Source organism: Kitasatospora sp. NPDC004745 (genome assembly GCF_042873275.1).
Taxonomy (GTDB): domain Bacteria; phylum Actinomycetota; class Actinomycetes; order Streptomycetales; family Streptomycetaceae; genus Kitasatospora.
The window spans coordinates 1-54,586 of record NZ_JBIALK010000018.1 but is presented as its reverse complement, the minus strand read 5'-3'; the positions used below and the strand labels follow the sequence as shown (position 1 = coordinate 54,586).

Below are 54,586 nucleotides of genomic sequence, written 5' to 3'. Positions count from 1 at the left end.
GGGACTTCTGGTCGAAGCGGACGAGCGTGGCGACCAGGATCGACACGATCAGCCCGGCCTCGAGGCCTTCGCGCAGTCCGATCAGGAAGCTGGGAAACGCCTCGTCCCACATGCGGCGGGCTCCTCCCCCGGGCGGCCCGGGTGGTAGCTGTCCTGAGCGGCCCGCCGCGGGTGGCGGCGGCGCGGCACAGCCGAACGCCCCGGACACGGGGCCCAGGGCGTTTCCGCTTAGCTTAGGCAAACCTTAGATCCGCCACGGTCAACCGCGCCTCCCGATCGGGTAAGGGTTCGGTATGAGGGGGCCGAACGGCCCAACGCCGCCCCGCCCGTCCGCGTTCACCCCCACCACTGCTCGGGAACCCCCTCCGCCTCCGCCGGCACCGTCACCGGCACGGCGGCCGGGGTGACCAGCAGCTCGCCGTCGCCGGTCTCGGCCACCAGGTAGCCGCACTCGCGCAGCACGACCGCGGCCGCGCCGCCGACCGCCTCGCGCGCCTCCCGGGAGGGCGGCCCGTCCGCCCCCTCCCCCGGTGACCAGCCGACCACCACGCCCTGGGGGCAGTGGCCGATCCGCAGCCCGGACGGGCCTGACGCGGTGTCGAACCCGGCGCGGGCGAGGGCCGCGGCGACGTCCTCGAAGAGTTCACGGTGATCCACCATTGGCGCAGCGTAGGCCCGCCCCCGCGGGAGGCCCGGACGCGGCGCGCGCCGAAACGGTTCAGCGGCACCCGACCGCAGCATCGCCCCCGTCCGAGCGGCCGATCGGACGTCAGAACCCCCCGTCCGGCCCGACACGAGCCGCCGGACGGGCCGATGGACGTGCACAGTCGGCCCCCTGCCGACAGCATGACAGAGTAAGCGCTTCATCACCCTGAGCAACGGGCCCAGCGGGTCGACCCGCTTCGCGCGCCGGTGCGACCGGCGGGCCCGTATCGAGAGGTCCCATGATCACAACACTTCGCCGGCCGGCGTTCCCGCCGGCGGGCCTCCAGCACGGTACGCCGAGGACGCCGGGGAGCCCGTCGTGAGAACCGACCAGCAGTCGCAGCCGGGACCGGTGACCAGCACACGCGCCAAGCCGGCGAACAAGGCCGAGGCGCTCGCCGACTGGGCCGACGGCCGACTCGGCGTCTACTCCCTGGCCAAGGCCAACCTCCGCAAGATCTTCCCGGACCACTGGTCCTTCATGCTGGGCGAGATCTGCCTGTACACCTTCGTCATCATCATCCTGACCGGCGTCTGGCTGACGCTGTTCTTCAAGCCGAGCATGGCCGAGGTGATCTACGAGGGCTCGTACGTCCCGCTCAGGGGCATCGAGATGTCGGAGGCCTACGCCTCGACCCTCGACATCAGCTTCGACCTGCGCGGCGGCCTGCTGATCCGCCAGATCCACCACTGGTCGGCCATCGTGTTCGTGGCCGCCATGCTCACGCACATGATGCGCGTCTTCTTCACCGGCGCGTTCCGCAAGCCGCGCGAGCTCAACTGGATCTTCGGCGCCGTCCTGCTGTTCCTCGGCATGTTCGACGGCTTCATGGGCTACTCCCTGCCGGACGACCTGCTGTCCGGGACGGGCATCCGGTTCATGGAGGGCGCGATCCTCGCGGTCCCCATCATCGGCACGTACATCCAGTTCTTCGTCTTCGCCGGGCAGTTCCCGGGCATCCTGATCGTGCCCCGGCTGTTCACCGTGCACATCCTGCTGATCCCCGGCATCATGCTGGGCCTCCTGGTGGCCCACCTGATCCTGGTCTTCTACCACAAGCACACCCAGTTCGCGGGCCCCGGACGGACCAACGACAACGTCGTCGGCATGCCCCTGATGCCGGTCTACATGGCGAAGGCCGGCGGGTTCTTCTTCCTGGTCTTCGGCGTCGTCTCGGTGATGGCGGCGATCGCGACGGTCAACCCGATCTGGGCGTACGGGCCGTACCGGCCCGACCAGGTCTCCACCGACGCCCAGCCGGACTGGTACATGGGCTTCTCCGAGGGCCTGATCCGGGTGATGCCAGGCTGGGAGATCAGCGTCTGGGGCGGTCACACGCTGAACCTCGGGGTGTTCGTCCCGCTGATCGTCTTCCCGCTGGTGCTGGTGGCCGTCTGGGGCTACCCGTTCATCGAGGCCTGGGTCACCGGGGACCGCGGCGAGCACCACATGGCCGACCGGCCGCGCAACGCACCGGTGCGCACCGCCTACGGCGCGGCCTGGATCAGCCTGTACCTGGTCCTGCTCGCCGGCGGCGGCAACGACCTGCTCGCCACCCACTTCCACCTGTCGATCAACGCGATCACCTACGCGGTGCGGGTCTGCTTCTTCGCCCTCCCGATCGTCGTCTTCGTGATCACCAAGCGCTGGTGCCTGGGCCTGCAGCGGCGCGACAAGGAGAAGGTGCTGCACGGCCGCGAGACCGGCGTCATCAACCGGCTCCAGCACGGCGAGTTCGTCGAGGTGCACGCCCCGCTCCCGCAGGGCCGGCTGTACACCCTCACCTCGCACGACCAGCCGCAGCCCTCGACCCTGCCGCCCGCGGTGGACGAGAACGGCGTGGCCCGCAAGGCCGGGCTGTTCACCCGCGCCCGGGTGAAGCTGTCCCGCGGCTTCTTCGGCGAGGGCAGCCAGATCGCCAAGCCCACGGCCGAGGAGCACGAGGAGATCACCAGCGGCCACGGCCACCACTGAGCACCGCGGACACCGCAGGGGCCCGCTGCGCCGTCACCGGCGCGGCGGGCCCCCGTCGTTCCACGGGCCGGGCTCAGCCCCGCAACGCCGCGGGGACGACCGCGAACAGCGCCGCCGCCATGGTGACGGAGAGGCAGAGCGCGGCCCAGCGGGTGCAGATCCGGCGGCACTCGGCGCGGTAGCGGGCGGCCAGCCGGCGGCAGCGGTCCACCGCGCGGTCGACGACCTCCTCCGCGTAGCGCAGCCGGTCGGCGGTGTAGGCCTGTTCCAGCCCCTCGCGCTCCGCGGCGGGCAGCCACGGGAACTGTCCGGCGAAGGCCCGGGCGTCCCGTTCGGCCGCCGCCACCTCCGCCTCCCAGGCCAGGTAGCCCTCCAGCCGGGCGATCTCCACCCGGGCGTTCACCCGGCCGCCGCCCGGGGCCCCGCTCCGCCGAGGGGTCCGCGCTCCCGGCGGACGCCGTCTGCCACCCATGACCGCTCCTCATGTCCTGTCGGGCCGTCCGGTGCGGACGGCCGGCCGGGCCGCCACAGCGCACCCCGGCCGGCCGTCGGCCGGATCGTCACGCGGAGATCGCTCCGCGACCAGGCCACTACTACCAGTGACGAAACGGGGGTGCGGGGCGACTCGCCGAACCTCCGGCCGACCCACGGCGGCCACGGCGCCGGCCCCGCACCGCACCGCCCCGCACCGCACCGGGTCCGGGTCCGGGGCGCAACACCCCCGGCGGGCGCCCGACGACCGCGGCGTGGTCCACGTACCGCACGGTGATCGCCGACTGAGGCCGGGTCAACTAGGGTCGTCGCCGGGCCGCCCCGCCGTGGGGCGGCCGCTGAGGTCGCACGAGACGGGTGGAGAAGCAAGTGCGCATCGGAATCATCGGCACGGGTGTGGTCGGCCGGACGCTGGGGAGCAAGCTGGTCTCGCTCGGCCACCAGGTGACGCTGGGCTCGCGGAGCAAGGACAACGAGAACGCGGTGGCCTGGGCCGAGCAGGCGGGCGCCGACGGCCACGCCGGCACCTTCGCCGAGGCGGCGGCCTTCGGCGAGGTCGTCCTGAACGCCACCGGCGGGACGGTCGCGGTCGAGGCGCTGCGCGCCGCCGGGGCCGAACACCTGGCCGGGAAGCTGCTGGTCGACGTCTCCAACCCGCTGGTCTTCGGCCCCGACGGCGGGTTGACCCTCGACCCGGTCAACACCGACAGCGTCGGCGAGCGGATCCAGCGCGAGTTCCCCGAGGCCCGGGTGGTCAAGACGCTCAACACCGTGAACTGCGCCGTGATGGTCGACCCGGGGCGCCTCGCCGGCGAGCACAACGTCTTCGTCGCCGGCGACGACGCCGACGCCAAGGCCGAGACGGTCGCGCTGCTGGGCGAGTTCGGCTGGCCGGCCGGGTGGGTCATCGACCTCGGCGACATCACCGGCGCCCGCGCGACCGAGATGATGATGCCGCTCTGGATCCGGATGTACGGGATCCTCGGCACCGGCGACTTCAACTACGCGTTCCAGCGCGCGAAGTGACCTCCCCGGGCTCGCCCCCGCGGCCCTGCGCGGGGGCGAGCCCGGCGTTCGCCGAGCGGCCCGGACGCCGAACGCGCGCCTCGGCTAGCTCCGCGCGGACGGGCTCGCGGACGCCCGGCCCCGGCCGCTGCCCGGCGTCCGGGTCGACCCGCCCGGCGCCGCCGGGTCCGGCGGCAGGAACTCCCCGGCGTTGTGCCGCCCCGCCGGGACGAACACCGGCCCGTCCAGCCCCGGCAGCCGGAAGGTGCCGATCCGGGCCTGCGTCCGCGGCTGCAGCAGGTAGTCCTGGAAGGCCTTCGCCCCGGCCTCGTTGACCCCCGCGACCTTCGCCGGGTCCACCACCGCCGTCACCATCACCCGCTGCAGCAGCGGGTCGTCCAGCACCAGCGGCACCAGGTCGACCGGGTGCTCGCGCAGGTACTCCCGGAACGGGGTGAGCCCCCAGAGCGTGTACCCGCCGGAGGCGGCGGCCTCGTCCACGGCCGCGCCGGTCGCCAGCCCGCGGTCGCTGAAGACCGACTCGCCCAGGCCGGCCTCGGCCGCCACCGTCCGCATCAGGTAGCGCACGCCGTCGATGTCGTTGACCACCAAGGGCCGGCCGGCCGCGGCGATCCGGCGGAACGCCTCGGCGAGGTCGGCCAGCCCGCGCACCCCGGCCGGGTCCGCCGCCGGCCCGGCCAGGCACATCAGGTTGGCGAGGACCGTCCGCGGCCACTGCACCAGCCCGTCGGTGACCAGCCCGGTGACGTCGCGGTGCCCGAAGTGCGAGAGCACCACGTCGGCCTGCCCGGCCCGGGCCGCGGCGCCGACCTCCTCGGTGACGGTGAGCCGGACCTTCAGGCCGCTCTGCGCCTCGAACTCGGGCAGCAGCACGTCGTACAGCCCGCCGTCGCGCACGGTGGTGACGCTCGTCAGCCGGACGGTGCCGCGATCGGCCGGGGGCGCAGCGGACCGCGTCGAGGCGGTCGGCACGGCCGTGGCCGACCGGTCCGCGCCCTGCTCGGGACGCCGGTCGCGGGAACAGCCCGCCAGCGCCGCCATCGGGAGGGCGAGGACCGCCCCCAGCCGCAGGAAACCCCGTCTGCCGTCCGTGCCCGTGCCGCCGGTGCCCATGCGCCGCCCCGCTCCCGCGGCGCACCGGTGGGACCGCCCGGCGTGCGCCGCCGACCGGCCGGGAACACGCCGAATCCTCGCGGACGGGCCGGACGCCGCGGAAGTGGTCGATCACCCGACGCGGCCGGCCCCGGCCTGGTCGGTCCACCGGTTGCGGCCCGCGGACGGCCCCCATGCCGGACGCCCGCCGGGAGGGGAGAGAATGGACCGCATGTCCCGACGTCGCCCCGCGCCCCGCGCCGCCTCCGCCGCGCCCCGGCTGCTGCCCTCCTCCCCCTGCCCGTGCGGCCTGACCGCCGCCTACGGCGACTGCTGCGGCCGGCTGCACCGCGGCCTGGCGGCGGCCGGCACCGCCGAGGCGCTGATGCGCTCGAGGTTCAGCGCCTTCGTCGCCCAGGACGAGGCGTACCTGCTGCGCACCTGGCACCCGGACACCCGCCCCGCCGAGGTGGAGTTCGATCCGGGGCTGCGCTGGACCGGGCTGGAGGTGGTCTCCACCACCGACGGCGGCGCCTTCCATGCCGAGGGCACCGTCGCGTTCCGCGCGCACTGGACGGAGGGGCGCGAGCAGGGCGTGCTCACCGAGCACAGCCGGTTCGTCCGGCACGAGGGCGCCTGGGTGTACCTGGACGCCCTCTCGCTCGGCTAGGTCCGGACCGGGCCCGGACCTCCGCTACAGGTAGTCGTCGAGGCGGCCGAGGGAGAAGCCCTCGGCGGTGACGTCGTTGACGACCTTGCGCAGCAGGTCCGTCATGGAGGCCTTCCAGATGTCGGGGCCCCGGAAGTGCGTGAGGATGATGTCGCCCGGGTGGAGCCTGCGGTCCGAGTAGCGCCATTCCATGTGGTCGGGGAAGGCCTCCTCGTTCCACATCGGCACCGCCTCGACCCCGCAGGACGCCGCCGCGCGCAGGGTGTCGTCGTTGTACTCGCCGTACGGGGGGCGGAACAGCCGGGGCCGGACGCCGATCTGCTGCTCCAGCTGGTCCTGCTGGCGGCAGATCTCACCGCGCTGGGTCTCGTAGTCGAGGACCTTCAGGTTGCGGTGGTTGATGGTGTGGTTGTTGATCTCCACTCCCTGGGCGTGCAGGTCGCGGAAGTAGCCGTAGTTCTCGCGCGCGAGGTAGTCGGAGACGTAGGTGCTGAGCGGGATGCCGAGCTCCGCGGCCATCCGGGAGAACTCCGGGTCCTTCTCGGCACCGTCGTCGACGGTCAGGAAGACCACCTTGTCGTCGGTCGGCACCCGGTACACCACCGGCGGCCGCCCGTCCTTGAGCTTCACGCCCTGCACGGGGGTGAGGACCGCCCTGGTCGCCGGGCGCGGGGGCGTCTTCAGCGGCGGGCGCTCCAGGCCCCAGCGGTGCGCGGTCTCCAGGGCCGCCTGCTGGGCCGCCGCCTGGCGGGCCACCGCCTCGCCGTGGGCCTCCTCCTCGGCGCGGGCCAGGCCCGGCAGCACCGCGGGTGCGACCGCGCGGGCGGCCTTCGCGCCGTTGGCGCCGGCGGGCGCGGCGTCCGGTCGGGCGGGGCTCGTGGGCCCGGCGCAGCCGGCGGCGACGGCGGAGAGGCAGACGGTGGCCAGCAGGCCGGTCCGTACGACCCTGGTGCCGCTCCCCCGCTGATTCCCCCTCAAACCCCCATTAATGTGACGATCTGATGGTCTGTTCATAGACGCACTGCTCCCCAGCAGTGCACCCCCGCCAATCCCCCCGTCACCCGTGCGGGGCAACGACCCGCCGCACTCCTTGCCCGCCCTTTGCCGAACCGCGGGTCCCCAGGGGGCCGCACCGGGCGAAACCCCGTTGCCGCGGACGCGCGCGACCACCGATCATGCGCCCATGACGACGACCACGCCCCCCGCCACCGACCTCTGGACCGTCACCACGGCCGACGTGTCCGCACCCGAGGCCCTGGACCTGCTGCGCGACTACTACCACGACGTCGCCAACCGCTACTACCGCCTCCACTTCGACCGCGAGGGCACCCCCGAGGAACTGGCCTCCGGCCTCGCCGGCTCCCCCAGCGACGACCTCGCCGCGCCGGACGGCGCCTTCCTGATCGGCCGTCACGAGGGCACCGCCCACGCCTGCGCCGGACTGCGCCGGCTCGACGCCGACACCGTCGAACTGACCCGCGTCTACGTCCGGCCCGCGCTGCGCGGCACCGGCGGTGGCGCCCGGCTGCTCGCCGCCGTCGAGGACGCCGCCCGCGCCCTCGGCGCCCGCCGCATCGTCCTCGACACCCGCACCGACCTGATCGAGGCCCGCTCGCTCTACCTCCGGCACGGGTACCACGAGATCCCGGCCTACAGCAGCGGCCCGTACGCCCAGGTCTGGTACGGCAAGGAGCTCGCCGGGTAGGCCCCGCCGGGCCCGGGTGCGGCGGGCGGGTCCTGTGGATCTCGTCGGACGGGCTGCCTAGGACGCGGCGGCGAGGGCGGCGGCGAGTTCGGCGGCCGTGGGCGGGTTGGCGCCGGGGCGGGCGACGGTGAGGGCCGCGGCGGTGACGGCCCGGGTGAGGCAGCCCGCGAGGTCCGCGCCGGCCGCGCGGGCGTGCAGCAGCGCCGCCATGAACGCGTCCCCGGCGCCGACGGTGTCGGCGACCACCACCGGTACGGCCCCCGCCCGGACCAGTCCGCCACCGGGGGCCAGCGCGAAGGCCCCGTCGGCTCCGAGGGTCACCGCGACCACCGACGGGCCGAGCGCGAGCCAGCGCTCCGCCACCGCCTCCGCGGCCTCGCCCGGATAGAGCCAGGCCAGGTCCTCGTCACTCGCCTTGACCACGTCGCTCAGCGCCACCCAGCGCTCCACCCGCCGCACGGCCCGCTCCCGCCCGCCCATCAGCGCGGGGCGCACGTTCGGGTCGTAGCTGATCTGCGCCCGGCCGTGCCACCGCTCGACCAGGTCGAGCACGGCGGCGGCGCCCGGGTCGGTGACCGCGGCGATCGACCCGAGGTGGATCGCCGCCGGGGGGTCGGCCGGCTCGGTGGGCGGCAGCGTCCAGCCGATGTCGAAGGTGTACCGGGCCCGCCCCCGACCGTCGAGCCGCACCACGGCCGACGGCGTCCGGGCCACCTCGGCGGCCCGCACCCGCACCCCGGCCGACTCCAGGTGAGCCCGGATCAGCCGACCGTTGGCGTCCGCCCCGAGTTCGGTGAGCAGGGTGGCCGGGTGCCCCAGCCTGGCCAGCCCGTAGGCGACGTTCGCCGGGCTACCACCGGGGTGGACCACGTCCGGGGCGCCGTCCGAACGGACGACGTCGGCGACGCACTCGCCGATCACCAGGACGTGCGGATCGGGGGTGGTCACGGCGGCTCCTGGCATCCGGTACGCGGGCGGCGTCTCGCTCGCCAGCCTACGGGCTGCACGCGGGCACGAGGAACGGCCGCCGGACCTGGCCAGGTTCTCCGACGGCCGTGGCCCCGTCCGTCAGGGGACGAAGCACTTCGAACGCTATCCGGCCCGCGACGGGGCCGCCAGCACGGTGGGCCGTCCGGGGGACGACCGCGTGTCGTCGGCCCTCCGGGAAAGCCGCCCGGACGGCGCCCCCGGTCCACTAGGGTCTGTGCCCGGTGCGTCGCACACGCACCGCGGCCCGGGGGCGGGGGGCCGCACGACCACCCCACCGCACGACGCCTCGACCGCGCCGGCGGATCCCCGCGCCCGGCCCCGCTGCCAGGTCTCCCGGCACCAGCACCCGGAAGTACGGTGATCACCCTGCCCAGGCCCCGCGCCGGTCTCCTCGTGGCGCTCGCGTTCAGTGCGTCGCTGCTCTCCGCCAGCGTCCCGACGGCCACCGCGGCGGACGGCCTGGGCGATCCGGTCTTCCCCTCCCTGGGCAACACCGGCTACGACGCGCTCGCCTACGACCTCTCGTTCGACTACCGGGCCGACACCCGCACCGTGGACGCCACCGCGGTGATCACCGCCCGACCGTCCCGCACCCTGCGGAGCCTGCGGCTGGACGCGCTCGGCCTGACGGTGCGCGCCGTCCGGGTCGACGGGCGCCCGGCCGGGTTCACCGTCCGCGACGCCAAGCTGACGGTCGCTCCGCCGCGGCCGCTGCACCCCGGCACGGCCGTGCAGGTGGCGGTGGACTACTCCGCCGACCCGCACGCCCGGCGCCCGCACAGCGGCTGGGTCCCCACCGCGAACGGCTTCGCGGTGGCCGGCCAGCCGGACGGCGCGCACACCGTCTTCCCGTGCAACGACCACCCGAGCGACAAGGCCCGCTTCACCGTCGCCGTCACCGCACCCGACCCCCTGCTGGGCGTCGCCAACGGGGAGTTGACGGAGACCGAACGGCTCGGCGACGGCCGGACCACCCGCCGGTACGTCTCCCGCGAGCCGATGGCCACCGAACTCCTCCAGGTCTCGGTCGGCGACTACACGGTGCGCGAACGCCCCGGCCCGGGCGGCCTGCCGCTGCGCGACGTCGTCCCGACCGCCCGCGCCGCCGAGCTCGAACCGGCCCTCGCGCTCACCGCCGACCAGCTCGCCTGGGCCGAGCGGCACCTCGGGGCGTTCCCGTTCGAGAGCTACGGACTGCTGCCCGCCGACACCGACGACCCGGCCGCCTTCGGCTTCACCGGTCTGGAGACCCAGACGCTCACCCTCTACAAGCCGGACTTCCTGCGCCGGCCGGAGTCCGCGATCGGCTCGCACATGATGCACGAGCTGGTGCACTCCTGGTACGGCGACAGCGTCTCCCCGGCCACCTGGGCGGACCTCTGGCTCAACGAGGGGCACGCCGACTTCTACGCGCTGACGTACCGCTACGAGCGCGGCTGGCCCGACGCCTCGGGCCACACCACCCTGGTCGACCGGATGCGCGAGGTCTACGGCCTCGGCGACCAGTGGCGCCACGACTCCGGCCCGGTCGCCGCACCCGGCGCCGACGACCTCTTCGACAGCCAGCGCTACACCGGCGGCGCCCTGGTCCTGTTCGCGCTGCGCGAGCGGGTCGGCGCCGAGACCTTCGACCGGATCGAGCGCACCTTCCTGCGCGAGCACCGCCACGCCACCGCCTCCACCCGCGACTACCTGCGGACCGCCTCCGAGGTCTCCGGGCAGGACCTCACCGGCTTCCTCACCGACTGGCTGTACGGGCGGCGCACCCCGCCGATGCCCGGTCACCCCGACTGGACCGTCGCCCCGGTGGGCCAGGCGCCGTCCGCCGCCCACGGGCTCCCCGGCGGGGTGCCGCAGGGCTCGGGGACGCTCTGACGCCCTCCCCCGCACGCCCTCGCTCCCGGTCGCGCCGCGACGTGCCCCCGGGCGCCCGGTGCGCGCCCTTGGTCCCCCGGGCGGGGCGGGCCATCGTGGTGGCACGGCCCGCCCGCCGCCCGGCCGAGTCCCGGCCGGCTCGCGGGCCGTCCAGCTCCCCGGGCCAGGACCGGTCGTCGTCCCCCGTCATCGGACCCGGGCGCCGCGCACGCACGGACCCGGGCGCGCCGCGCCACCGTTCCGGGCCGTGTACCGCGGGCCGGACCGGACCGCCGGAAAATTCTCCGCGCCGACGGGCAACCGAAAGCGCCGCCCATCGCGTTCAGCAGCCGTGAGAAGCACACCACGACCGCGGCCCGCCGGGCCGCCACGACCGACGGGAACGGCGCGGACACCATGGCGGGGACGGCACGATGAGCGATGCGAATCCGGACTTCGAGGAGTTCGTCGCCGCCTGCGGCCCGAAGCTGCTCCGGGTGGCCTGGCTGCTGACCGGCGACCCGCACCAGGCCGAGGACCTGCTGCAGACCGCGTTCGCCCGGGTCTGGCCCAAGTGGGACCGGGTCGCCATCGACCGGCCCGAGGCCTACACCCGCAAGGTGCTGGTCAACTGCCACGTCTCGTGGTGGCGCCGGCGCTGGACCGGCGAGCTGCCGCACGGCGAGCTGCCGGAGCCCGTCCCGACGGGCGGGGACCCGTACGAGGAGGTCGTGGTCGAGCAGGTGGTCGCCCAGGCCGTCCGGGCGCTGCCGCCGCGTCAGCGGGCGGTCGTGGTGCTGCGCTACTTCGAGGACCTCAGCGTGGAGGAGACCGCCGAGGTGCTCCGCTGCAGCACCGGCACGGTCAAGAGTCAGACGCACCGGGCGCTGTCCGTGCTGCGCGGCCGGCTGCCCAGCCGGGAACTGCTGCTCACCGGGGGACCTCGTGACCGGTACTGACCCGCTCGACGCGTACGGCCGCGCGGGCGGCGAGGACGACTGGGGCGACCGCGACGGGGCCGCGGAGGAGGAACTGCGGATCCTGCTCCAGCGGGCCGTACCGGCGCTGGACGACCCGGCGGACCGGATGGAGCGGATCCGGGCCCGGGCCGCCCGGGTCCGGCGCAGGCGGCGGGCCGCCGCGCTCGCGGCCGGGCTGACCGGCGGGCTGCTCGTCGCGGCGCTGGTGGCCGCGCCGGCGATCGCTCCCGCACCGGACCGGGGGGCGGCGCTGCGGCCTGCCGGGCCGGTGTCGGCACCCGCCTCGGCCACGCCCTCCGACGGCCCGACCGTCCCGGACGAGCTCGTCGGGATCACCATCGGCCTGCGGGAGTGGAACGTCGTCGCCCGCGTCCCGCAGGGCTGGTTCTCCCAGGCCTCCGACGCCGACGACCCGGAGGGCGGCGTCCTGCTGACCGATCCGCCGGGCCAGTCGCCGCAGGCCACCGCGCAGTCCGGCCCCCCGACACCCTGCCCGACGACGGAGTCCGACGCGTGCCGGCTGCCGAAGCTGCTCCCGGTCGACGGGGCCGTGCTGTCCTTCCTGAAGGTGGACGACCCGGGCCTGGTCGGGAAGGTCGCCGCCGAGCCGGCCACCGCCCGCGAGCGGGCGCCGGAGAAGCCGTGCCTGGTGCGGGGCGGCAACCGGGAGTTCGTCGGCCACAAGCTCATCACCCGGCCGGGCGCGCGGGCAGCCCTCATCGAGCTGACGGTGTGCCTGCGGCAGCCGTCCGACGCCACCGTGGGGTTGGTCCAGCCGGTGCTGGACTCGATCCAGGCCGTCGGGGGGGCGACCCCGTCGCGGGGAACCCCCACCCCCCTCGGCTGACCCGGCCGTCCGCCGGGGCTTCACGGTCCCTGCCGGGACCGGCCGGCGCCCGCCGGGGACGGATTGTCAGTGGGCCCTGCTAGCGTCCTGAACACAATCGGAGAACGAACGGGGGTCTTCTCATGGGTGCGGAGCTGCGGGGGGTCGGAGCCGGTGTCTACGACCGGTGGACGGCGCTGTGGAACGGCGAGCTGCGGCTCGCCGCGGAGATCATGGCACCCGAGTTCACGCTGCGGTACGCGCAGGCGGGGACGGAGGTGTTCGACGAGGTGCGGACGCCGGAGCGGCTGGCCGAGGTGATCGCTCAGTGGCGTGCCATGCGCGGTCCGGGGCTGCGCTTCGAGGCCGAGGGCGTCGCGGTGGCCGACCTCGAACCGGCCGGCGGCACGGTCTCCGGCCTGGTGGCCCGGCCTTACCGGGCGAGTTTCGTCGACGCGGACGGCGCGGTGGTGGCCAGGAGCGGTACGGACACCCTGCGGATCACCGACGGGCTGATAACCGAGGTGTGGTCCGTCTCCTCCGGTGCCGCCGGGCGGACGTTCTACCCGGGCTGACCGGGCTGGCCGGGCCGCCGGTGTGACACGGCCGTGCGGGCCCCGACGTGTCGGGGCCCGCACCACGGGGCCGCGTCGGCGCCAGCCGACGGTGGTGGCCGGAGGCCGGGCGGGTCGGTGCCGGGAGGGTCAGTACCGCAGGACGGCGGCGATGCGGCCGCGGGACGCGAGGTCGCCGGTGGGGACGAACTGCACCTTGGCCCCGGTGTCGAGAGCACGCTCGACGATCTCGTCGACCATGTCCTCGCGGACGTCGGGCTCACCGGCGGGCGCCGGGACGAGGTGGTTGTCCGTCACCCGGACGGGCTCCCAGTAGTCCTCCTCGACCGCGACCACGGCGGCCCGGCCCTCGCTGACGGACTGCCAGACCTCGTCCATGCCGGCGGCCAGGCCCTTCACGCCCTGGGCCTGGTCCAGGCGCTCCTGCAGCTCGGTCACCGCCCTGCGGCCCTGCTCGGCGACGGCGGCCCGGACGGCCTCCGCCACCGCGGCGGCGGAGGCGTGGCCGAGGCCGCCGCGGGAGACCTGGGCGGCGGCCCGCTTGGCGGCGCCGCCGACCTCGTCGAGCAGCGAGAGCGCCGCCGCCTCGCCGAGCACGAAGAGCGGCCGGTTGTCCGCCTCCAGCACGGCGGCCAGCGCGGTGTCGGCCGAGCGCAGGAAGCGGCGGGTCTCCTCGTCGCGGAAGGTGCTCGGCACGTCCCCGATCCGTTCCTGGCGCTCGACGTCCCAGTCGGGCCGGACGTGGTCGACGGGGAAGCCTCCCCCGGTGTGCTCGACCAGGGTCGTCCCGCTCCCCCCGAACAGGGCGGCGCGGTCGGCGGCCACGGTCAGCACCCAGAAGGGCGCACCCCCGGCGTGGGCGGCGACCAGGTTGCGGGTCAGGAAGGTGTCCGACACCACGACCCGGGCCGGCACCGGGCGCGGCAGGGACCACACCTGGTACTCGCCGGGCGCCGCGAAGATCACCAGGCCGTCCTCGGCGTGCACGAGGTCGACCTCGGTGAGCGCGCGGTCCAGCTGGTCGACGACGTCCAGCCGGTCGGCCCGGCTGACGGCCTCGTCGGCGTGCAACCGGTTCTTCGCCTCGGCGACGAGGTTGCGCAGACGGACCGGGTCCTGGCTGTTTTCGGGCTCGCTGCGGTGGGTGGGCAGCAGGACGGAGACGGCCGGGTAGCGCCGGGGGCGGCGCAGCTCGGCGAGGACGGCCGGGGAGAGCTCGGCTGCGTGCATCGGTTGCCCTTCGTGTCGCGGTGGAGGTCCTGACAGGTCCTGGCGGCGACTCCGACACACGGCGAATCGACCGATTTGCCGGAATCATTCCCGACCCCTCCCCATCCCACCGCCCTCCCATACCTCCCGCCACCGGAAAGGTCGCCCGGCGTCGGCCCCGACCCGTAACCCGGGCGGCCCAGTCTCGTTGGGCCTGCCATGAAGAAGCGCAGCATGCTTGCCGTTGCCTCGCTCGCCGTGGGCTTCGTCGCCTCGCTGACCGCGCCGAGCGCGCACGCCAGCGCCGTCGGGGGGCAGGACGGTACGCCCGGGCCGTCGACGAGCGCGCCCGACGCGCTGCCCGGGCAGGTCGGGGACGCCGGGGGCGTCGTCGGCGAGGCCACCGGGTTCGTGACCGGCTCCGCGGACGGCCTGGTCGGGGTCACCCCCGCCTAGCGAGGCCGCCCGCCGCCCCGGCCCCCTCCGGCCCCGGCCCCCTCCGGCCCCGGCCCCCTCCGGCCGCGACCCCTCCGACCACAGCGACTCCGGCCAGGGGCTTTCCGACCACGGCGGGCCCGACCGGGCCCGCCCCGGCCCGGCCGGTCGGGGCGTCAGCTCAGCGGCGCGCCCAGGTCCTGGGTCCAGTAGCCGCCGGCCGGGCCGGTGGCCACGCCGACGCCGACGTCCTTGAAGCCGCAGTCCAGCATGTTGGACTGGTGGATGCCGCCGTCCATCCAGCGCGTGAACACCACGGCGGGCGCGGTCGGCCCCCGGTCGAGGTTCTCGCCCCACTGGGACCAGCGGTAGCCGGCCGCGGTGATCCTGGCGTCGGTGCGGACCCCGTCGGGGTTGACGTGGTCGAAGAACCCGCGCGCGACCATGTCCTCGGCGTGCTTCTGGGCGGCGGCGTGCAGCCGGGTGTCGATCCGCAGCGGGGCGCAGCCGACCTTGGCGCGCTCGGCGTTGACCAGGTCGACGAGCTGCCGCTCCGGGCTGGGCGGCGGGGCCGCGACCGACCGGGTGGCGGTGGGCGTCGCGCTGGGCGTGGGCGTGCCGGCGGGAGTGTCGGTGGGCGTCGGCGCGGGCGCCGGGGTGGCGGCGAGGGTGACCGGGGCGGCGACCGGGGTGGCGGTGGCCGTCGGGGTGTCCACCACCGGGGTGTCGAGGGCGGCGGCCGGGGTGGTGGGCTCGGGAGCCGCCTCGACCGGGGTCTCGGCGGGGCGCGACCAAACCAGGGCGAGGGTGGTGACGGCCACCACCGCGACCGCCCCGCTCGCCAGGACGGCCTTGCGGGCGGCCGTCCCGGCCCAGCCGCCGTGGGCGCCCGCGGCGCCGTGGCCGGCGGCGGAGCCCTGGGCGCCGGCGACGGTGGCGGCGGTGTGCTGGAAGTGCAGCAGTGCGGGCGAGTCGAACGGGATCGGGACGAGGGCGAGGCCGGCCAGCAGTCCTTCGGCGGGGAAGAGGTCGCGGCCGAGCCGGTCGCAGGTGACGCAGCTGCGGATGTGGCGGGCGATGCGCTTGCGCCACACGGAGTTCGGGGTGCCGTCGAACCCGACGGTGACCTCGGCGAGTTCGGGGCATCGGGGGTAGGCGCCGAGGGCGCGGACGACGACCCGGCCGGCTTCGAGCTGCTTCTTCATCCGCTGGACCCGGACGGCGGTGTGCTGCGGGCTCAGGTCGAGGGATTCGGCGAGCTCGGCGCGGGTGAGCTCGCCGCTGGCCTCCAGCCACCAGAGGGAGAGCAGTTCGCGGTCGTCGGGGTCGAGCCAGCGGGTGGCCTCGGCGACCTCCCGGCGCTGGCCGGAGAGGCCGAGGCGCAGGATGGTGAGGTCGGTGAAGTCGGCCCGCGGGTCCGGGACCTCCCAGGTCTCGTCGAGGCCGCCGACGGTGGGCTGCTGCTGCCCGGCGGCGTGGCGCCGGCGGACCTGGTTCATGGTGATGGCGACCAACCAGGACCGGAAGCAGTCCGGGTCGCGCAGCCCGTCGAGGCCGTCCAGGGCGCGGATCATCGTCTCCTGGGCGACGTCGTCGACGTCGGCGTGGCCGCCGAGGGCGCGGCCGGCCACGTTGTAGACGAGCGGCAGCCAGGCGGCGACCAGCGCCTCCTGCGCCTGCCGGTCGCCCGCCTGGGCCGCGCGTACCAGGGTGGTCCCGGTCCTGTTCTGCACGTCAGCGTTCATGGTCCGCACTCCGTCTTGCCGTGTTCCGTCCGCCGATGCCTCCTCGGAGACCCGTGGGGAGTGATCAGATAACAACAATGTTCGCGGAATCGGAAAATCGGCCTGGACCAATGGGCTGGACCGGAGGCTGGACCAAGGGGGCCGATCAGGCCGGGGCGGCGAAGACCTGGGTCCACCACGGACCGCCGGACCCGGTCCGCACGCCCACCCCGAGCTGCTTGAACGCGCAGTTCAGGATGTTCGCGCGGTGGCCCGGGCTGTTCATCCAGGCGTCCATCACCGCGGCCGGGTCCTGCTGGCCGCGGGCGATGTTCTCGCCCCAGGTGCTCCAGCGGTAGCCGACCGCCTCGATCCGGTGGTCGGCGTGGTACCCCTCGGGGCTGGCGTGGTCGAAGTAGTTGCGGTTCGCCATGTCGTCGCTGTGCGACTGGGCGGCGCTGGCCAGCCGGGACTCGGCGGTGACCGGGCCGCAACCGGCCTTGGCGCGTTCGGCGTTGACCAGGTCGACGACCTGCTGGGCGTACGAGGGGGAGGCGCCGCCGCCCACCGGAGCGGGCGCGGCGGTGCTCGCGGCGGCGGACCCGCCGCTGCGCGGCGTGCCGGTCGGGGTGCCGGTGGACTTGGCGGTGGCGGTCGGGCTCGGCTTCGTGGTGGCGGTCGGGCTCGTGGTGGCGGTCGCGGTGGCGGTGGGCGAGGGCGTGGCGGTCGCGGTCGGGGAGGCCGGGGCGGTGGAGCCGGTCGGGGTCGGCGCCGGCTCGGTGGCGGACATGTTGACCGGGGCCCCGGACGCGCCGAAGTCGGCTCCCCCGGCGCCCGGCACCTGGATGCCGTCGTGCGTGCCGGCCTCCGCGGCGATCAGCGCGGCCGCCACCGCCTCCTGGCCCGCCTGGTCGCGGTCGGTCTGCTTGCCGCCGTACGCCGCGTAGCCGGCCCCGGCGATGGCGGCGAGCAGCCCGGTGCCCGCCACCGCGGCGACGACCGCGGTGACCGGTCCGAGCGGGCCGCGCCTCCGGCCCCTTCGGCTCCGGCCTCCGTGGTGTTCCGCGTGCCGCTGGGCGGCCCGGCGGGCGGAGCGTCCGGGCGCTCCGCCCCGCACGCCCCCCTCGGCGCCGTTCGCCGGGAGGATGGTCGTCCTGTCGTCGCTGTTCACGTGGCCACGCTTTCTGTCCGGGTCGGCCGTCGGGTGCCGACACCTGGGAGACCCTCCGGCGGCGCGCGGATAACAGAAAGTCCGAACGAATGTCCGGCGGAGTCGTCACGGGCCCGGTCCCGCCGCGGTCCGCGGCGGCGCGGGCGCCCGGTGACACGCCGCCGCGGTGACACGCCGCCGCGGTGGACCGGCGGCCGGTGGGGCCGGCGGATCAGGGCTGGTCGGGGGCCATGTCGTAGGTCACGAACATCGTCCGGGTGGCCACCTGGTCGTACTTGCTGCGGGCCCGGTGGTTGTCGTCCGCGGTGATCCAGCGGACGGTGGTCCAGCCGCGCTCGGCGGCGATCTCCCGCAGGCGCGCCAGCAGCTCGTCCACCGCACCGCCGCCGCGCACCCCGGGGGCGACGAACAGGTCGTCCAGGAAACCGCCGACGGCGCCGTGCAGGGGGCGCGAGAACGGGCGGTAGTGGGCCAGGCCGACCGGCGTCCCCCCGGCGTCGCGGACCAGCAGGCCCGACAGCTCGTGCTCCGGGTCGGTGAGCCAGGACCAGACCAGTTCGGCCTTCTGCTCCGGCATCGGCACCCGGTAGAACGCGCAGTAGCCGCGGAAGAGTTCGCGCCAGGCGGGGTAGTCGGCGGCTTCCGGCGCGCCGACGGTCCAGCGGGTGGTGGTGGTCAACTCGGGCTCCTCGGTCGGGCGGGCCCGGGATCGCCGGGCCGCGTGTGGCGCCAGCATGACGGCCCGTCGGCCCCGCGCCGATCTCCGCCGCGGACAGGACCGACCGTCCGCGTACTCCACTCCGGCGGTGTACCGGATGCGCGCCGCCGTGCGGGGCCCGCCGCGGTCGCCGATCCTGGACCAGGCCGCCCGGATCCGTCGGCGGCCGCACCGGGACGACCCGAGGAGCGCCTCATGCGGCTGCGGCACCTGGCCCTCACCTCCCGCGCCGTGGCGGCCGAACCCGGACGGCGGGCCAAGACCACGCTGCTCGCGGACTGCCTGCGCGAGCTGGGCCCGGCCGAGGCCCCGTCGGCGGTGGCTCTGCTCTCGGGCGAGTCGCAGCGGCTGCGCACCGGGATCGGCCCGGCCGGCCTGCGCGACCTGCCATCGCCCGCCGCCGGGGCCTCCCTCGGCGTGCGGGAGACCGAACGGGAGCTGGAGCGGATCGCCGCGGTGCACGGGACGGGCGCGCAGGCCGAGCGGCGGCGGCTGCTCACCGGGCTCTTCGCGCGGGCGACGGAGGTCGAGCAGGCGTTCCTGCGCGCGGTGCTGGTCGGCGACCTGCGCCAGGGCGCGCTGGACGCGGTGGTCGGCGACGCCGTCGCACTGGCCGCCGGGGTGCCGGCGGCGGAGGTGCGGCGGGCGCTGATGTTCCGCGGCTCGGCCCGCGCGGTGGCCGAGGCCGCGCTGAGCGGCGGGGTGCCCGCGCTGGCGGCGTTCCGGCTGGAGGTCGGCCGGGCCGTGCGGCCGATGCTCGCCGCCTCCGCGCCGGACGTGGTCTCGGCCCTGGAGCGCACCGGGCCGGCCGCCCTGGAGTGGAAGCTGGACGGCGTCCGGATCCAGGTGCACCGGGACGGCGGGGAGGTCGCGGTGTTCACCCGCGGCCTGGACGACATCACCGCGCGCGTCCCCGAGGTGGTCGAGGCCGCGCTCGCCCTGCCGCTGCGCTCCGCGGTGCTGGACGGCGAGGCGATCGCGCTCGGGCCCGACGGACGGCCGCGCCCGTTCCAGGAGACCGCCGCGCGCACCGCGTCCCGCCGGGATCCGGACCGGCTGCGGGCCGAGGTCCCGCTCCACGCCTACTTCTTCGACCTGCTGCACCGGGACGGCGAGGACCTGGTGGACCGACCGGGCCGGGAGCGCTGGGCGGCGCTCGCCGAGGCGGTCCCGGACGGCCTGCGGGTGGCCAGGACGGAGACCGGCGACACCGAGCGGGCCCTGGCGTTCTTCCGCGACACCCTGGCGCTCGGCCACGAGGGCGTGCTGGTCAAGGACCAGGCGGCCGGCTACGCCGCCGGGCGCCGCGGGGCAGGATGGATCAAGGTGAAGCCCCGGCACACCCTGGACCTGGTGGTGCTGGCCGCCGAGTGGGGCAGCGGGCGGCGGCGCGGGTTCCTCAGCAACCTGCACCTGGGCGCCCGGGCGGCGGACGAACCCGGGGCCGCCCCCTGGGTGATGCTCGGCAAGACCTTCAAGGGGCTCACCGACGAGGTGCTCGCCTGGCAGACCGCCGAACTCCTGGCCCGCGAGACGGACCGGGACGACTGGACGGTTCGGGTCCGACCGGAACTGGTCGTGGAGATCGCCTTCGACGGCGTCCAGCGCAGCCCCCGCTACCCGGCCGGGCTGGCCCTGCGGTTCGCCCGGGTGGTGCGCTACCGGCCGGACAAGACCGCGGCCGAGGCCGACACCCTCGCCGCCGTCCGGGAAATCGCGGCCGCCGAGGGGCTGTGAACCGTACGTTGACGGAGTAACGTCAATTCAAACCTCCGGTACCGCGGTCGAGTTCCGAACCCGTACCGAATCGGCCAATCTGGACGATCCCGGCACCGCACCCTCCGTGGACGCAGGACTGGCAGTTAGGTTGGCAATGACAACGAGAGGCGGCCGCCGGACGCCCGGCGCCGCCCTGGCGAGAGGTGCCCACCCATGCAGGTGAGCGTCGACCGGGACCGCTGCTGCAGCTCCGGCATGTGCGTCATGAACGCCCCCGAGATCTTCGACCAGGACGACCGGGACGGCCTGGTGAGGCTCCGTCAGACCGAGTTCCGGCCCGAGCAGTTCGCGGTGCTGAGACTCGCAGCCCAGCTCTGCCCCGGCGGCGCGATCAGCGTCGTCGAGCCCGCGCCGGGGACCGGGTCCGACCACGCGGCGGAGGCCGAGCCGCAGCCGGCCGCGGACGCGGGCTGACCGCGGGCGCCGGCCCGCCGGCGCCCAGGACCGCCGCCGGACCACGACATCACTCCCGACACCGATTCCCCCACCGAGGACACGCGACGCAAGGAGACCCCACCTTGACGAGCACACCCACCACCCGGGCCGTGCCGATGCCGGCCCCGCGCGACACCGGCTGCCCGTTCAGCCCGCCGCCCGCCTACACCGAGGCCGCCGCGACCGCGGCCGTCACCCGCGCCGACCTGCCGGGCGGCGAGTCCTGCTGGCTCGCCACCGGCTACGCCGAGGTCCGCACCGTGCTGTCCGACCGCCGGTTCAGCGCGGACATCCGCCACCCGGCCTTCCCGATGCTGGTGGCCGGCCGCCGGGAGCTGATCCTCGCCAGTCCCCCCAGCTTCCTGCGGCTCGACGACCCCGAGCACGCCCGGCAGCGCCGGATGGTCACCGGCGACTTCCTGGTCAAGCGGGTCGAGGCGATGCGCCCCGACATCCAGCGGATCGTCGACGAGGCGCTCGACCGGATGACCGGGGGCAGGGACGGGGCCGACCTCGTCGCCGACTTCGCCCTGCCCGTCCCCTCGCTGGTGATCTGCCTGCTGCTGGGCGTCCCGTACCAGGACCGGGACCGCTTCCAGGGCCTCAGCCGGACGCTGCTCAGCAAGCACAGCACGGTCGAGGAGGTCTCCGCCGCCCAGGACGAGCTGCTGGACTACCTCGGCGACCTCACCTCCCGCAAGCGGGAGGAGCCGGGCGAGGACATCCTCAGCCGGCTCGCCGTCCGGGACGACCTCACCCCGCGCGAGGTCGCCGCCACCGGCCTGCTGCTGCTGATCGCGGGGCACGAGACGACCGCGAACATGATCGCGCTGTCCACCGCCCTGCTGCTCGAACAGCCCGACCAGATCCCCCGGCTCGCCGATCCCGCCGCACTGCCCGGCGCGGTGGAGGAGCTGCTGCGCCACCTCACCATCGTGGACAGCGGACTGCCCCGGGTGGCGCTGGAGGACGTCGAGCTCGGCGGCACCCTGATCCGGGCCGGGGAGGGCGTGATCGCGCTGCTCTCCACCGCCAACCAGGACGAGGAGCTCTTCGGCGGCGCCGACCGACGACCGGTCCACGAGCTCGACCTGGACCGGGACGCCAGGCGGCACATGGCCTTCGGCTTCGGCGTGCACCAGTGCCTCGGACAGCCGCTGGCCCGCGCGGAGCTCCAGATCGCCCTGGCCACGCTCTTCCGCCGGCTGCCCGGCCTGCGGCTGTCGGCCCCGCGGGAGGAGCTGGAGTTCCGCTCCGAGGCGCTCATCTACGGGATGCGGTCCCTGCCCGTCACCTGGTGACGCTCGCGGCGGACGGCGGGGCACCGCACGGCCGGGCACCGCACCGACGGTCGGCGCTCCGCCGGGCCGCCGAGTCCGACCGGACGGCGCCCCCGCCGGGCCGCGGACCGGTCACCCGGCTGGCCCCGGCGGCGGGGTGGAGGCACGCTGGAGGGGAGGGACAGACCCGGCCGGGTCACGCCTGCGGTCAGGCGCGCCCGGGCCGGCCGATCGGACGGAGCCCGCGATGACCGACATGAGCGAACGGTTCGAGGTGAGCACCGACCGCGACGAGGACGTCCGCGCCGCGGATCCCGAGGAGGGCGTCACCTCGATGCAGAACCTGCACGCGCAGGAGACCTCCCAGGCGGAGGGCGAGCCCACTCCGGACGAGTGGGGCGTGGACGGCTGAACATCCGTGAGCAGCGGCCGCCCGGCGGGACCGGGCGGCCTTCGTGACCGCAGGTGTCGCTGCCCCGGCGGCGACCCACCGGCGGGGGAGGATAAGCGCATGACCGAACACGATCAAACCAGCGGGCAGACCCGACCGCCCGTCGACCCGCACACCACGTGGGCGACCTGGACCACCCAGTCGATCATCAGCGGGCCCGGCGGGGTCACCACCGCCGAGGTCGGCCCGATCTCCGGCGACCTCACCGTGCACACCACCTGGGTGGACGGCGAGGCCCGGCTGACCGTGCAGTACACCGGCGCACTGGACTGGTACACGGTGGCGGGAAGCCCGGTGGCGGCCGCCGACGAGATCACCGCCCGGGCGATCCACCAGGCCATGGTCAACGCCGTCAAGGCCGGCCGCGGCGCGGGCGCCCCGGGACCACCGGGGACCTGAGCCCGGCCCCTCTCCGGCCCACGCCCCCTCTCCGGCCCGGGCGTGGGCCGGCCTCCGCCCCGGGGCCCGCCGCTCCCCCGGCTCCCGCCTCACCGGCCCCGCCGGCCCGTCCGTCCGAGCCGTCGACGCCGTGGCCGTCAGCCCCCGTCGACCGCCTCGCCCTTGACCACCGGCGCCGCGGCGGCCCAGTAGCCGCGCTCCACCGGGCGGCGCGCGCGCAGGTCCGCGCGGACCTCGTCGGCCAGTCGGCGGGTGTCGCGCCGGTTCATGGTGGCGCCGATCCCGGCCCCCACCAGCAGCGGGGTCACCGACGGCAGCCGGCGCAACGAGCTGCGGGTCAGCCGGCGGCTGACCTGCTGGCGGACCTCCGCACCGACCGCCAGGGCGGCGAAGCCGGCCGGCCGGGCCAGCACCCCGGCGTCCACGCCCCGCCGGTTGGCCCAGGCCCCCAGGTAGGCCCCGGCGCGCTGCGCCCCGGAACCCGGCGCCCGGGCGCCGTAGACCTCGTGCAGCTCCGCGATCAGCTTGATCTCCACGGCCGCCACCGCGAGCGTCTCGGCCGCGATCTCCAGCGCCATCGCGGGCGGCACCGGCAGCATCGCCATCGCGCCCACGCCCGCCCCGAGCGCGCTGGAGGCCCGGACCGCACCGCTCACCAGCAGGTCGGCGAGCGCCTCGGGGTGGGCCGCATCGGGGTGCTGGGCCCGCAGGGTGGCGAGGTCGCGTACCGGGAGCCGGGGCGCCGTCTGCACCAGCTGCTCGGTGAGCGCCCGGCCGCCCAGCGTTGCGCCCTTGGCCGCCGCCCTGCCGCCGCTCCCGAGCCGGCGCGCCGTCCTGGCCAGCAGGGCACGGGCGCGGCCGCGCTCGGCCCGGTACTCGGCGACCTGCCAGTCCCCGAGGGGCCGCTCGGCGCCCTCGACCAGTTCGGCGAGCTCGCCCGCCAGGGCGCCCTCGGGAACGGCGTCCGGCCCCGGGACGGCGGGAGCGGCGGCCGGCTCGGGCTCCGAACGTCCGTTCTTTCGGAAGAGTGCCATGGGGGTCGGGTACCCCCTCCGCCCCACCGGTACGCGCTACTCGCTGATCTCCACCCCTCGCCAGAAGGCCACCCGGTCGCGCACCTGCTCGGCCTCCGGCTTCGGATCCGCGTAGAACCAGGCCGCGTCGGGGTTGGTCAGGCCGTCCACCTCCAGCGTGTAGTAGCCGGCCGTGCCCTTCCAGCCGCACACGGTGGTGGTGTCGGACGGGCGCAGGAACTCGCCTCGGACCGAATCGGCCGGGAAGTAGTGGTTGCCCTCGACGACGATCGTCCGGTCGCTCTCGGCGACGACGGTGCCCTGCCAGCGCGCTGTGGTCATGGGGGCGATTCTGCCCCGGGCACCACCGCGCGCCGGGCGGTTCGGCGAAATCCGGCCGGCGGACCTCCGCGTCGACGCGTCAGGGCAGCGGCTGTGCGTGCACCGGCAGGTGCGGCGTCTGGTGGCCGCCGCTGGCGAGCATCCGGACCTCCCCCGCGTCGCTGATCTCCGCGCGGACGATGCCGCTGGCGTCCTCGTACACGGGGTGTCCGCCGGGGCCCTTCCCGCTGGTACGGGTGACCACGACGACGTCCTGCGGGGCCTGGGTGCCCGGGGTCCCGGGGAAGGTCAGCGCGTAACGGTCGGGTGGGTTCATCGCCATCTCCTGGTCCCGGCGGGCCGGCCCGCCGCTCGCCCGGCTGGGGCCTGTCCTACGCGGTGGCCTCGGCGGCCCGGGCGGGTGCACCCCGGACCTCGAGTTCGGCGAGCAGCCTGGCGGTGGCCTCGGCGACGGCGTCCACCGCCCGGTCGAAGGCCTCGCGGTTGTGCGCCGCCGGGGCGCGGAACCCGGACACCTTGCGGACGTACTGCAGCGCGGCGGCCCGGAAGTCGGCCTCGTCGGCGTCGGGCGTCACCGGCGGTCGCAGCGTCTTGATGTTGCGGCACATGACCCCAGTCTCGCGCGTGGACGCCGGACTGGCGAGCCCCGGCCGTCAGCCCTTGGCGCCCCGGGGCTCGATCTCCCGGTGGGCCTCGGCCAGCAGCAGGTAGCCCAGGCCGTTGGACTTGATGCCGGCCCTCTCGTCCTCGGTCAGCTCCCGGCGGACCCTGGCCGGCACGCCCGCGACCAGGCAGCCCGGCGGCACCTGCATGCCCTGCGGCACCACCGCACCGGCCGCGACCAGCGACCCGGCGCCGATCCGGGCGCCGTTGAGCACGGTGGCGTTCATCCCGACCAGGGCGTCGTCCTCGACCAGGCAACCGTGCAGCACCGCGTTGTGGCCGACCGAGATCCGCTCGCCGACCACCAGCGGGAACCCGGGATCGGCGTGCAGGGTGCAGTTGTCCTGGATGTTGCTGTCCCGGCCCACGGTGATGGACTCCGCGTCGCCGCGCAGCACCGCGCCGTACCAGACGCCGGCGCCCGCGCCGATCGTCACGTCCCCCACCACGACCGCGTTCGGCGCGACGAAGGCGCCCGGGTCGACGGCGGGCACCCGGCCCCCGACTGCGGCGATCAACGGCTCTGCCATGGCGCGTCCTCCTGGTGGCGGTCGGCGGTTCCTGTCGGCGGTCAGCGTAGGGGTACGCACCGGCGCCGCCGCACGGGCCCCCGTCGCGACCGCCCCCGCCACGACCACCCGCGCCACGACCGCCCCCGCCACGACCACCCGCGCCACGACCACCCGCGCCCGGCCGCCGCGCCCCGGTCGGTTCCGGAGGCGCGGCGGCCGGGCGCGGGCCCGGGCGGGCGGGCCGGTCGGGCCGCAGCCGGACCGGGGGCGGGTCAGGCCAGCGGCGCCTTGGTGCGCAGCACCTCGACGAAGGCCCGCAGCCAGGCCGGGTGGTCGGGCCAGGCACGCGCCGAGACGACCACGCCGTCGACGACCGCCTCACCGTCGACGTACTCGGCGCCGGCCGCCCTCACGTCCGGCTCCAGCGCCGGGTAGGCGGCGCTGCGGCGGCCGGACAGCACCCCGGCGGCCGCGGTGATCAGCGGGCCGTGGCAGATCTGCGCGACCGGCTTGTCCCCCTCGAAGAAGTGCCGGACGATCCGCTGCAGGTCCGGGTCGTTGCGCAGGTACTCGGGGGCGCGGCCGCCGGGGATGACCAGGGCCACGTAGTCGGCCGGGTCGACGTCGGCGAGGGCGAGGTCGGCGGGCCAGGTGTAACCGGGCTTCTCGGTGTAGGTGTCGTAGCCCTCGACGAAGTCGTGGACGACGAACTGCAGGCGCTTCTTCGTCGGGGCGGCGATGTCGACCTGGTAGCCCTCCTCGCGCAGCCGCTGGTACGGGTAGAACACCTCCAGCGACTCGGCGGCGTCCCCGGTGACGAGCAGGATCTTCGATGTCATCGCCGACATCCCTCCACATGATCGAACGACCGACCTGGCACGCCCCTCGGATGTCCCCACCCACCGTGGCGCCGGTCCAAACTCCCGCACGGGCACTCCGTTGGCAACAGGGCGCACCGGGCGTGCTGCGGCGCGTGAGCGGCGGGGCACGCCGGGCATGGGTCGTGTGCGCCGGGTCACCGCCCCGCTGCGGCGGACGGCCGGGCGCGGCCTAGACTCCTGCTGCCCGCCACCGACCGACCGCCTCCCGGGGGAGCCCATGCCGGACCGCACCACCTACCTCGTCCTGCCGGGCTACCAGAACTCCGGGCCGGAGCACTGGCAGAGCCGTTGGGAGGCCGCCGAGCCGGAGTCCTTCCGGCGGGTCGTCCAGGCGGACTGGGACCGGCCCGACCCGCAGGACTGGGTGGCCCGGGTGGACGCGGCGGTGGCCGGGGCCGCCGCCGACGGGGCGGTGGTGCTGGTGGCCCACAGCCTCGGCTGCATCGCGGTGGCCCGCTGGGCGGCCACCGCGCCGGCCGCACGGACCTCCGCCGTGCGGGGGGCGCTGCTGGTGGCTCCGGCCGACATCGACACCGCGGACGTCCCGGAGCTGGTGGGCTTCCGGCCGGTGGCGCTGGCGCCGATCCCGTTCCCGAGCGTGGTCGTGGCCAGCTCCGACGACCCGTGGGCCGCCCCCGAGCGGGCCCGGCGGTTCGCGCGGGCGTGGGGTGCCCGGTACGTCGAGCCGGGCGCGTTCGGGCACCTCAACTCGGAATCGGGGCTGGGTGACTGGCCGGAGGGCCGCGAACTGCTCGCGCAGCTGTGACACCTCGGACGGGGGGACGATGAGGAAACGGACACCGAAGGCCCGGCGGATCGTGGTCAGGCTGCTGGTGGCGGGCGGGGTGGCCGCCGTGCTGCTGTACACCGAGGGGCAGTGGGAGAGCCGGTCGGGCGGGCTGATGCTCGTCGCCGACCTGCTGAACCGGCCCGAGCTGTTACTCGGCGCGGCCCTGGCCGCACTGATCGCCGCCGCCTGGCTGGGCGACCGCCGCACCGCCCTGCGCACGGCCACCCGGACCGTGACGGTGACCGCCGGGGTGGTGTTCCTGCTCGGCGTACTGGCCGCGCACAAGGTCGCGGCGGCCGAGACCCGCAGTCGGGAGACCGCCCCGGCGAGGCCCGAACGGGCCCTGGTCGTGGTGCACCGCTCCTACGCGGCCACGGCGCGGACGGGCGACAGCTGGCAGGTGCTGCTGGAGTCCGGCGAGGGCTGGTCGGCGCGGCGCTGGTCGCTGCTCGAGATCGGCCGGGCCCCGGACGAGGCCCGGCTGGTGGAGGCCAGCTGGACGGGGCGGGACCAGATCACCGTGGTCACCGACTCGTACCGGCGCGTCTTCAACCTGGACCAGGACAGCGGCGAGCCGGTCGAGGCTCGGTAGGCGCCGGGGCGCCTCCGGCGGCGCGGCGCAGTCCGTCGAGCCGGTCCGGTCCGTCAGGCCCGGCCCGGTCGGTCAGGCCCGGTCCCCCGGTCTGGCCCGGACGACGCCTCAGCGCAGTCCGGCGGCGTGCGAGAACAGGACCAGCAGCACCGCGTTTCCCGCCGCACCGGCGGCGGTGGCGGAGAGGAAGCGGCCCGCGGTGCCGTCCGGCAGCGGGTTGAGGACCAGGGCCGGCGGGAAGCCGGGCATCGTCCAGACCGCGGCCGCCCACCGGCCGGCCGTGCCGGTCGCGCTCCCGCCCGTGCGCAGTTCCCGGGCCGCGGCCAGCCCGATCGGCAGGCACCCGGCCAGGTAGCCGATCGAGGGCAAGAACACGGCGGGGACTCCGAGGATGCTGTGCGGCATGGCGCCATCGTGCGCCGTCGGACCGCGGCCCCGCATGAGTACGGGTACTCATGCGGGGCTGCGGGGTTCGCATCGCCTCGGTCCACCGGCCGGCGGCGATCACCGGCCGCCGTCGTTCAGTGGTCCTCCGGGTCCTGCGGGGCGGCCGGCGCGGTCGGGGTGGCCGGCCCCGCCCGGCCCACCGGGCTGTTGGTGGAGCGCGGCTTCCCGCCGGACGTGCAGGTCGGGGTGGCGGACCCGCTGGGCGTGCTGCAGGCCGGGTCGCGCTTGGGCGGGTCCGGGATGTACACGGTCGGGAAGTCCTTCTCCGGCATGGTCCGGACGGCCTCCTCCATCGCCTGCTGCCAGATCGGGCCGGGGCCGGTCGCCCCGAACACCTCCTGCTGGTAGTGGCCGCCGATCCGGATGTTCTTCATCGGCACCTTGGTGCCCGGGCTGCCCAGCCAGACCGAGGCGGCCAGGTTGCCGGTGTAGCCGGTGAACCAGGCGGACTTCTTCTCGTCCGTGGTCCCGGTCTTGCCGGCGATCTGGCGGCCGTCCTCCAGGCCGAGGTCCTTGGCGGTGCCCTTCTCCGTCACGCCGAGCAGCACGCTGTTGATCACGTCGGCGGTGCTCTGCGACATCACGTCGGAGCACTTGGCCGGGCTGACCGGAACGTCCTTGCCGTCCACGGTGGTGATCCGGTTGATCGCCAGCGGCGCGCAGTAGCTGCCGCGGGCGGCGAAGGTGGCGTACACATCGGCCATCACCAGCGGGCTCACCTCCTGCGTGCCGAGGCCGAGGGCGGGCACCTCCTGCAGCGGGTCGCCGCTCGCCTTCCCCGCCACGCCCAGCTTGTTGGCCATCTGCTTGACGGCGCAGAGGCCGATCTCCTGCTCCATCTGCACGAAGTAGGTGTTGACCGAGAGCGCCATCGCCTCCTTGAGCTCGTACGGGCCGACCTCGCGCGCGCTCTCGTTGGGGATGCTGCCCTCCTTCTTGCCCTTGCTGAGGTTCTTCCAGGTGCCGTCGCAGGTCTTCATCGTCGGCCAGTCCATGCGGTTCGGGGAGTCGTACCGCTGGGTGGGCGACAGGCCGGCCTCCAGGGCGGCGGCGGCCACGATCGGCTTGAAGTTGGAGCCGGGCTGGAAGCCGATGCCGCCGCCCATCGCCGCGTCCACGTTGTAGTTGACGACGGTCTCGTTCTTCTCCTTCGCGAGGCCGTAGGGGCGGGTCTGGGCCATCGCCAGGATCTTTCCGGTGCCGGGCTCGACCATCGTGATCGCCGCCGACACCGGGTCGGTGACGTACACCTGCTGGGAGACGGCGTTCTGGGCGGCGGCCTGCTTGTCCGGGTCCAGCGTGGTGTAGATGTTCAGGCCGCCCTGGTCCCAGAGCTTCTTGCGGTCGGCGGCGTTCTTGCCGAACACCGGGTCCTGCTTGACGACGTGGCGCACGTAGTCGCAGAAGAAGCCCATGCCGGCCTGGGCGGTGATGCAGCCGTTCTGCGGGTCCTTGTACTTCAGGCCGAGCGGGGCGGCCTTCGCCTCCTTGGCCTGGTCCGCGGTGATGTGCTTGTTCTCGACCATCTTGTCGAGGACGGTGTCGCGGCGCTTCTGGGCGGCCACCGGGTGCAGCTTCGGGTCGTACTGGGAGGGGTTCTGCACCAGCCCGGCGAGCATGGCCGCCTCGGGGAGGGTGAGGTCCTTGGCGTCCTTGCTGAAGTACCGCTGGGAGGCGGCCTCGATGCCGTACGCCTGGTGGCCGTAGAAGGTGATGTTGAGGTAGTTGGTGAGGATCTGCTCCTTGGTCAGGTCCTCCTCCAGCTTGATGGCGTACCGGAGTTCCTGGATCTTGCGGCCCAGGGTCTTGCGCTGCGCCTCCAGGACCGCGACCGGGTCGTCGCCCGCCTTCTCCACGTTCACGTTCTTCACGTACTGCTGGGTCAGCGTCGACGCGCCCTGCACGGCCGCGCCGCTCTCGGCGTTCTTGGTGACCGCCCGCAGGATGCCCTTGAGGTCGACGGCGCCGTGCTCGTAGAACCGGGCGTCCTCGATGTCCACCTGTGCCTGACGGATCAGCGGCGACATCTGCTCGGCCGGGATGACCGTGCGGTCGCGCTCGTAGACCTTGGCGATCAGGCCGCCCTTGGCGTCGTAGATCTGCGTCGCCTGGGTCAGCGGAGGGGTCTTGAAGTCGTCGGGGATGCTCTCGAAGCTCTCGGCGCCGCTCTTCGCGCCCAGCCCGACCGCGCCGGCCGCGGGGAGGACCAGGCCGGCCAGCAGCACCCCGCCGAGGGTGCAGCTGCCGAGGAAGGTGACCGTGTGGCCCAGGAATCCGAGGGGGGTCACACGGCGCCGGGGGCGCGGCACCCAGGTGTCGCCCGCGTCCGGGGCAGGTATGCGACTCTTCCGTGACATAGCTGGAACACTACGGCCGCGAATCGCCTGCGAGGGCGGGGTGTTGGCCAACCTTTGTCACAAATCCGCCACAGATTCGGCTCATTCCAGTCGGTCGCACGGGCGGTCGCGCCGGGGCAAGGGCCGTTCGTCCACGGTCCGTCACCCCGGCACCGCCGCAGTGCGGTCCGGCCCGGCCCGGTCAGCCCGCCGGGCAGAAGGTGTCCGCGGCCGGTCGACGGCCGGTGACCAGGAAGTCCGTCACCACCGCGTCACCGCAGGCGTTCCCGTTCGCCACGTACACGTCGTGGCCGCCGGAGTCCACCGTGACCATCCGGGCCCGCTCCCCCAGCGCGGCGCGCAGCCGGAGCGCGCCCCGGTACGGGGTGGCCGGGTCGCGCAGGTTCTGCGCCAGCAGGACGTTCGCCGGGCCCCGGTCGGTCACCCGCACCGGCGGCTCGGCGGGCGCGAACGGCCAGAAGGCGCATGGCATCGCGTTCACCGGCATGCCCGCGGTCAGTGGCCGGGCGGCGCGCTCGGCGGCCACGTCCTCGGCGAGGGCGGCCGGGTCGGCGGGCCAGGAGACGTCGTTGCAGAGCGTGCCCACGGAGACCGCGATGGTGTTCTGCAGCACCTGCTCGGGCGGCGCCACGGGGGCGGGCAGCGGCCGGCGGCCCAGGCCCGCCAGCACCAGCCGGGCCAGACCGGGGAACTTGGCGTCCGCGTACAGGCTCTCCAGCATCGTCTCGCGCAGCACGTTGCCGTTCAGTTCGGCCGGGTTGGCGCCCGGCCAGGGCAGCGGTACGGCGTCCAGGCGGGCCGCGAGGTCCAGGAAGAGCGGGCGGACCTCCTCCGGGGTGTCCGCGAGGCGGTCCGGGTTCCCGGGGGCCGACGCCCACCTGGCGAAGTCCGGGAAGCGGTCCTCGGCGCCCTGGCCGAAGGCGGCCAGCCAGCCGCGCCCCACCCGCGCCGGGTCCGGGTCGTCGTTGCTGTCCAGCACGATCCGGTCGGTGCGCCCGGGGAACAGGGTGGCGTACACCGCCCCCACGTACGTGCCGTAGGAGGTGCCCCAGGCGGAGAGCCGGCGCTCGCCGAGGGCCTCCCGGATCCGGTCGATGTCCCGGGCCTCGTTGCGGGTGGAGATGCTGCGCAGCACCGGGCCGCCGTTGCGGGCGCAGGTCTCGGCGACCCTGCGGGCGGTGGCCAGGTTCCCGTCGACGGAGCCGTCCGCGGCCGGCCACGGGCGCAGCTTCACCATGGCGAGGTCGTCGTGCTCCAGGCCACAGCTGACCGGGGTGGAGCGGCCCACCCCGCGCGGGTCGAAGCCGACCAGGTCGTAGCGGTCCAGGACGGACTGCGGCAGGCGCTTCACCGCACTGCTCGGGACGTCGACGCCGGAACCGCCCGGCCCGCCCGGCACGGTCAGCAGCACGCCCCGGCGCTGGCCCGGCTTCGCCGACGCGATCCGGGAGACGGCGAGGGTGATCCGCTCGCCCTCCGGGTGGGCGTAGTCCAGCGGGACGCTGACGGTGGCGCACTGCTGGCGGGGGTCGGCGCCGCCCTGGCAGGACGTCCAGGCGAGGCGGTCCCGCCCCGCGGTCTCCGGGCCCGCCGCGGCCGGCTGGGCGACCAGGGCGGTGACGGCGAGGGCGGCGGCCGCGGTGGCGGCGGCGAGGGTGCGGTTGATGTTCGGCATGCCAGGAAGTCTGCTGCGCCGGGGGCGGCCGGCCCATCCGGGCAGCGGGCCGGTCGGGGGTGGGGCAATCCCCCGGCCCGGCACCGCTCCTGGCTGACTGTCAGGCGCTCGCGAGCACCGCGGATCGGGGCACGCGCCGCCGGGGGTTCAGAGGCCGAGCAGCTTCGGTTCGGCGGCCAGCGCGCGCAGCGGCTCGCGCGGGTCGGCGACCAGGCGGCGCTCGGCGAGGTCCAGGATGCCGCCGACCCCGGTCACCTCGGCGGCGAGCACGCCGTCCGCCCGGGTCAGGCGCTGCACCACCTGGAAGGTCTTGCCGCCCCGCCAGACGAACTCGCAGCTCACGTCCACCACGTCGCCCGCGCGCAGCTCCCGCAGGTACTTGACCGTGGTCTCCAGCACGACCGGGCCCACCCCCTTGGCCACCAGTTCGGCCTGCCGGATGCCGGCCGCCTGCAGGTACTCCCAGCGGGCGTGCTCGGCGTACTGGAGGTAGACCGCCTGGTTGAGGTGGCCCTGGGCGTCGGTCTCGTACCCGCGGACGGTGATCCGCGTCGTGAAGTCCTGATCGGTCATGCCCCGCACGCTACTCCGGGCGTCCGGGCGCCGGGCTGTGACCTGCGTCGCGTCGCGTCGGGACGCCCGCCCGGGGCGCGGTCAGGCGAACCGGTCGAGCAGCGGGGTGAGACCGGCCGGGCGCTGCTCGACCGGCAGGTGCTCCACCGGGTGGAAGCCGCAGCCGAGGGCGGTCGCGCCGCCGTCGCAGGTGCGGTCGTCGCCGACCATCAGCACCTCGGCCGGGGCCAGGCCGAGGTGCTCGCAGGCGGCCTCGAAGATCGCCGGATCGGGCTTCTGGACGCCGAGCTCGAAGGAGAGCACGTAGGCGTCGACGAGGCCGTCCAGCCCGTGGGCCCGGAAGACCGGCCGCAGGTCCCAGCCGATGTTGCTGACGACCGCGACCGGCACGCCCCTGCGGCGCAGTTCGCGCAGCACCGGCGCGGTGTCCGGGTACGGGCGCCAGCTCTCCGGCGCCATGTGGGTGTCGTAGAGCGCGTCGACGTCGAGGCCCGCGGGCGGCTCCGCCGCGCGGGTGAGCGCGGTGTACGCGGCGCGGTGCCGTTCGGGCGTGAGGTCGCGGGTGCGCCAGGCCTCCTCGACCTCCGCGGGGACGTGGCGCGGCGGCACTCCGCCGGGCAGGGCCCCGAACTCCTCCAGCCGCCCCAGCAGTTCGGCGCGCTCGCGGGGGGCCAGCGCCGGGCCGGCGGCGGCGGTGAAGGCGTCCAGCCACTGGGCGGTCGAGGCGACCCGGAAGAGGGTGCCGGAGAAGTCGAACATCACACCTTTGGTCACGCCGCCGAGCCTACCGGGCACCCCGGCGGGGCCACCGGGCGGCCGGAAGCCGGGTGCCCGGCTTCCGGCCGCCCGCGCCCCGCGCCGAGGAGCGCAGGCCGGTCAGCTGTGGCAGTAGTCCACGTTGCCCTGGCCCGCACCGTAGGTGTTGCTCGCCCAGGCGGCACCGCCGTTGGTCTTGTAGAAGACGAAGTTGCCGTCGTCCTGGATCCTGGCCCGCCCGCCCGGCGCGGAGTTGGTCGCGCCGATGGTGCAGAGGTGGTGCCCGAAGTCGTCGATCAGGATGATGTAGCCGCTCTGCGACCAGTCGACCTGGGTGGGGATGTAGTTGCCCCAGTAGGTGCCGCTCGCCCAGAGCGCCTGCCCGCCGTAGTAGAGCACCAGGTTGCCGTCGCACTGGAACGTCAGCCTGGTGTTGCCGGAGATGCGGGACTCCCCGCAGCGCCAGTTGGGCTGGCTGAGCGTGAAGTTGGCCGCGGTGGTGTCCGCGACGGCCGCGGTGGCCGTCAGGCCGAGGGCCGTCGCCGCCGCGCCGAGGACCAGGGCGGCGCGGGAGGCGGTTCGCCGGATCGACGATCCCTTGAACGTGCTGAGCTTCATGCCGGAATGCCTTCCGATCGAGGACCAGTTCGTTGGATCGAGCGCGCCAACTGTAGTCACACGGAAGGTTCGTGACGAACGGTTATTTCCGGCCGCGACGGGCTTCCGGGCCCCGGCCGGGCCCCCGGGATCAGCGGACGGTGAGGATGCGCGGCCCGTCCTCGGTGATGGCGACGGTGTGCTCGACGTGGGCGGCCCGGCTGCCGTCGTTGGTGCGCAGCGTCCAGCCGTCCGGGTCGGTGCCGTAGTCGTCCCGGCCGCCGGCGATGAGCATCGGTTCGATGGCCAGCACCAGGCCGGGCCGCAGCGGGTAGCCCCGGCCCGGGCGGCCCTCGTTGGGGACGTGCGGGTCCTCGTGCATGCGGCGCCCGATACCGTGGCCGCCGAAGCCCTCCAGCAGTCCGTAGCGGCCGGCCCGGGCGACGGCGCCGATGGCGTGCCCGATGTCGCCGGTGCGGTTGCCGACCACGGCGGCGGCGATCCCGGCGGCCAGGGCCCGCCGGGCGGTCTCGATCAGGGCGGTGTCCTCGGGGCGGGCGGTGCCGACGGTGAAGCTGACGGCGGCGTCCCCGGCCCAGCCGTCCAGGACGGCGCCGCAGTCGATGCTCACCAGGTCCCCGTCGCGCAGCCGGTAGCCGTCCGGGACGCCGTGCACGACGGCGTCGTTCACGGAGGCGCAGATGACGGCGGGGAAGGGCACCGGCGCGAAGTCGGGGCGGTAGCCCAGGAACGGCGAGGTCGCCCCGGCGGCCCGCAGCACCCCGCGCGCCACCTCGTCCAGGTCCAGCAGGCTGACGCCCTCCGCCGCCGCGGCCTCGACCGCGGCGAGGGCGTCGGCGACGACCCGCCCGGCCTCCCGCATGGCCTCCAGGGCGGCGTCCGTCTTGATTTCGACCATGGTGATGCGACTCCCCTTGCTCCAATTCTTATACCGGTATTTGTATCACGGTCTGGCGGCTCCTGGACACCGGCCCGAAGGGGCCGGGCCCGCGGGGGCCGCCGGCGAGGGCCTAGAATCGGCGGCATGGTGAGGACTCCGCTGACCCCGTGGGAGCGCGAGCGCGGCGAGCGCTTCGGCGCGCTGCTGCGCGGGGCGCGTGGCGAGCGCAGCATGGTCGAGGTGGCTGCCGTGGCCGGAGTCTCGGCGGAGACGCTGCGCAAGATCGAGACCGGCCGGGCGCCGACCCCGTCGTTCTTCACCATCGCGGCGCTGGCGTTCGCACTGGACCTCTCCCTCGACGAGCTCGCGGCGGCGTGCGTGCTGCCCGGGGGCGGCGAGGCACTGTCGGCCTGACGCCAGACGGCCGGTGCGCGAAGGAGTGCGCGGCGCACGGACCACGACGGCCGAGGCGTGACGGCCGACGCACGGCGTTCGACCCACGACGGCCGACGCACGACGGCTGACGCATCGCATTCGACCCACGACGGCCGACGCACGACGGCCCGCCCGGGCGGTGGTGCCGCGCCGGGCGGGCCGTCGTGGGGCGGCCGGGCCGGAGCCCGGGCAGCCGGGTCAGCCGACCGAGCTGTTGTAGCTCTCGATCGCGGGCTGGAGCTCCTTGGCCGCGTCGGTGAGCGCCTGCTGGGCGCTCTTCGAGCCGGCGATGGTCTGCTCGATGGCGGTCTCCACGCCCTTGCGGGCCTGCGGCATCACGCCGAGCAGACAACCGGCCGTGGCCGGGGACGGCTTGGTCGCCTTGAGCTGGTCGATGGCGGTCTGGAACTGCGGGTACTTGGCCACCCACTCCTTGTCCTTGGGGTCGTCCAGGGACTTGCGGTTGACCGGGAAGTAGCCCGTCCCGGTGTGCCAGACGGCCTGCTGCTCGGGCGCGGTGAGGAACTTCTCGAACTCCCAGGCCGCGCGCTTCTCGGCGTCGGAGTGGCCGGGGCCGCTGATCCACAGCGAGGCGCCGCCGATCACCGGGCCGCCCTGGTCGGTGGCGGCGACCTTGGGGAACGCGGCCGTGCCGACGGTGAACTTGGCGGCCTCGGTGTAGCCGCGCAGCACGCCGGTGGACTCCAGGTGCATGGCGACGGTGCCGGCCTTGAAGGCGGCCTGCGCGTCGTCCGTGGTGCGGCCGGTGTTGGCCGCGTAGCCGCCCTTCACCAGGTCGGCCCACCACTGGACGATCTGCGCGCCCTGGGCGGAGTCGAAGACCGCCTTGCCCGCCTTGTTGCCACGGCCGTTGTCCTGGTCGCAGTACATGGTGCCGGACTCGGCGAGCAGCTGCTCCACGAACCAGCCGTAGATCGCGGCGCCGAAGCCGTAGCGGACGGTCTTGCCGTCGGCGTCCTTCTTGGTCAGCTTCTTCGCCAGCTCGCCGAGCTCGGCGAGGTCCTTGGGCGGCTGGGCCGGGTCGAGGCCGGCCTCCTTGAAGGCGTCGGTGTTGAGGTAGAGCAGCGGCATGGAGGAGTTGAAGGGCATCGAGACGAGCTTGCCGCCGACCGAGTAGTAGTTGCGGATGTTCGCGTCGAGGTCGTCCAGCGGGTAGCCGTCCTTGTCGGCGAAGGCCTGGGCCGGGACGGTCTGCTTGGAGTCGATCATGAACCGGGTGCCGATGTCGTAGACCTGCACCAGCGCAGGGGTGCCCTTCTGCTGCACCGCCGCCTTGTACTTGGCGACCAGGTCGTCGTACTTGCCCTGGAACTGCGCCTTGATCTCGATCTTGCCCTGGTGGGCCGCGTTGAACTGGCCGACCAGGCCGGTGAGGACCTCGGCGTTCTTGCCGGTCATCGAGTGCCAGAACTCGACGCCGGTGACACCGGTGGCCTGGTCGAGCGCCTGGGCGCCGGGGGCGGCGTCGGAGGAGCCGCCGGAGCCGGCGGTGGAGTCGCCGGAGCTGCAGGCGGTCAGGGACAGGCCGGCCACCAGCAGGGCCGCGAGCGCGCGGGCACTCTTGTTCACGGGGTTCTCTCTCTGTCGGGAGGGACGGGCGCGGACGGACGGACGGGACGGGCGGCGGGAGCCGGAACCCGCGGTGCGAGGTGCTCGGTGCCCGGTGCTCGGTGCCCGGTACGGGAGCGACCGGCCGGAGGGCTCCGGGTCGACGGCTCAGCGGACGGCGCCCGCGGTCAGCCCGCGGACGATGAAGCGCTGGCCGAACACCACCAGGGCGAGGGTGGGCAGCAGGGAGAGCACGACGCCGGCCAGGATCAGGCCCGGGTCCGACATCTCGGAGTCGCGCAACGAGGTGAGGCCGATCTGCAGGGTCTGCATGTTCGCCGTGCGGGTGATGATCAGCGGCCAGAAGTACTGGTTCCAGGCGGAGAGGAAGACGTAGATCGACAGCGCCGCCAGGGCGGGCTTGTTGAGCGGGACGACGATCCGCCACAGGAACCGCCAGTGCCCCGCACCGTCGATCCGCGCGGCGTCCCGCAGTTCCCCGGGCAGCTGGCGGAAGGCCTGCCGCAGCATGAAGGTGCCGAAGCCGGAGGCGAGGAAGGGCAGCACCAGGCCGAAGTAGGTGTTGCCCAGCCCCCAGCCCGACAGCGTCAGGTAGTTGGGGATGATGATGGCCTCCCAGGGGACCATCAGCGTCGCCAGGAACACCCCGAACACCACGGCCCGCGCCCTGAGCGGCAGGAAGACGAAGGCGTACGCGGCCAGGATCGAGGTGAACAGCTGGGCGAGCGTGATGACCGTCGCCGTGATCGCCGAGTTGGCGTACTGCCGGGCCAGCGGGACGGTGTCGACGGCTCCGGCGAAGTTCCGCCCGGTGACGGAGTGCGGGACGAGTGCCGGCGGGTAGGAGGAGAGCTCGGACGGGCCCATGAAGGCACCGGCGACGGCGTAGTACACCGGGAAGGCCACGGTGACGACGGCGACGGCGAGCAGCAGGTGGACGGCGGCGCGGCCGATCAGGTCGCGCGGCGAGCGGCCGGCCAGGGGGCGCCGGCGCGGCGGCGCCCCGGACTCGCTCCCGGTCTCCGCCCGGGCCTCGGTGGCGAGGGTCGTCATGCGTAGTGCACCTTCCGCTCCAGGACGCCGAACTGGACCGCCGTACAGGCGAGGACGACCACCAGCAGCACCACGGCCTGGGCGCTGGCCGTGCCGAAGTCGCTGGAGCCGTAGGCGAAGGCCTTCTCGTAGACGGAGTAGACGAGCGTGCGGGTGGCACCGTCCGGGCCGCCCTTGGTGAGGATGTGGATCTGGCCGAAACTCTGCAGCGCGTGCACGGTGGAGACCACGGTCAGGAAGAAGAGGTGCGGCCCGAGCATCGGCACGGTGATCGAACGGGCCAGTCGCAGGCCCGACGCCCCGTCGATGCGCGCCGCCTCCACGATCTCCGGCGGGATCGAACCGATGCCGGCGGAGAGCACCAGGACGTTGTAGCCCAGGCTCATCCAGACCGTGGTGAGGGCCACCGAGAGCAGCGCGTAACGGGAGTCGGTCAGCCAGCCGATCGGCCCCAGCCCGAGGTGCGAGAGCAGGCCGTTGAGCACCCCGCTGGCCGGATTGAAGAACACCGCGAAGACCACGGAGGCGCTGGCCACCGAGAAGGCGAAGGGCAGCGCGAAGGCCGAGCGCAGCAGCCGCACGCCCCTGATCCGGTTCTCCAGCAGCAGCACCAGCGCCAGCGCGCCCAGCACCCCGGGCAGCACCGTGAACAGGGTGAACAGAGCGGTGGTGACCAGGGTGCGCCGGAAGTCCGCCGAGGTCAGCAGGTCCGTGTAGTGCTTCGCCCCGACGTAGCGGGAGGGCGCGCCGAAGAGGTCGTTGGCATGGCCGCTCAGGTAGACCGTCCGTCCCAGCGGGTAGCCGATGAACAGGACGAAGACCACCAGGGAGGGCAGCAGGAAGGCCCAGGCGAGCCCGTGTTCGCCCCAGCGGCTCCGGCGGCCCGGGTGGGGCGCGTTGTGCGGTGCGGTCGGCATGGGTTGGCGCGTCCGCCTTTCGTTGCGTCGGTTCCGGCCGAAACCGTGTCTTGCCCACACGACGCGTCGGAAACCTCACGATGAGCAACGAGTGTCAGCAGGATTACGCGTTCGCGTCAGATTCCGGCCGACCGGGCACGCGCGGTGCGGCGCCCACCGGGGCAGCCGCGCGCGGAGGGGCAGCCGCGCGCGGAGGGGCGCGGGCCCCGGGCGGGCCCGGTCGCCGACCGGGCGGGGGACGACGGACGAGGGCTCGGCGACCGGTCGGTGACCGGTCGTCGGGCCCTCGGGTCCGCCGTCGGGGACGCCTGTGCGGGATCAGCCGGTGATGCCGCCGTCCAGGACCAGGTCGGCGCCGACGGTGTAGCCGGCCTCCGGCGAGGCGAGGTGGAGGACGGCGGCGGCGATCTCGCCGACCTCGCCCGGGCGGCCGACCGGGACGGTGGACTTCATCCGGTCCGCCTTGTCGGCGGCGCTCTCGCCGGGGCGGCTGGACATCGGGGTGTCCACCGGGCCGGGGCTGACCAGGTTGATCCGGACGCCGTCGGCGATGTGGTCCAGCGCGGCGGTGCGGGTCAGCGCGGTGACGGCGGCCTTGCTGGCCGCGTAGGCCGCGAGGCCGGGGATCCGCATGTGGGCGCCGACGTTGGAGGAGACGTTGACGATCGCGCCGCCGCCGTGGGCCCGCATGTGGGCGATCTGGTGCTGCATGGCGAGCAGGGTGCCGGTCACGTTGACGGTGAGGACCCGCTCCCACTCCTGCGCGTCGATCTCGGCGACCGGGCCGACGGCGCCGAGCACACCGGCGTTGTTGACGGCGACGTCCAGGGCGCCGAACGCCTCGACGGTCTCGCGGACCAGCCGGGCCGCGTCCCGGCCGTCGGTCACGTCACCGGTCAGGGCTACGGCCGTGCCGCCGGCCTCCTCGATCAGCTCGACCGTCCCGGCGAGCGGTCCGGCGCTGCGGCCCGCGACGGCGACCCGGGCGCCCTCCCGGGCGAAGGCGAGGGCGATGGCCCGGCCGATGCCGCTGCCGCCTCCGGTGACCAGGACGGACGTGTCGGCGAAACGCGTGGTCATGACGAGTACTCCTCGGGGTGATCGGTGCTTGCGGTCGTGGTGCTGGTTCGGGGCAGGGCGGCGACCGCGACGGCGGTGAGCGCCAGCCCCGCGGCGGCCGCCGCGAACGCCGCGGCGTAGCCGCCGACGACGGTCGGGCGGGTGGCGGCGAGCGCCATCAGGGCGGCGACGCCGGTGGTGGGGCCGAGTTCCATGGCCGTGTTGAGGACACCCGCGGCGAGGCCGGTCCGTTCGGGCGGCACGCCCCCGGTGGCGAGCACCGCGGAGCCGGCGAAGGCGGCCGCGGCGCCGGCGGGCAGCAGGAGCAGCCCGGGCAGCAGCCCGGTGGCGTAGCCGCTGCCGGGGGTGAGGCCGGCCAGCAGCCCGAGGCCGGCGGCCGCGAGGGCGAGACCGGCGGCGGTGACCGCGGCGGCACCGTGCCGGGCGGTCAGCGGGGCGGCGAGGCGGCCGGCCAGCAGCAGGGCCGCGGCGTACGGCAGGAAGGCGGCCGAGGTGGCCAGGGTGCCCCAGCCGCGCTGCTGTTGGAGGTAGAGGGCGAGCATCAGGAAGGTCAGCGCGGTGGCGGTCGCGGTGGCCGTGACGGCGGCGAGCGCGGTGGCCCGGCGCCGGTCGGTGAGGAAGCCGGCCGGCAGCAGCGGGTCGGCGGCGCGGTGTTGGGCGGCGGCGAAGCCGAGCAGCAGGGCGAGCCCGACGGCCAGCGGGCCGATCACGGCGGGCGTGGACCAGCCGTGTTCGGTGGACGCCACCAGGCCGTAACTCGCCGCACAGACACCGGCGGTGGCGAGTACGGCGCCACGCAGGTCCAGGGCCGGGCGACGACCGGCGGGAGCGGCGGGCGGCAGCGAGCCGGAGCGGGCGAGCCCGAGCAGGGAGACCAGTACGGGCACCGCGAAGAGCCAGCGCCAGGAGACCCAGGCGGTGACCGCGCCGGAGAGCAGGTTGCCCGCCGTGGCACCGAGCACCGAGAGGCCTCCCCAGGTGGCCATCGCCCGCCGGTGGTCCGCGGGTCCGGGGCGCAGCACGCGGACCACCGCGACGGCGGCGGGTGCGGCGAGGGCCGCGCCGACGCCCTGGGCGAAGCGGCCGGCGAGGAGGGCCGACTGGCCGGGGGCGAGGGCGCAGCCGAGCGAGGCGACGGCGAGCAGGGCGAGCCCCGCCCGCAGGACGGGCCGGCCGCCGTGGCGGTCGGTGAGTCGGCCGCCGAGCAGGAGCAGGGAGCTGAACGAGAGTCCGTAGGCGGCGCTGAGCAGCAGCACGCCGGACGGGCCGAGGCCGAACTCCCGGGCCACCAGGGGCAGCGGCACGGAGAGGATCATGATGGTGAAGATCAGCGTGGCCTGGACGCCGCCGAGCAGCGCGAAGCCGGAACGGGCGGCCGTGGTGGCACCCATGAAAAAATCCCCCCTTATACGACCGTTCGGTCCAGTATCGACACAGCAGTGCATCCCGACGCCCCCGGCGGGCGGGTCAGTCGAGCAGCACCAGCGCCTGCTCGGCGGCGTCCCGCACCCTGGCCGCCCCGTCGACGGTCTTCCCCATCACCCGCATGCCCTGCAACAGCACCATCAGCATCCGGGCCAGCGCCCGGGGTTCCCGCCCGGCGGGCAGCTCCCCCTGTGCCTCGGCGCGCACCAGCGCGGCGACCAGCACCGTCTCCAGGTGCCCGAGGCTGGCCGCCACCCGGCGGGCCGCCGCCTCGTCGTGCGGACCGAGCTCGACCGCGGTGTTGGTGACGAAGCAACCGCGCTTCAGCCCGTCCTCGGCGGAGGCCGTCGCGTACCGACGGACCAGCGCGCGGACGGCCGGCAGCACCGGCCCGGGCTGGGAGAGCTCGGCGAGCAGCACCGGGTCGGTCTGCTCGGCGTAGCGCTCCAGCGCGCGCAGGTAGAGCTCGCGCTTGCTGCCGAAGGTGGCGTAGATGCTCGCCCGGGCGATCCCGAGCCCCTCCACCAGGTCGGCCATCGAGGTGGCCTCGTAGCCGCGCCGCCAGAACAGCTCGAGCGCCGCCTGAAGCGCCGCGTCCGGGTCGAATTCCTTCGTTCGCGCCATGGGAGGACGCTAACCCTTTCCAGATCGATCGGTCAAGAAAGGTCGAAGAGGGGGCGTGATCGACATTTGACGGAGCATTGCCAAGTGGACTAGACCAAAGCTACCCTTACCGCCCCGTACCTCCTCCCCCCACAGGAGGCGTTTCCATGTCCCTGAACCTCCCCGCCACCCCCCGGCAGGCCGCCGAGGCCGCCCGCCCACTCGTCCTGACGGCCTTTCGGGCCGTCGTCGGACTGCTCTTCGCCTGCCACGGCGCCGCCTCGCTCTTCGGCGTCCTCGGCGGCGCGAAGGGCGGCGGCACCGTCCCGGCCGGGCAGTGGCCCGGCTGGTGGGCCGCGCTGATCCAGCTGGTCGGCGGCACCCTGGTGCTGCTCGGCGTCGGCACCAGGGCGGCCGCGCTGCTCTGCTCCGGCTCGATGGCCTACGCCTACTTCACCGTCCACCAGGAGCACGCCCTGCTACCGCTGCAGAACGGCGGCGAGCCCTCCGTGATGTTCTGCTGGGCCTTCCTCGCCATCGCGGTGCTGGGCTCCGGCCCGTTCGCACTGGACCGGCTGCTCACCCGGAACGCCGACGCACCCGCGGCCACCGAGCCCGCCCCGACCGGCGCCCGGCCCGGGCCCACCGGCTGACCGACTGACCAACCGGCCGACTGACCGGTCAAGGCCGGAACGGTCGGCCGACCGTTCCGACCTTGACCGGCGCGCGTCCGACCGGCACGCGTCCGGCGGGCACGGGCGCGGCAGTGCGGCGGGCCGACCGCCCGCGGTCAGCCCTCCGCCAGGTGCCGTTCCACCGAGGCGACCTTGCCGGTGAGGCCGTCGGTCACCCCGGCCCGGTCGTCGATCTTGATGACCGTGCTCACCCGGCCGCTGTAGGCCTTCACCGCCTCGATCGCCTCCCTGATCACCGGCATCACCTCGTCCCACTCCCCCTCGACGCTGGTGAACATCGCGTCCGTGCGGTTGGGCAGACCGCTCGCCCGCACCACCCGGACGGCGGCGGCCACCGCCTCGCCCACCTCCTCACCGATCCCCAGCGGGGTCACCGAAAACGCCGCGATCACCGTTCTGCGCTCCTCACACCGGCACTGCACACACCGACCGCACCGACGGCGCCGGGAGCACCGACGGCACCGGTCGCGGCCCGGAGGAATCCCCGGACCGCGACCAGGCTAGACACTCCCCCGCGCCGGCAGCGGAACCGACGGACGGTCGGCGCGCGGACGGGCGGGCGGCCACCGACCCGCGGTCGGGAGCCGTCGGGCGCTCGGGCCTCCGACGGGGACTCAGGCCTCCGACGGGGGCTCAGGCCACCGTCGGCAGCGGTGGTTCGACGGCCAGCGGGGCCGTCGAGCGGGCCCGGTGCTGCGCGGCCCAGGCGGCGAGGGCGACGGTGCAGGCGTGGTCCAGGTGGCGCAGGCCCGACCAGTCCAGCTCCACCGGCCGGTCGGCGGGCAGCCGCTCCAGGGCGTCCAGCAGCCGGGGCAGCCGCAGGAAGGTCGCGTTGCCGCTGAGCCGGACGCGGTGCAGCGCGGCCCCGGTCGGCAGGACCAGCTCCTCCACGGCGATCTGCAGGTGCGAGGTCTGCCAGGCCGACTTCACCACGGCCAGCCCCACACCGATCAGCACGCCCTCGAACAGGTCGGTGGCGATGATCGCGGTCGCGGTGACCCCGAGCACCAGCGCCTCGCCGTGGTGCTCCCGGCCCAGCGCGGCGATCCGCCGCAGCGGGACGAGCTTCGCCCCGGCGTGCACCAGCACGGCGGCGAGCGCCGTCAGCGGGACGAGCCCGAGCGCGCCGGGCAGCAGGGCGGTGAACAGCAGCAGCCACAGCCCGTGCATCGTGCGCGAGGCCCTGCTGCGGGCGCCCGCCTGGACGTTGGCGGCGCTGCGGACGATCACCGCGGTCATCGGGAGGGCCCCGAGCAGTCCGCACACCGTGTTGCCGACGCCCTGGGCCGTCAGCTCGCGGTCGTAGTGGGTGCGCGGCCCGTGGTGCATCCGGTCGACGGCGGCGGCGCTGAACAGCGTCTCGGCGGAGGCGATCAGGGTGAAGGCGACGACGGTGCCGAGGCCGGCGGTGCCGACCAGGGCGTCGAGCGCGGCGCCGCCCGGCGGCTGGACGACGTCGAGCAGTCCGGCCACCCGGACCCTGGCCACCGACAGGTCGGCGGCGGCCGTCACGGCGGCGGCCAGGCCGACCGCGGCCAGCGGTGCGGGCACCGCGCGGGCGACGCGCCCCGGTACGTACCGCCAGCCGACCAGCACCAGCAGGGTGCCCAGCCCCAGCGCGATCGCGCTCGGGGCGGCCGCGCCGGTGAGCGCGTCCGCGAGCAGGCGGGGCAGCCCGGCGATCTTCTCCGGCCCGGTGGCCGGGGCCCGGCGGTCGGCGAGCGCGTAGAGCTGGCCGAACAGCAGGGTCAGCCCGATGCCGGCCAGCATGCCGTGCACCACGGAGGCGGACATCGCCCGGAACCAGCGGCCGAGCCGCAGGGCCCCCATGACGATCTGGAGCAGCCCGGTGCCGAGCACCAGCAGGCCGAGCGCGCCGACGCCGAACTGCTGGACGGCGTCGTAGACCAGGACGGTCAGCCCGGCGGCCGGGCCGCTCACCTGCAGGCTGCTGCCGGGCAGCAGGCCGACCACCAGACCGCCCACGATGCCGGTCACCAGGCCCAGTTCGGCCGGGACGCCGGAGGCGACGGCCACCCCGACGCAGAGCGGCAGGGCGACCAGGAACACCACCAGCGAGGCGGGCAGGTCGTGGCGCCAGGGGACGGCGCGCAGCACGGCGAGCGGGCTCCGGCCGCGGCCCGGCGGGGCGGGCTTGCGGGGGCGGCCCGCGGGGGCGTTCCGGGGCGGTCGGCTCACCCGGTCACCACCGGGGGGCGGTCAGGGCGATCAGGGGAACAACGCATGGGGACGTTCCTTTCCCGCGCCCGGCACCGCGGGCGCGCCGTCACTGGGCAGGGGGCGGCGTGGGCGGACACGACGGTGGCGGACGGGTGCCGGAGCGCGCGCCGGGGGCGGCAGGCGGCTTGCCGGCGGGGTGGCGCGAGGGCCACCAGGCGGTGCGGGGGCCGGGCGTCGGGCGTCGGGCGTCGGGCGTCGGGTCGGAGGATCCGGACGACGGAGGGCGTCGGGGCCGGGCGTCGGGCGTCGGGTCGGAGGATCCGGACGACGGAGGGCGTCGGGGCCGGGCGTCGGGTCGGAGGATCCGGACGACGGAGGGGTCGGTCGAGGCGGGGCCACCGGAGCCCCGGACGGCCCCCGCCACCCCCCGCCGCGGCCACGGCCGGACCTGCCGGGCCCGGCGTGGCACCGACGGTACCCAGCGCCCCGGGGCGGCCCGACACCGGACACCTCCCCTTCACCCGCCCTGCACACCGGCGCCACACCCAGGCCCGGAACACCCGGTTCCACGGGCACACCAGCACGACCCGCGGCCGCGTGTACGAACCAGGCCGGTGCGGCACGGTTTGCAGCAATCGACGACTCGGTCGCCCTGGAGGCCGTCGAGTGCTGGAGGAAGCGGCGATGGTCCGGCCGGACCCGCCGTGACAGCCTGGCCGGACACCCGGACGCCCGCACCGACCTGCGGTTTCACCGCCGGCGGCCCGCTTCCACATTCTGTTGAAACTCCCCTTGACGCCCCGACAGGGCCCGCCGTACCGTGTTTCCACATACAGAAACCGTTCTTCCGTATGGTGGAATTCTGGAGATGAGCCCTCCGACCCACTGCCGGCCGACGCAGGAGAAACCCGATGCCTCGTATGACAGCCGCCCGCGCGGCGGTGGAGATCCTCAAGCTCGAAGGCGTTGAGGTCGCGTTCGGCGTGCCGGGCGCAGCCATCAACCCGTTCTACGCCGCCCTCAAGGCCTCCGGCGGGATCAGGCACACGCTCGCCCGGCACGTCGAGGGCGCCTCCCACATGGCCGAGGGCTACACCCGCGCCAAGGCCGGCAACATCGGTGTCTGCATCGGCACCTCGGGCCCGGCCGGCACCGACATGATCACCGGCCTGTACTCGGCCATCGCCGACTCGATCCCGATCCTGTGCATCACCGGCCAGGCCCCCGTCGCCCGCCTCCACAAGGAGGACTTCCAGGCCGTCGACATCGCCTCGATCGCCAAGCCCGTCACCAAGGCGGCCACCACCGTCCTGGAGGCCGCGCAGGTCCCCGGCGTGGTCCAGCAGGCGTTCCACCTGATGCGCTCCGGCCGTCCGGGCCCGGTCCTGATCGACCTGCCGATCGACGTCCAGCTGACCGAGATCGACTTCGACCCCGAGGCCTACCAGCCGCTCCCGGTCTACAAGCCGACCGCCAACCGGATCCAGATCGAGAAGGCCCTCGCGCTGCTCCAGGAGTCCGAGCGCCCCCTGATCGTGGCCGGCGGCGGCGTCATCAACGCCGACGCCTCCGAACTGCTCCGCGAGTTCGCCGAGCTCACCGGCGTCCCGGTCGTCCCCACCCTGATGGGCTGGGGCATCGTCCCCGACGACCACGAGCTGAACGCCGGCATGGTCGGCCTGCAGACCTCGCACCGCTACGGCAACGAGAACTTCCTCGCCTCGGACTTCGTCCTCGGCATCGGCAACCGCTGGGCCAACCGCCACACCGGCGGTCTGGACGTCTACACGGCGGGCCGCACGTTCGTCCACGTCGACGTCGAGCCCACCCAGATCGGCAAGATCTTCGCCCCCGACCTCGGCATCGCCTCCGACGCCAAGGCCGCCCTGGAGCTCTTCGTCGAGGTCGCCAAGGAGCTCAAGGCCGCCGGGCAGCTCAAGGACCGCGGCGAGTGGGCCGCCGCCACCCAGGCCCGCAAGGCGCAGCTGCAGCGCCGCACCCACTTCGACAACGTGCCGCTCAAGCCGCAGCGCGTCTACGAGGAGATGAACAAGGCCTTCGGCCCGGAGACCCGCTACGTCACCACCATCGGCCTCTCCCAGATCGCCGGCGCGCAGATGCTGCACGTCTACAAGCCGCGGCACTGGATCAACTGCGGCCAGGCCGGCCCGCTGGGCTGGACCATCCCGGCGGCGCTGGGCGTCGCCACCGCCGACCCCGAGGGCCAGATCGTCGCGCTCTCCGGCGACTACGACTTCCAGTTCATGATCGAGGAGCTGGCGGTCGGCGCCCAGCACCGCATCCCGTACGTCCACGTGCTGGTGAACAACTCGTACCTGGGCCTGATCCGCCAGGCGCAGCGCAACTTCGACATCGACTTCCAGGTCAAGCTGGAGTTCGAGAACATCAACGCGCCGGAGCTGGGCGTCTACGGCGTGGACCACGTCAAGGTCGCCGAGGGCCTGGGCTGCAAGGCGATCCGGGTCACCGAGCCGGAGGGCCTGCTGCCCGCCTTCGAGGAGGCCAAGAAGCTGGCCGCCGAGTTCCGCGTCCCGGTCGTCGTCGAGGCGATCCTGGAGCGGGTCACCAACATCTCGATGAGCGGCAACGACATCGACAAGGTGAACGAGTTCGAGGAGCTCGCCACCCTTCCCGAGCACGCGCCGACCGCCGTCCGGCCGCTGGCGCTCTGACCGGCACCGGACGGGCCCGGGTCCCTCCCCCCGGGCCCGTCCGGCTCGCCGCCCCGCACCCCGGGCAGCGGCGCGCCCGGTCCACCCCGCCCGCGCGGAACACCGGCGGGCCCGGCACGGTTGACCCGGCCGGGGCGGCTACCGTGACCACGGGAGCCACCCGCCATCCCGACCTGCCGAAAGGACCACCACCGTGAGCCTGTACGACATCCCGCTGCGCACCCTCGCCGGCGAGGCCGCCTCGCTGGCCGACCACAAGGGCAAGGCACTGCTGATCGTCAACGTCGCCTCCAAGTGCGGCCTGACCCCGCAGTACGCGGGCCTGGAGCGGCTCCAGGAGCGCTACGCCGGGCGCGGGTTCACCGTGCTGGGCTTCCCCTCCAACCAGTTCGCCGGGCAGGAGCCGGGCAGCGCCGAGGAGATCCAGACCTTCTGCTCCACCACCTACGGCGTGTCCTTCCCGCTGTTCGAGAAGACCGACGTCAACGGTGACGACCGCCACCCGCTGTACGCGCAGCTGACGCAGCACGCCGACGCCGAGGGCCAGGCCGGGGACGTCACCTGGAACTTCGAGAAGTTCCTCGTCGCCCCGGACGGCACCGTCGCGGCCCGCATCCGCCCGCGCACCGAGCCCGAGGCGGACGAGGTCATCGCCGCCATCGAGGCCGTCCTCCCCGCCTGATCACCCACCCGCCGAAGGCCCGGGGCCCCGCCCCGGGCCTTCGGCGTCTCCGCCCGCCCACCGGTCGGGACCCGGGCGGGGGCGGGGGCTGGCGGATGATGGGGGGCAGGACGGGGCGGCGGACGTGAGGTGGTCGTGGTGGCGGTCGGGGAATCGACGGAGTCGGGCGCGGCGGACGCGGGCGTGGCGGCCCCGGGCGGGCGGCGGGGGCGGCGGTCCGCGGTCAGGCGGCTGGGCGTCCTCGTGCTGGTGCTCGTGGTGCTGTGCCTTCCGCCGTGGTGGACGGTGTTCGCCGGCGCCGGCTGGCCGTTGCCGGTGGTCCTGGGCGGCACGGCCGTCCTCGCCGCCTGGATGCTCTCCTTCCCCTTCCTGATGATCGCGGGGCACGGGGCGCGGCAGTCCGACCGGGCGGCGCGGGTCGCCGACACCAGCCTCGGGGTGGTCTGGGTGCTGTTCACCTGGTCGGTGCTGGGCGCTCTGGCGGACCTCGTGCTGGGCGGGCTCGACGTCGGCGGCGCCGACCGGGCCAGGGCCGTGGCCGTCGCGGTGGCGGTGGTCTCGGCGGGGCTGCTGGGCTGGGGGCACCACGAGGCGATGCGCGTGCCCCGGGTGCGGCGGCTGGACGTCCACCTCCCCCGGCTCGGCGCTGGCCTGGACGGGACCCGGGTCGTGGTACTGGCCGACACCCACTACGGGCCGATCGACCGCGCGCACTGGTCGGCGCGGGTCACCGAGGTGGTCAACGGGCTCGACGCGGACGTCGTGGTCCACGCCGGCGACATCGCCGACGGCACGCCCGCCCGGCGCCGGGAGCAGTCCGCGCCGCTGGGGGCGGTCCGGGCCCGGCTGGCCAGGGTCTACGTCACCGGGAACCACGAGTACGGCAGCGAGGCCCAGGGCTGGCTGGACCGCATGGCGGACCTCGGCTGGGAGCCGCTGCACAACCGTCACGTCGTGGTGGAGCGGGGCGGGGACGCCCTCGTGCTCGCGGGCGTCGACGACGTGACGGCGGCGTCCTCCGGCCTGGCCGGGCACCGTGCGAACCTGCTCGGAGCGCTGGCGGGGGCGGACCCGGACCAGCCGGTCCTACTCGTCGCCCATCAGCCCAAGTACGTCCCGCAGGCCGCCGCAGCCGGGATCGACCTGCAGGTCTCCGGACACACCCACGGCGGCCAGATCTGGCCGTTCAACCTCCTCGTCCGGATCGACCAGCCGGTGGTGCACGGTCTGAGCCGGCACGGCGAGCGGACCCAGCTGTACACCAGCCGGGGCACCGGCTTCTGGGGGCCGCCCTTCCGGGTCTTCGCCCCGAGCGAGATCACCCTGCTCACCCTGCGCGCGACCACCGGATGACGCACCGCGTGACGCCCCGGGCCCGCGCCGCGTCCGGAGGGGTCACGGCAGCAACAGCGTGGTGCCCGGGGGGAGTTCGCCGCTGCCCGCGGCGGTGTGCAGGTGGGCGAGGAGGGTGGCGCGCAGGGCGGCGGCGGCGCGGGTGGGGGGCACCTCGTGGCCGTGGGCGACGGCGATGGTGCGGCCCAGGCCGGGGCCGGCGAACGGGGTGACCGCCAGGCCGGAGCGGGCCGCGACCATGCCCGGCAGCACGGCCGGCCCGAGCCCGGCGCGGACGAAGCCCAGCACGGCGTCCATCTCGCCGCCCTCGACCGCGAACTCCGGTTCGAAGCCGGCCGCCCGGCAGGCCGCCAGGGTCGTCTCCCGCAGGTCGTAGCCCTCCCGGAACATCACCAGCGGCCGCCCCCTGAGCTCCGTCACCCGGACCTTGCGGCGGGGGCGCGGCTCGGCCGAGACCAGCACCAGTTCCTCGTGCAGCAGTTCGGTGACGGCCAGGGCGGGTTCCTCCTGCCCGCTCGGCGGGGTGATGATCAGCGCGAGGTCCAGCTCCCCCGCCGCCAGCGAGCGGACCAGGTCGCGCGAGCCGCCCTCGCGGACCACCAGGGCCACCCCCGGGTAGCGGTCCCGGAAGACCCGCAGCACGTCCGGCACCAGGCTGGTGCACAGGCTCGGCGGCGCCCCCAGCCGGACCCGGCCGCGGCGCAGCTGCACCGTCTCCTGGACGGCGAGGCGGGCGCTCTCGGTGTCCGCGAGGATGCGCCGGGCCAGCGGCAGCAGGGCGTCCCCGGCGTCGGTCAGCGCGATGTTGCCGCGGGTGCGGTGGAACAGCTCGGCGCCCAACTCCCGCTCCAGGGAGCGGATCTGCTGGGACAGCGACGGCTGGGCGACGTGCTCCGCCTCCGCCGCGCGGGTGAAGTGGCGGGTCTCGGCGACGGCCAGGAAGTAGCGGAGTTGCTGCAGCTGCACCCGGCCAGGATAGAACGCGACGATAGGCACCGGCTATCGTCGCGAGCCGCATCATGTCTTGGACGCACCCTTGTGGCCGTCCCTACCGTTGCTGCCATGACAACCGCGACTCGGACGGGCCGGCGTCCGTCCACCCTGGCGACCCTGTGGCGGTCGACCGTCGGCAAGAAGGCGGTCATGGCCGTCAGCGGACTGGTCATGCTGCTGTACCTGGTCGCGCACATGCTGGGCAACCTCAAGGTCTTCTTCGGCCCCGACGACATCAACGGCTACGCCGCCTGGCTGCGCACCATCGGCCAGCCCTTCCTCGGCCACGAGTGGTTCCTCTGGATCGCCCGGACCGGCCTGCTCGCGGCCGTCGTGCTGCACGGCGTGTCCGCGTACCAGCTGAGCCGGCGCGACCTCGCCGCCCGGCCGAACCGGTACGTGCACCGGCGCCACCGGACGAGCTACGCGACCCGCACGATGCGCTGGGGCGGGGTGATCCTGGCGTTGTTCATCGTCTGGCACATCCTCGACCTGACCACGCTCACCGTGAACCCGGCCGCCGAGCACGGCCACCCGTACCAGAACATCGTGGCCTCCTTCGGCACCTGGTACGGCGGCCCGATCTACGTCGTCGCGATGCTGGCCGTCGGCCTGCACGTCCGGCACGGCTTCTGGAGCGCCGCGCAGACCCTCGGCGCCAACAACGCCCGGCGCGACCGCGCGCTGAAGCTGACCGCCAACGGCCTGGCGCTCGTGCTGACCGCCGGCTTCCTGTCCGTCCCCGTGGCCGTGATGACCGGAGTGGTGAGTTGAGCACCTACAGCGACTACACCGTCGGCGAGCCGATCGCCGACACCAGGGCCCCCGGCGGGCCGATCGAACAGCGCTGGGACCAGCGGCGCTTCGACGCCAGGCTGGTCAACCCGGCCAACCGGCGCAGGCACACCGTGATCGTCGTCGGCACCGGGCTGGCGGGCGGCGCGGCCGGCGCCACCCTCGCCGAACAGGGCTACCACGTCGTCCAGTTCTGCTTCCAGGACTCCCCGCGACGGGCCCACTCGATCGCCGCCCAGGGCGGCATCAACGCGGCCAAGAACTACCGCAACGACGGCGACTCCGTCCGCCGGCTGTTCTACGACACCGTCAAGGGCGGCGACTTCCGCGCCCGCGAGTCCAACGTGCACCGGCTCGCCCAGGTGTCGGTGGAGATCATCGACCAGTGCGTGGCCCAGGGCGTCCCCTTCGCCCGCGAGTACGGCGGACTGCTCGACACCCGGTCCTTCGGCGGCGTGCAGGTCTCCCGCACCTTCTACGCCCGCGGCCAGACCGGCCAGCAGCTGCTGCTCGGCGCCTACCAGGCGCTGTCCCGGCAGATCGCCGCGGGGAACGTGGAGATCCACCCGCGCACCGAGATGCTCGACCTGCTCGTCGTCGACGGCCGGGCCCGCGGCATCGTCGCCCGCGACCTCGTCACCGGGCGGATCAGCACCCACACCGCCGACGCCGTGGTGCTGGCCAGCGGCGGCTACGGCAACGTCTTCTACCTCTCCACCAACGCCAAGAACTCCAACGCCACCGCCGTGTGGCGGGCGCACCGGCGCGGCGCGCTGTTCGCCAACCCGTGCTTCACCCAGATCCACCCCACCTGCATCCCGCGCTCCGGCGACCACCAGTCCAAGCTCACCCTGATGAGCGAGTCGCTGCGCAACGACGGCCGGATCTGGGTGCCCAGGGCGCAGGGCGACACCCGGCCGCCCGCGCAGATCCCGGAGGAGGAGCGCGACTACTACCTGGAGCGGATCTACCCGGCCTTCGGCAACCTGGTGCCGCGCGACATCGCCTCCCGGGCCGCCAAGAACGTCTGCGACGAGGGCCGCGGCGTCGGGCCCGGCGGGCAGGGCGTCTACCTGGACTTCGCCGACGCCATCCGCCGGATGGGCCGCGACGCCGTCGCCGCCAGGTACGGCAACCTCTTCGAGATGTACGAGCGGATCACCGCGGAGGACCCGTACCGGGTGCCGATGCGGATCTACCCCGCGATCCACTACACGATGGGCGGACTGTGGGTCGACTACGACCTGCAGACCACCGTGCCCGGCCTGTTCGCGATCGGCGAGGCCAACTTCTCCGACCACGGCGCCAACCGGCTCGGCGCCAGCGCCCTCATGCAGGGCCTCGCGGACGGCTACTTCGTCCTCCCGCCCACCCTCAACGACTACCTGGCCCGCCACCCGCTGCCCGCCGTCCCCGCCGACCACCCCGCGGTCGCCGAGGTCGAGGCCGAGGTCGAGGACCGGCTCAACCTCATCCTCGCGGTGGACGGTGACCGGACCCCGGACTCCTTCCACCGCGAGCTGGGCGAACTGCTCTGGGACGAGTGCGGCATGGCCCGCGACGAGGCCGGGCTGCGCCGCGCGCTGACCCGGATCCCGGAGCTTCGCGAGGAGTTCTGGCGCCGGATCAAGGTGCCCGGCACCGGCCTGGAGCTCAACCAGTCGCTGGAGAAGGCCAACCGGCTCGTCGACTACTTCGAGCTCGCCGAACTCATGTGCCTGGACGCCCTGCACCGCGCGGAGTCCTGCGGCGGCCACTTCCGCACCGAGAGCCAGACCCCCGACGGCGAGGCCGCCCGCCGCGACGAGGCCTACTCCTACGCCGCGGCCTGGGAGTTCACCGGTACCGGGAGCGCGCCCGTGCTCCACCGCGAGGCCCTCGAGTTCGAGTACGTCCACCCCACCCAGCGGAGCTACGCATGAACCTCACCCTGCGCATCTGGCGCCAGGCGGGCCCGGACGCACCCGGCTCGATGACCACCTACCAGGTCGGCGGGATCAGCCCGGACATGTCCTTCCTGGAGATGCTCGACACCCTCAACGAGGAGCTGATCCTGCGCGGCGACGAGCCCGTCGCCTTCGACCACGACTGCCGCGAGGGCATCTGCGGCGCCTGCGGCATGGTCATCAACGGGCAGGCCCACGGCCCGGAGCGGACCACCACCTGCCAGCTGCACATGCGGCACTTCCGGGACGGCGACACCGTCGACGTCGAGCCCTGGCGGGCCGCGGCCTTCCCGGTGGTCAAGGACCTGGTCGTGGACCGCTCCGCGTTCGACCGGATCATCGGCGCCGGCGGCTACATCACCGCCCCCACCGGCAGCGCGCCCGACGCGCACGCCACGCCCGTCCCCAAGGAGGTCGCCGACACCGCCTTCGAGCACGCCGAGTGCATCGGCTGCGGCGCCTGCGTGGCCGCCTGCCCGAACGGTTCTGCGATGCTGTTCACCTCCGCCAAGGTCGTCCACCTGAACGTGCTCCCCCAGGGCGCGCCGGAGCGCGCCTCGCGGGTGCGGGACATGGTCGGGGCGATGGACGCCGAGGGGTTCGGCGGCTGCACCAACACCGGCGAGTGCGCCACCGCCTGCCCCAAGGGCATCCCGCTCCCCAGCATCGCGGCGATGAATCGCGAGTTCCTGCGGGCCGCGCGCGGTTGACGGCCCCCGACCGGCCCCCACCCCGGCCCCCACCCGGGCCCCGGACCGTCACCGGCCCGACCCCGACCCACCTGCGCCCGGCCCCTCCGCCGGCCCCGTGTCCCCGGACGCGGGGCCGGCGGCGTGTCCCGGGGCGTGCGGGGTGATCGCGCGCTCCCCGAAGGGGTGGTGGATCGTCAGGAGCGGTGCTGTCGTGCGGGAAATCGCGCTACGGTGGTGCTCCGCTACGGAGGGACGGCATATGCCCGAGGTTCAGTCCTGTTCCGGTTGCGGCGGGTCCGGGGGGACCCAGAAGACCGAAGCCACGGTCGAACGGGACGAGGAAGGAAGCATGGTGCCGAGGATCCACACCTTCTGGTCGCCATGCGGTCGGTGCCACGGATCCGGGACGGTGATCGTCGGATGAGATTGGTCTTCGAGTGTGTCGAGTGCGGTGGGCACTACCTGCCGCCCGAGGCGATGGCGTACCCGGACGGGCCCGCCTCGCCGATCTGGTGCACGCCCTGCCAGGGTGCCAAGCGGGACGCCGGGATCCGGGAGGACCCGCTGCTCGCCCGGCTCGCCCTGGCCGCGGCCCGGGCCGCCCTGGCCCGGCGTGCGGCGGAGGCCGAGCCCGGCGGGCGCGGCGACGTCCGCCCGTCCCGGCCGCCGTTGTCGCGCCGGGCGCGTTCCGGGCCCGGCGGGGTGCGCAGCCGGCTGGGGTAGCAGTCCTTCCGCAGGGCGACTGCCCGCCCCGGGACGGTGGCACCGCAATGCCGTTGCGTTAGTGGTCGTGCCATCGGTGGTTGAGTGTGATGACTACCGGTGAACGGCGTTTGCTGGCAGGTTCGTTGAGGGCCTTGCTG

The 54,586-nt window shown here is 74.7% G+C and carries 57 protein-coding genes (1 of these 57 cut by a window edge); 25 read left to right on the top strand and 32 right to left on the bottom strand.

The window, feature by feature from the left end; all coding sequences use genetic code 11:
• Together efeU and ACFYUY_RS26150 are read right to left on the bottom strand one after the other, a co-directional pair.
• Positions 1–112: the 5' portion of an iron uptake transporter permease EfeU gene (gene efeU, locus ACFYUY_RS26155; protein WP_387904163.1), read on the bottom strand. It extends 1,985 nt beyond the left edge of the window; the window shows 112 of its 2,097 coding nt (coding positions 1–112); its start codon is at positions 110–112; its stop codon lies beyond the left edge, outside the window.
• 224 nt (positions 113–336) lie between these two features.
• A complete protein-coding gene (locus tag ACFYUY_RS26150; protein WP_360213685.1) occupies positions 337–660 on the bottom strand; it encodes a hypothetical protein in 324 nt (107 codons plus the stop codon).
• Positions 661–1,057: 397 nt separating this feature from the next.
• On the opposite strand from ACFYUY_RS26150, the gene ACFYUY_RS26145 reads away from it, so the two are divergent.
• On the top strand, positions 1,058–2,680 hold the full coding sequence (locus tag ACFYUY_RS26145; RefSeq protein ID WP_360213683.1) for a ubiquinol-cytochrome c reductase cytochrome b subunit: 1,623 nt from the start codon (positions 1,058–1,060) through the stop codon (positions 2,678–2,680).
• 73 nt (positions 2,681–2,753) lie between these two features.
• Here the strand turns inward: ACFYUY_RS26145 and ACFYUY_RS26140 are convergent, their stop codons facing one another.
• Positions 2,754–3,083: a hypothetical protein gene (locus ACFYUY_RS26140; RefSeq protein WP_360213681.1), complete on the bottom strand. Its 330-nt coding sequence runs from the start codon at positions 3,081–3,083 to the stop codon at positions 2,754–2,756.
• 458 nt (positions 3,084–3,541) lie between these two features.
• Between ACFYUY_RS26140 and ACFYUY_RS26135 the strand changes: the two genes are divergently transcribed.
• A complete protein-coding gene (locus tag ACFYUY_RS26135; RefSeq protein WP_360213679.1) occupies positions 3,542–4,198 on the top strand; it encodes an NAD(P)-binding domain-containing protein in 657 nt (218 codons plus the stop codon).
• Between the two features lie 84 nt (positions 4,199–4,282).
• On the opposite strand, the gene ACFYUY_RS26130 is transcribed toward ACFYUY_RS26135, so the two are convergent.
• On the bottom strand, positions 4,283–5,311 hold the full coding sequence (locus ACFYUY_RS26130; RefSeq protein WP_387904159.1) for a substrate-binding domain-containing protein: 1,029 nt from the start codon (positions 5,309–5,311) through the stop codon (positions 4,283–4,285).
• Between the two features lie 211 nt (positions 5,312–5,522).
• Here ACFYUY_RS26130 and ACFYUY_RS26125 point away from each other — a divergent pair, with 211 nt between their 5' ends.
• Positions 5,523–5,960, top strand: a complete 438-nt coding sequence (locus tag ACFYUY_RS26125) for a YchJ family metal-binding protein (RefSeq protein ID WP_360213675.1) — start codon at positions 5,523–5,525, stop codon at positions 5,958–5,960.
• A gap of 24 nt (positions 5,961–5,984) precedes the next feature.
• On the opposite strand, the gene ACFYUY_RS26120 is transcribed toward ACFYUY_RS26125, so the two are convergent.
• On the bottom strand, positions 5,985–6,938 hold the full coding sequence (locus ACFYUY_RS26120; protein WP_360213673.1) for a polysaccharide deacetylase family protein: 954 nt from the start codon (positions 6,936–6,938) through the stop codon (positions 5,985–5,987).
• A 205-nt stretch (positions 6,939–7,143) separates the two neighbouring features.
• Between ACFYUY_RS26120 and ACFYUY_RS26115 the strand changes: the two genes are divergently transcribed.
• The gene (locus ACFYUY_RS26115) at positions 7,144–7,665 is read left to right on the top strand and encodes a GNAT family N-acetyltransferase (protein ID WP_387904157.1); all 522 of its coding nucleotides are present in this window, start codon (positions 7,144–7,146) and stop codon (positions 7,663–7,665) included.
• 57 nt (positions 7,666–7,722) lie between these two features.
• Here ACFYUY_RS26115 and ACFYUY_RS26110 read toward each other — a convergent pair whose 3' ends face one another.
• On the bottom strand, positions 7,723–8,613 hold the full coding sequence (locus tag ACFYUY_RS26110; RefSeq protein ID WP_387904154.1) for a carbohydrate kinase: 891 nt from the start codon (positions 8,611–8,613) through the stop codon (positions 7,723–7,725).
• Positions 8,614–9,012: 399 nt separating this feature from the next.
• On the opposite strand from ACFYUY_RS26110, the gene ACFYUY_RS26105 reads away from it, so the two are divergent.
• From ACFYUY_RS26105 to ACFYUY_RS26090, 4 genes are all read left to right on the top strand, one after another.
• A complete protein-coding gene (locus tag ACFYUY_RS26105) occupies positions 9,013–10,530 on the top strand; it encodes a M1 family metallopeptidase (protein ID WP_387904152.1) in 1,518 nt (505 codons plus the stop codon).
• A 413-nt stretch (positions 10,531–10,943) separates the two neighbouring features.
• Positions 10,944–11,468 (top strand): SigE family RNA polymerase sigma factor, encoded by a 525-nt coding sequence (locus tag ACFYUY_RS26100; protein WP_360213667.1) that lies wholly within the window; start codon positions 10,944–10,946, stop codon positions 11,466–11,468.
• Entirely contained in the window at positions 11,455–12,336 is an 882-nt protein-coding gene (locus tag ACFYUY_RS26095) for a hypothetical protein (RefSeq protein WP_387904149.1), read from the top strand. Before ACFYUY_RS26100 ends, ACFYUY_RS26095 begins: the two co-directional genes overlap by 14 nt.
• Positions 12,337–12,458: 122 nt before the next feature.
• The gene (locus ACFYUY_RS26090) at positions 12,459–12,890 is read left to right on the top strand and encodes a nuclear transport factor 2 family protein (protein ID WP_387904147.1); all 432 of its coding nucleotides are present in this window, start codon (positions 12,459–12,461) and stop codon (positions 12,888–12,890) included.
• A 129-nt stretch (positions 12,891–13,019) separates the two neighbouring features.
• On the opposite strand, the gene ACFYUY_RS26085 is transcribed toward ACFYUY_RS26090, so the two are convergent.
• Complete coding sequence (locus ACFYUY_RS26085) at positions 13,020–14,120, bottom strand: chemotaxis protein (protein ID WP_387904145.1); 1,101 nt, start codon at positions 14,118–14,120, stop codon at positions 13,020–13,022.
• Positions 14,121–14,333: 213 nt separating this feature from the next.
• Between ACFYUY_RS26085 and ACFYUY_RS26080 the strand changes: the two genes are divergently transcribed.
• Positions 14,334–14,555: a hypothetical protein gene (locus ACFYUY_RS26080; RefSeq protein ID WP_360213659.1), complete on the top strand. Its 222-nt coding sequence runs from the start codon at positions 14,334–14,336 to the stop codon at positions 14,553–14,555.
• A gap of 155 nt (positions 14,556–14,710) precedes the next feature.
• On the opposite strand, the gene ACFYUY_RS26075 is transcribed toward ACFYUY_RS26080, so the two are convergent.
• From ACFYUY_RS26075 to ACFYUY_RS26065, 3 genes are all read right to left on the bottom strand, one after another.
• A complete protein-coding gene (locus ACFYUY_RS26075; RefSeq protein ID WP_360213657.1) occupies positions 14,711–16,279 on the bottom strand; it encodes a sigma-70 family RNA polymerase sigma factor in 1,569 nt (522 codons plus the stop codon).
• A gap of 145 nt (positions 16,280–16,424) precedes the next feature.
• Positions 16,425–17,429, bottom strand: coding sequence for a CAP domain-containing protein (locus ACFYUY_RS26070; protein WP_387904143.1), 1,005 nt, complete (start codon positions 17,427–17,429; stop codon positions 16,425–16,427).
• A 211-nt stretch (positions 17,430–17,640) separates the two neighbouring features.
• Positions 17,641–18,108, bottom strand: a complete 468-nt coding sequence (locus ACFYUY_RS26065) for a GNAT family N-acetyltransferase (RefSeq protein ID WP_387904140.1) — start codon at positions 18,106–18,108, stop codon at positions 17,641–17,643.
• Positions 18,109–18,342: 234 nt separating this feature from the next.
• On the opposite strand from ACFYUY_RS26065, the gene ACFYUY_RS26060 reads away from it, so the two are divergent.
• From ACFYUY_RS26060 to ACFYUY_RS26040, 5 genes are all read left to right on the top strand, one after another.
• Positions 18,343–19,884, top strand: coding sequence for an ATP-dependent DNA ligase (locus tag ACFYUY_RS26060; protein WP_387904137.1), 1,542 nt, complete (start codon positions 18,343–18,345; stop codon positions 19,882–19,884).
• A gap of 195 nt (positions 19,885–20,079) precedes the next feature.
• Positions 20,080–20,340, top strand: coding sequence for a ferredoxin (locus ACFYUY_RS26055; RefSeq protein WP_387904135.1), 261 nt, complete (start codon positions 20,080–20,082; stop codon positions 20,338–20,340).
• Positions 20,341–20,444: 104 nt separating this feature from the next.
• Positions 20,445–21,662 (top strand): cytochrome P450, encoded by a 1,218-nt coding sequence (locus ACFYUY_RS26050; protein WP_387904132.1) that lies wholly within the window; start codon positions 20,445–20,447, stop codon positions 21,660–21,662.
• A 226-nt stretch (positions 21,663–21,888) separates the two neighbouring features.
• Positions 21,889–22,053 carry a hypothetical protein gene (locus tag ACFYUY_RS26045; RefSeq protein WP_360213647.1) on the top strand — a complete coding sequence of 55 codons (165 nt, stop codon included), beginning with the start codon at positions 21,889–21,891 and terminating at the stop codon, positions 22,051–22,053.
• A gap of 99 nt (positions 22,054–22,152) precedes the next feature.
• Positions 22,153–22,491: a hypothetical protein gene (locus ACFYUY_RS26040; protein ID WP_360213645.1), complete on the top strand. Its 339-nt coding sequence runs from the start codon at positions 22,153–22,155 to the stop codon at positions 22,489–22,491.
• A gap of 137 nt (positions 22,492–22,628) precedes the next feature.
• Here ACFYUY_RS26040 and ACFYUY_RS26035 read toward each other — a convergent pair whose 3' ends face one another.
• The 6 genes from ACFYUY_RS26035 to ACFYUY_RS26010 all read right to left on the bottom strand — a co-directional run bounded on the left by ACFYUY_RS26035 (position 22,629) and on the right by ACFYUY_RS26010 (position 25,860).
• Positions 22,629–23,525, bottom strand: coding sequence for a hypothetical protein (locus ACFYUY_RS26035; RefSeq protein ID WP_360213643.1), 897 nt, complete (start codon positions 23,523–23,525; stop codon positions 22,629–22,631).
• Positions 23,526–23,561: 36 nt separating this feature from the next.
• Positions 23,562–23,846: a DUF427 domain-containing protein gene (locus ACFYUY_RS26030; protein ID WP_360213641.1), complete on the bottom strand. Its 285-nt coding sequence runs from the start codon at positions 23,844–23,846 to the stop codon at positions 23,562–23,564.
• Positions 23,847–23,925: 79 nt separating this feature from the next.
• Positions 23,926–24,162 (bottom strand): DUF6296 family protein, encoded by a 237-nt coding sequence (locus ACFYUY_RS26025; protein ID WP_360213639.1) that lies wholly within the window; start codon positions 24,160–24,162, stop codon positions 23,926–23,928.
• Positions 24,163–24,217: 55 nt separating this feature from the next.
• Positions 24,218–24,454 (bottom strand): DUF2277 domain-containing protein, encoded by a 237-nt coding sequence (locus tag ACFYUY_RS26020; RefSeq protein WP_360213637.1) that lies wholly within the window; start codon positions 24,452–24,454, stop codon positions 24,218–24,220.
• Between the two features lie 45 nt (positions 24,455–24,499).
• A complete protein-coding gene (locus ACFYUY_RS26015) occupies positions 24,500–25,039 on the bottom strand; it encodes a gamma carbonic anhydrase family protein (protein ID WP_387904127.1) in 540 nt (179 codons plus the stop codon).
• A 254-nt stretch (positions 25,040–25,293) separates the two neighbouring features.
• Positions 25,294–25,860: a DJ-1/PfpI family protein gene (locus ACFYUY_RS26010; protein ID WP_387904125.1), complete on the bottom strand. Its 567-nt coding sequence runs from the start codon at positions 25,858–25,860 to the stop codon at positions 25,294–25,296.
• Between the two features lie 259 nt (positions 25,861–26,119).
• On the opposite strand from ACFYUY_RS26010, the gene ACFYUY_RS26005 reads away from it, so the two are divergent.
• Positions 26,120–26,668, top strand: a complete 549-nt coding sequence (locus ACFYUY_RS26005; protein WP_387904122.1) for an RBBP9/YdeN family alpha/beta hydrolase — start codon at positions 26,120–26,122, stop codon at positions 26,666–26,668.
• A gap of 19 nt (positions 26,669–26,687) precedes the next feature.
• A complete protein-coding gene (locus tag ACFYUY_RS26000; protein WP_387904120.1) occupies positions 26,688–27,284 on the top strand; it encodes a hypothetical protein in 597 nt (198 codons plus the stop codon).
• A gap of 108 nt (positions 27,285–27,392) precedes the next feature.
• On the opposite strand, the gene ACFYUY_RS25995 is transcribed toward ACFYUY_RS26000, so the two are convergent.
• The 7 genes from ACFYUY_RS25995 to map all read right to left on the bottom strand — a co-directional run bounded on the left by ACFYUY_RS25995 (position 27,393) and on the right by map (position 34,608).
• A complete protein-coding gene (locus ACFYUY_RS25995; protein WP_387904118.1) occupies positions 27,393–27,689 on the bottom strand; it encodes a hypothetical protein in 297 nt (98 codons plus the stop codon).
• Between the two features lie 116 nt (positions 27,690–27,805).
• Positions 27,806–30,088, bottom strand: coding sequence for a transglycosylase domain-containing protein (locus tag ACFYUY_RS25990; RefSeq protein WP_387904116.1), 2,283 nt, complete (start codon positions 30,086–30,088; stop codon positions 27,806–27,808).
• A 181-nt stretch (positions 30,089–30,269) separates the two neighbouring features.
• A complete protein-coding gene (locus tag ACFYUY_RS25985) occupies positions 30,270–31,763 on the bottom strand; it encodes an alpha/beta hydrolase (RefSeq protein ID WP_387904114.1) in 1,494 nt (497 codons plus the stop codon).
• A 147-nt stretch (positions 31,764–31,910) separates the two neighbouring features.
• Positions 31,911–32,336, bottom strand: coding sequence for an acyl-CoA thioesterase (locus ACFYUY_RS25980; protein WP_387904112.1), 426 nt, complete (start codon positions 32,334–32,336; stop codon positions 31,911–31,913).
• Between the two features lie 81 nt (positions 32,337–32,417).
• Positions 32,418–33,095, bottom strand: coding sequence for an HAD-IA family hydrolase (locus ACFYUY_RS25975; protein ID WP_387904345.1), 678 nt, complete (start codon positions 33,093–33,095; stop codon positions 32,418–32,420).
• 117 nt (positions 33,096–33,212) lie between these two features.
• Positions 33,213–33,710, bottom strand: coding sequence for a hypothetical protein (locus ACFYUY_RS25970; RefSeq protein WP_387904111.1), 498 nt, complete (start codon positions 33,708–33,710; stop codon positions 33,213–33,215).
• Positions 33,711–33,840: 130 nt separating this feature from the next.
• A complete protein-coding gene (map, locus tag ACFYUY_RS25965) occupies positions 33,841–34,608 on the bottom strand; it encodes a type I methionyl aminopeptidase (protein ID WP_360220246.1) in 768 nt (255 codons plus the stop codon).
• 126 nt (positions 34,609–34,734) lie between these two features.
• On the opposite strand from map, the gene ACFYUY_RS25960 reads away from it, so the two are divergent.
• On the top strand, positions 34,735–35,004 hold the full coding sequence (locus ACFYUY_RS25960) for a helix-turn-helix transcriptional regulator (protein WP_360220243.1): 270 nt from the start codon (positions 34,735–34,737) through the stop codon (positions 35,002–35,004).
• A 219-nt stretch (positions 35,005–35,223) separates the two neighbouring features.
• Here ACFYUY_RS25960 and ACFYUY_RS25955 read toward each other — a convergent pair whose 3' ends face one another.
• From ACFYUY_RS25955 to ACFYUY_RS25930, 6 genes are all read right to left on the bottom strand, one after another.
• A complete protein-coding gene (locus ACFYUY_RS25955; RefSeq protein WP_360220240.1) occupies positions 35,224–36,615 on the bottom strand; it encodes an ABC transporter substrate-binding protein in 1,392 nt (463 codons plus the stop codon).
• Positions 36,616–36,762: 147 nt separating this feature from the next.
• Entirely contained in the window at positions 36,763–37,668 is a 906-nt protein-coding gene (locus tag ACFYUY_RS25950; protein ID WP_387904107.1) for a carbohydrate ABC transporter permease, read from the bottom strand.
• Complete coding sequence (locus ACFYUY_RS25945) at positions 37,665–38,585, bottom strand: carbohydrate ABC transporter permease (RefSeq protein ID WP_387904104.1); 921 nt, start codon at positions 38,583–38,585, stop codon at positions 37,665–37,667. Before ACFYUY_RS25945 ends, ACFYUY_RS25950 begins: the two co-directional genes overlap by 4 nt.
• Positions 38,586–38,903: 318 nt before the next feature.
• On the bottom strand, positions 38,904–39,665 hold the full coding sequence (locus ACFYUY_RS25940; RefSeq protein ID WP_360220231.1) for a glucose 1-dehydrogenase: 762 nt from the start codon (positions 39,663–39,665) through the stop codon (positions 38,904–38,906).
• The gene (locus ACFYUY_RS25935; protein ID WP_387904101.1) at positions 39,662–41,056 is read right to left on the bottom strand and encodes an MFS transporter; all 1,395 of its coding nucleotides are present in this window, start codon (positions 41,054–41,056) and stop codon (positions 39,662–39,664) included. Before ACFYUY_RS25935 ends, ACFYUY_RS25940 begins: the two co-directional genes overlap by 4 nt.
• Before the next feature lie 76 nt (positions 41,057–41,132).
• Positions 41,133–41,714, bottom strand: a complete 582-nt coding sequence (locus ACFYUY_RS25930; protein WP_360220225.1) for a TetR family transcriptional regulator — start codon at positions 41,712–41,714, stop codon at positions 41,133–41,135.
• 146 nt (positions 41,715–41,860) lie between these two features.
• Between ACFYUY_RS25930 and ACFYUY_RS25925 the strand changes: the two genes are divergently transcribed.
• Positions 41,861–42,346, top strand: coding sequence for a DoxX family protein (locus ACFYUY_RS25925; protein WP_387904096.1), 486 nt, complete (start codon positions 41,861–41,863; stop codon positions 42,344–42,346).
• A 137-nt stretch (positions 42,347–42,483) separates the two neighbouring features.
• Here ACFYUY_RS25925 and ACFYUY_RS25920 read toward each other — a convergent pair whose 3' ends face one another.
• Positions 42,484–42,780, bottom strand: coding sequence for an MTH1187 family thiamine-binding protein (locus tag ACFYUY_RS25920; RefSeq protein ID WP_360220219.1), 297 nt, complete (start codon positions 42,778–42,780; stop codon positions 42,484–42,486).
• A 241-nt stretch (positions 42,781–43,021) separates the two neighbouring features.
• Positions 43,022–44,506 carry a SulP family inorganic anion transporter gene (locus ACFYUY_RS25915; RefSeq protein WP_387904342.1) on the bottom strand — a complete coding sequence of 495 codons (1,485 nt, stop codon included), beginning with the start codon at positions 44,504–44,506 and terminating at the stop codon, positions 43,022–43,024.
• A 974-nt stretch (positions 44,507–45,480) separates the two neighbouring features.
• Here ACFYUY_RS25915 and gcl point away from each other — a divergent pair.
• The 3 genes from gcl (at position 45,481) to ACFYUY_RS25900 (ending at position 49,297) form a co-directional block, all read left to right on the top strand.
• Positions 45,481–47,262: a glyoxylate carboligase gene (gcl, locus tag ACFYUY_RS25910; protein ID WP_387904094.1), complete on the top strand. Its 1,782-nt coding sequence runs from the start codon at positions 45,481–45,483 to the stop codon at positions 47,260–47,262.
• A gap of 193 nt (positions 47,263–47,455) precedes the next feature.
• On the top strand, positions 47,456–47,944 hold the full coding sequence (locus tag ACFYUY_RS25905; RefSeq protein ID WP_360220213.1) for a glutathione peroxidase: 489 nt from the start codon (positions 47,456–47,458) through the stop codon (positions 47,942–47,944).
• Between the two features lie 138 nt (positions 47,945–48,082).
• The gene (locus tag ACFYUY_RS25900; RefSeq protein WP_387904091.1) at positions 48,083–49,297 is read left to right on the top strand and encodes a metallophosphoesterase; all 1,215 of its coding nucleotides are present in this window, start codon (positions 48,083–48,085) and stop codon (positions 49,295–49,297) included.
• A 42-nt stretch (positions 49,298–49,339) separates the two neighbouring features.
• On the opposite strand, the gene ACFYUY_RS25895 is transcribed toward ACFYUY_RS25900, so the two are convergent.
• Entirely contained in the window at positions 49,340–50,263 is a 924-nt protein-coding gene (locus ACFYUY_RS25895; protein ID WP_360220207.1) for a LysR substrate-binding domain-containing protein, read from the bottom strand.
• A gap of 96 nt (positions 50,264–50,359) precedes the next feature.
• Between ACFYUY_RS25895 and ACFYUY_RS25890 the strand changes: the two genes are divergently transcribed.
• From ACFYUY_RS25890 to ACFYUY_RS25875, 4 genes are all read left to right on the top strand, one after another.
• Positions 50,360–51,064: a succinate dehydrogenase cytochrome b subunit gene (locus ACFYUY_RS25890; protein ID WP_360220204.1), complete on the top strand. Its 705-nt coding sequence runs from the start codon at positions 50,360–50,362 to the stop codon at positions 51,062–51,064.
• Complete coding sequence (locus tag ACFYUY_RS25885) at positions 51,061–53,007, top strand: fumarate reductase/succinate dehydrogenase flavoprotein subunit (protein WP_387904088.1); 1,947 nt, start codon at positions 51,061–51,063, stop codon at positions 53,005–53,007. Before ACFYUY_RS25890 ends, ACFYUY_RS25885 begins: the two co-directional genes overlap by 4 nt.
• On the top strand, positions 53,004–53,741 hold the full coding sequence (locus ACFYUY_RS25880; protein ID WP_387904085.1) for a succinate dehydrogenase/fumarate reductase iron-sulfur subunit: 738 nt from the start codon (positions 53,004–53,006) through the stop codon (positions 53,739–53,741). The genes ACFYUY_RS25885 and ACFYUY_RS25880 overlap by 4 nt, the downstream gene beginning before the upstream one ends.
• Positions 53,742–54,143: 402 nt before the next feature.
• A complete protein-coding gene (locus tag ACFYUY_RS25875) occupies positions 54,144–54,446 on the top strand; it encodes a hypothetical protein (protein WP_360220195.1) in 303 nt (100 codons plus the stop codon).
• Positions 54,447–54,586 lie beyond the last annotated feature (140 nt).

Excerpts from the sequence above, each read along its gene's own strand:
- ACFYUY_RS26025 (WP_360213639.1), bottom strand. The coding sequence starts at position 24,162 with ATGAACCCACCCGACCGTTACGCGCTGACCTTCCCCGGGACCCCGGGC.
- ACFYUY_RS26030 (WP_360213641.1), bottom strand. The coding sequence starts at position 23,846 with ATGACCACAGCGCGCTGGCAGGGCACCGTCGTCGCCGAGAGCGACCGG.
- map (WP_360220246.1), bottom strand. The coding sequence starts at position 34,608 with ATGGTCGAAATCAAGACGGACGCCGCCCTGGAGGCCATGCGGGAGGCC.
- ACFYUY_RS26075 (WP_360213657.1), bottom strand. The coding sequence starts at position 16,279 with ATGAACGCTGACGTGCAGAACAGGACCGGGACCACCCTGGTACGCGCG.
- ACFYUY_RS26090 (WP_387904147.1), top strand. The coding sequence starts at position 12,459 with ATGGGTGCGGAGCTGCGGGGGGTCGGAGCCGGTGTCTACGACCGGTGG.
- ACFYUY_RS25990 (WP_387904116.1), bottom strand. The coding sequence starts at position 30,088 with ATGTCACGGAAGAGTCGCATACCTGCCCCGGACGCGGGCGACACCTGG.
- ACFYUY_RS25960 (WP_360220243.1), top strand. The coding sequence starts at position 34,735 with ATGGTGAGGACTCCGCTGACCCCGTGGGAGCGCGAGCGCGGCGAGCGC.
- ACFYUY_RS25875 (WP_360220195.1), top strand. The coding sequence starts at position 54,144 with ATGAGATTGGTCTTCGAGTGTGTCGAGTGCGGTGGGCACTACCTGCCG.
- ACFYUY_RS26015 (WP_387904127.1), bottom strand. The coding sequence starts at position 25,039 with ATGGCAGAGCCGTTGATCGCCGCAGTCGGGGGCCGGGTGCCCGCCGTC.
- ACFYUY_RS25930 (WP_360220225.1), bottom strand. The coding sequence starts at position 41,714 with ATGGCGCGAACGAAGGAATTCGACCCGGACGCGGCGCTTCAGGCGGCG.
- ACFYUY_RS25995 (WP_387904118.1), bottom strand. The coding sequence starts at position 27,689 with ATGCCGCACAGCATCCTCGGAGTCCCCGCCGTGTTCTTGCCCTCGATC.
- ACFYUY_RS26045 (WP_360213647.1), top strand. The coding sequence starts at position 21,889 with ATGACCGACATGAGCGAACGGTTCGAGGTGAGCACCGACCGCGACGAG.
- ACFYUY_RS25970 (WP_387904111.1), bottom strand. The coding sequence starts at position 33,710 with ATGAAGCTCAGCACGTTCAAGGGATCGTCGATCCGGCGAACCGCCTCC.
- ACFYUY_RS26085 (WP_387904145.1), bottom strand. The coding sequence starts at position 14,120 with ATGCACGCAGCCGAGCTCTCCCCGGCCGTCCTCGCCGAGCTGCGCCGC.
- ACFYUY_RS25890 (WP_360220204.1), top strand. The coding sequence starts at position 50,360 with ATGACAACCGCGACTCGGACGGGCCGGCGTCCGTCCACCCTGGCGACC.
- ACFYUY_RS26040 (WP_360213645.1), top strand. The coding sequence starts at position 22,153 with ATGACCGAACACGATCAAACCAGCGGGCAGACCCGACCGCCCGTCGAC.
- ACFYUY_RS25985 (WP_387904114.1), bottom strand. The coding sequence starts at position 31,763 with ATGCCGAACATCAACCGCACCCTCGCCGCCGCCACCGCGGCCGCCGCC.
- ACFYUY_RS25925 (WP_387904096.1), top strand. The coding sequence starts at position 41,861 with ATGTCCCTGAACCTCCCCGCCACCCCCCGGCAGGCCGCCGAGGCCGCC.
- ACFYUY_RS25975 (WP_387904345.1), bottom strand. The coding sequence starts at position 33,095 with ATGTTCGACTTCTCCGGCACCCTCTTCCGGGTCGCCTCGACCGCCCAG.
- ACFYUY_RS25935 (WP_387904101.1), bottom strand. The coding sequence starts at position 41,056 with ATGGGTGCCACCACGGCCGCCCGTTCCGGCTTCGCGCTGCTCGGCGGC.
- ACFYUY_RS26125 (WP_360213675.1), top strand. The coding sequence starts at position 5,523 with ATGTCCCGACGTCGCCCCGCGCCCCGCGCCGCCTCCGCCGCGCCCCGG.
- ACFYUY_RS25880 (WP_387904085.1), top strand. The coding sequence starts at position 53,004 with ATGAACCTCACCCTGCGCATCTGGCGCCAGGCGGGCCCGGACGCACCC.
- ACFYUY_RS25945 (WP_387904104.1), bottom strand. The coding sequence starts at position 38,585 with ATGCCGACCGCACCGCACAACGCGCCCCACCCGGGCCGCCGGAGCCGC.
- ACFYUY_RS26080 (WP_360213659.1), top strand. The coding sequence starts at position 14,334 with ATGCTTGCCGTTGCCTCGCTCGCCGTGGGCTTCGTCGCCTCGCTGACC.
- ACFYUY_RS26055 (WP_387904135.1), top strand. The coding sequence starts at position 20,080 with ATGCAGGTGAGCGTCGACCGGGACCGCTGCTGCAGCTCCGGCATGTGC.
- gcl (WP_387904094.1), top strand. The coding sequence starts at position 45,481 with ATGCCTCGTATGACAGCCGCCCGCGCGGCGGTGGAGATCCTCAAGCTC.
- ACFYUY_RS26005 (WP_387904122.1), top strand. The coding sequence starts at position 26,120 with ATGCCGGACCGCACCACCTACCTCGTCCTGCCGGGCTACCAGAACTCC.
- ACFYUY_RS26035 (WP_360213643.1), bottom strand. The coding sequence starts at position 23,525 with ATGGCACTCTTCCGAAAGAACGGACGTTCGGAGCCCGAGCCGGCCGCC.
- ACFYUY_RS25950 (WP_387904107.1), bottom strand. The coding sequence starts at position 37,668 with ATGACGACCCTCGCCACCGAGGCCCGGGCGGAGACCGGGAGCGAGTCC.
- ACFYUY_RS25940 (WP_360220231.1), bottom strand. The coding sequence starts at position 39,665 with ATGACCACGCGTTTCGCCGACACGTCCGTCCTGGTCACCGGAGGCGGC.
- ACFYUY_RS26010 (WP_387904125.1), bottom strand. The coding sequence starts at position 25,860 with ATGACATCGAAGATCCTGCTCGTCACCGGGGACGCCGCCGAGTCGCTG.
- ACFYUY_RS26130 (WP_387904159.1), bottom strand. The coding sequence starts at position 5,311 with ATGGGCACCGGCGGCACGGGCACGGACGGCAGACGGGGTTTCCTGCGG.
- ACFYUY_RS26150 (WP_360213685.1), bottom strand. The coding sequence starts at position 660 with ATGGTGGATCACCGTGAACTCTTCGAGGACGTCGCCGCGGCCCTCGCC.
- ACFYUY_RS26020 (WP_360213637.1), bottom strand. The coding sequence starts at position 24,454 with ATGTGCCGCAACATCAAGACGCTGCGACCGCCGGTGACGCCCGACGCC.
- ACFYUY_RS26060 (WP_387904137.1), top strand. The coding sequence starts at position 18,343 with ATGCGGCTGCGGCACCTGGCCCTCACCTCCCGCGCCGTGGCGGCCGAA.
- ACFYUY_RS26100 (WP_360213667.1), top strand. The coding sequence starts at position 10,944 with ATGAGCGATGCGAATCCGGACTTCGAGGAGTTCGTCGCCGCCTGCGGC.
- ACFYUY_RS26000 (WP_387904120.1), top strand. The coding sequence starts at position 26,688 with ATGAGGAAACGGACACCGAAGGCCCGGCGGATCGTGGTCAGGCTGCTG.
- ACFYUY_RS26115 (WP_387904157.1), top strand. The coding sequence starts at position 7,144 with ATGACGACGACCACGCCCCCCGCCACCGACCTCTGGACCGTCACCACG.
- ACFYUY_RS25980 (WP_387904112.1), bottom strand. The coding sequence starts at position 32,336 with ATGACCGATCAGGACTTCACGACGCGGATCACCGTCCGCGGGTACGAG.